This is a genomic window from Halomonas sp. BL6, assembly GCF_006228115.1.
Lineage (GTDB): Bacteria > Pseudomonadota > Gammaproteobacteria > Pseudomonadales > Halomonadaceae > Vreelandella > Vreelandella piezotolerans.
In genome coordinates, this window is the sequence record NZ_VDGL01000005.1 from 228,417 (window position 1) to 284,897 (window position 56,481).

A 56,481-nucleotide genomic window follows, 5' to 3' on the forward strand; every position below is an offset into this window, starting at 1 on the left:
GTGCAGAAAACATCATTTGCACCATGACCCATGCGTCGAAACACGGCGAATCCAAATTGCTAGAAAAGTGTAACTTGCCTCTGACAGGTGCTGGTTGCATTAATCGTGTGTTGACGGACCTAGCCTATTTGGAGATCAAAGATGGCGCCTTCATTCTCAAGGAGCGAGCGCCAGGCATTAGCGTCGAAGAGATCGTCGAGAAAACCGCTGGTAAACTGATCGTTCCCGATCACGTCCCGGAAATGACGTTCGACGAATAAGCATTTTTCTTTCAGTAGCATAAGGCGTGGGCGAGTGCTCACGCCATTTCGCAGCGAGTGTGAAAGGGCAGCAAAATCTCTGCCACACGTTCGTGATCATCACTGACCTGTTTTTGAATCAGGGCTAATCCACCCAAGCACAAGCGGTGCTCGTCGCCGTCGTTGAAGACCATTTTTTGCGGCATCGCCGGGTAAAAACGGTGCTCGAGTAGATTGGAAACGGAAAAGACACCGTTTTGTTGGCCACTTAGTGGCGGCATGCCGGCCTTCTCTAACTGTTCGTTTAGGGTGGCGAGGGGCGCCTGCATTCGATGGCAGTCGAAACCGGCATGATGCAGCCGAGGCCCCATGACGGCAAGCCAAGCGGCTAGTGGGTGCGCGCTGTATAGCTGTCGGTAGAGTGTCCATGAGGGCATCGGCCAGGGCCTGCCTCGGCACAAAAGATTATGGCCTTTGCAATCAGCCGGGTGGCTTTGATGCACCAGCGTCGTCAACGCTTCTCTGGGTGCTTTCGAAAGCGTGCCTATTTGTAGCTCAGCAAGGACCAGCCAACTGGTATCGTCGCTGGGAGCCATCAAGTGAATCAGCAGCCCTTTGTCAGCCATGGCGTAATACCCCGCCGAGCGGTAGCCCATGCGTGCCAAAGGGAGTCCTAGAGCATTCATGGCGAAGGGGCCGTAATTCAGCGTGACCAGCGTCAAGTATTCTGCCTGGGTGTTGAGCGGCCATAACCTTAAGTTGCCGATATCGGGGTGGGTGTGGACGTAGTCCAGCCACAGCTGTTGTAAAAACTCCTCGCGCTGCATGGGGAATCCTCGCCGCCTAAAGACGTCCGTAAGTCAACGGATAGTTGAAAGGTCAGTATAGGCAAGCAAGGAATTGACAGGTTCAACGGGCTTAAACGGCCAATCTAACGCCTATTAGGAAGCCAGCAGCTGTTTTTCACGCACGAACTGATCAAATTCGGTATAGCCGCCGACGTGCTGCTGATCGACGAAGATTTGAGGAACGGTATGGATGGGCTTACCCGCCGTTTTGGCGATATCGTCCTTGGTGACCCCTTCTGAGGGCATGTCCACATAGCGGTAACCGTCGATCTTGCCGCTGTTTTCAAGATGCTCGGCAAGTTGTTTGGCGCGAACGCAAAAAGGGCACGACATGCGCCCAAAAATGACCACAAACATGGCAGTGACTCCTTTACGATATGAGCGTTAAATGAAAATCGATGCTCATTGTGGCGTAGGGAGCGCTTTTTAGCCAATAGCGCCACGCTACGTTTGCTATAAAGCACACCAATCAGCGACATAGATCAGGAGAATCCATGCAGACCTTGGCACCGCATGAGTATGGACATTTAGCCGAGCTGGCTAAGTGTTATCGCGATGATCATTTGGCAACGCTGAAGCAGCAGCCGCACTTCAACCCTCGATTAGGGGTGGATGCTCTCTGTTTTCAACATCTCGACACGCGGATTAGCGGTGCTAGCGTCATGGCGGGTGCACTGATTACCCCCTGTGAGCTGTGGTTGGTGGCGTTACCGGAACAGGCTACGTTACAGGCTCCGCTGGATTCGCAGTGTGTGCTGGCGCTGCCATCTGGCCGTTATGCGTTGGTGTTGGAGCGTTTGTCTACGGGTATCGAGCTCTACAAGCGAAAAATACTGGATGACTTGAGCGATCTAGAGTCTTTGCAAGAAACGGCTCGCCTCGCCCAGCGCATGATGCAGCAGTTGATGACGCAGCCCAGCGCTGCTTATGCGTCGCCCGAGTAGGCAGAAGCAGTAGGTGGCTCCTATACTCACCAACGTTTATCTCTTCATTTTCATGTACGTCATAAAAGGAAACTGGGATGGCATCGCAAAAAGCGACAACACCACGGGTTGCCGTGGTAACGGGTACCAGCAGTGGCATCGGGGAAGCCGTCGTTCGACATTTCTGTGAGCAGGGGCATCAAGTATTGGCCGTCGACTTCAACCCGGCTGGTAAAGAGATTGCGGAGGCAGCAGGTGCCGCGTTCTATCAAGCGGATCTTACCGATCCCGATGCGTGTCGTGGCGCGATCGCCGAGGCGGTCAAGCGTTTTGGTGGCGTGGATATTCTCGTCAATAACGCAGGCATTCAGCATGTTGCTTCGATCGAGACTTTTCCTGAAGCGAAGTGGCGCCAAATCATCGATCTGATGCTGACAGCCCCTTTCCTGCTCACCCAGGCCGCCTGGCCTTACATGCGTGAGAAGGGTTGGGGCCGTGTGGTGAACATCGCTTCTATTCATGCGCAGGTGGCGTCACCAGGCAAAGCGGCGTATATCAGCGCCAAACATGGCATGATCGGGTTGACCAAAACCGCAGCGCTGGAGGGTGGCGAGCAGGGCATTACAGCAAATGCGATTTGCCCAGCATACGTGAAAACGCCGCTGGTCGATAATCAGATCGCGGATCAAGCGAAGCTCAATCATATGGATGAGCAAGAGGTCATCGAGAAGATCATGCTCAAAAATGCCGCCGTCAAACGCCTCATCGAACCATCCGAAGTGGCTCAGCTGGTGGCTTATCTGACCTCGGACGCGGCAGGGGCCGTGACGGGGGCTAGCTGGAACATCGACCTTGGTTGGACGGCGCACTAAACAGTGCCGATTGCCTGCTCTCCTAAAAGACTCATGGGGGAGCAGGCTCAAAAGCTTAGCGGCGAACCGGACGTTTTTGCAGTTTGCGCTGCAGCGTGCGGCGGTGCATGCCCAGTGCCCGAGCTGTCGCTGAGATATTGCCGTCGTGCTCTTGTAGCACTTTTTGAATATGCTCCCAGGTGATCCGGTTGATGGAAGGAGGGTTGTCTGCCAATTCCACATTGGGATCGGCATCAGGATGCTCGAACGCTGTCATCACATCATCTGCATCCGCTGGTTTGCATAGGTAGTTGATGGCGCCCAGTTTGATGGCCTCGACTGCCGTCGCGATACTGGAATAGCCGGTCAGCACCACGATACGACAATCGGGCACGGCAGACAGGAGATCGGGCAGCAGTTTGAGTCCAGAGCTGTGTTCCAGCTTCAGGTCCAGAGTGGCCATGGTCGGCTTGAAGTGTGACGCAGTGCTCAGCGCTTGATCGGCATCATGCGCGACCATGACCTCAAATCCTCGCCGGGTCAAGGCGCGGCTCAGTACGTGGCAAAACATCTCATCGTCATCGACAATCAGCAGGCGCTGCGCTTGGTTCTGCATACTTCCCTCGTTTGTCTTGATCACTGTTGCCTCCGCTTAGTTGGGCGCTGAGCCGCGTGGCAGCGTGACCTCGGTCAGCGTTCCACCTTCGGGATGATTGTACAGGCTTACGCCGCCGCCGAAGCGGTTGATGGTGGCATGGGTGAGAAACAGGCCAATGCCCAACCCTTTGCTTTTGGTCGAGACGAACGTATCACCTAGCTGGTCGGCAATCGACATGGCCACGCCTGGGCCGTGGTCGCGTATATCGATGATCACGCTGTCGTCTTGCCAATCCAAACGAATCGCGATGTGTTCAGGGTTGGCGTCTGCCGCGTTATTCAATAAATTGGTCAGCGCCTGGTCCAGCGTGGCATCTACCGCTAGCCAGGGTCGGCCGCGGCGCTCTGCGACGTCGAAGCGATGACTGACATCGGGACGAATGACCAGCCAGCGCTGCACCACGCCCGCTAGCCATACTTCGGCGTCCAGCACTTCGGGCTCGGCCATGCGCCGACGGTCGGCACTCGTCACCAAATGCTGCAGGCGTGACTTGCAGATATCGACCTGCTGACGTAACAGCGCGATATCCTCCTCCAGTGCGCTATCTCTTGTTGCATCGGCCTGCATCTCCTTGAGCAGGACGGCCATCGTCGACAAAGGTGTGCCCAGCTCGTGGGCAGTGCCCGCCGCTTGGGTGGCAACGGCCAGTACCTGCTCGTTACGAAGGGCGGCTTCACGAGTACGCGATAGCGCTTTGTCACGACTGCGCAGTGCATGCGCCATTTTATAGATAAAAAACGTCACGAGCCCAGCCGACAGTCCAAAGTTGAGCCACATGCCCAAGATATGCAGGCTCAGCGGTCCTTCGCTACTGATATGGCCCAGCTGTGGAATCGGGTGATAGTAAAACATCAAGAAGCTGTAACCGGCCATGGCACAGGCTGCGATGATCCAGGCGTGCCGCCAAGGCAGCGTTGCAGCTGCAATGGTGACAGGGACCAAGTAGTACGTAATGAAAGGGTTCGTAGAACCACCCGAAAAATAGAACAGCAGTGTCAATCCGGCGATATCGGCCAAGAGATGCGATAGGTACTCGCCATGGCTTACGGCCTTGGGTCGGCCTAACCGCCACCAAGTGGCAATGTTGAGCAGCCCCATGGCAATGACCACGCTCACTACGGCCGTGACGGGTAGGTCGAATGCCAGGAGTTCGATGCCAACGATGATGGCCATCAAAAAGCCCGTCCAGGTGATCCCCCGAACGATGGTAAGCCGAACCAGGTTACGATTGGGCGTAGAGAGCGGTAAGGGCAGGGCAGTAGGCATGGTTCGACTTATTTGCTCGATGTTTTGACGCTATGAATGACGAACTTGATGAAAAGTGTCATGACAAACGTCAGCCAACCCGCCGATGCTAGCAGGTTGAACAGCAATATTTTGGGAGGAAGCCACGCCGAACCGAGGAGTGCCTCCAGCATGATATGAAAAAACATGGCTAGCAATAGCGGCAAGGCAAGCGTGTGGATCCACATGTCGGTGCGGCGTTTGCGAATGTGATAGCGACGCAGTAAGTGGCGTAGCGGCCTATGTGCCCAGCTAAAGAGTACCAGCGTTGCCACGACGAACATCACCGCAAGTGTCGGTTCGGTGCTTTGACGGTGCATCGATATGGAAATGGACCATGCAAGCCCCAGCCATGCCAACCCTTCCAGGCTGGCAATGAAATCTGCATAGCGGCGTACGTTCTGCATAAACAACTGAATCCTTGATCTTACAGCGTGGCGTCATGATACGACACTTGCGCGGACCTGTGGGAGCACGCGCAGATTTATCCTAACGGCGTATTGGGTATACTGTGGCCGCTCGCAGATCCCCTTCACCCAGATCAATAGGATTCGCCGTGGACGCTATTACTTTGACCCGCCCTGACGATTGGCACCTACACTTGCGTGATGATGAGGCACTTCGTGCCGTGGTGGGGCACACCGCCGCACAAATGGGTCGCGCGATCATCATGCCGAACCTAAAACCACCGGTGACCACGACAGAGCAGGCCGTCGCGTACCGCGAGCGCATCCTTGCCGCTTTGCCCAAAGGCAGCACCTTCGAGCCGTTGATGGTCCTTTACCTGACGGATACGACACCGCCCGAGGAGATCGAGCGTGCCGTCGAGAGTGGTATCGTCAAAGCCGTGAAGCTATATCCAGCAGGGGCCACGACCAACTCTGCCTCGGGTGTGACAGATATTGCTCACTGCGACGCCACCATTGCCATGATGGCAAAGCTGGGTATGCCGCTGTTGGTGCATGGAGAGGTCACCGATCATGAGATCGATATTTTTGACCGGGAAGCGGTGTTCATCGAGCGCGTTATGAAGCCGTTGTTGGCGCGACACCCTAACTTGAAAGTCGTATTCGAACACATCACCACGCAGCAGGCGGCGGAGTTCGTGGCTAGCGCGCCTGATAACGTGGCGGCTACTATTACTGCTCACCACCTTCTTTTCAATCGCAACCAGATGTTGGCTGGTGGTATCCGCCCTCACTACTATTGCCTGCCCATTTTAAAGCGCGAGCAGCATCGCCAAGCGCTGTTGAGAGCCGCTACGAGCGGAAGCCATAAATTTTTCTTAGGCACCGATAGCGCGCCCCATGCCAAGGGCGACAAAGAGTCCAGCTGTGGCTGCGCGGGTGCTTACACCGCCCCAGCCGCCATCGAGCTCTATGCCACTGCCTTCGAACAGATGCAGGCCCTCGACCAGTTGGAAGCGTTTGCGAGCTTGAATGGGCCACGCTTTTACGGCCTTACCCCGAATGCGGATAGCATCACTCTCGAGCGTCGTGAATGGACGCTGCCAGCGAGTTATCCCTATGCGTCTGGACAAACCATCGTGCCATTACTGGCGGGCGAGACGTTGGCCTGGGCGATGAAGAAGTAGCGGCTAAGTAGCATAAGTGCTCACATAAAGTGCTCTTAACAAAGCACTTTCAATGGAAAACGGAGCCTGGGTGGCTCCGTTTTTTTATGCATGGGCGAGCGACGAATATGAGCCGGGTTTACTGCTGTCCTAATGTCAACAGCATTTGATCGACCATGCGCGAAGAGTGGTCGGCCGCGGTATCGAGAAACTGCTCGAAAGAGAGGTGATTGTCGCCGCTGCCGGGGATGTCGGAGAGGGCGCGAATGACCACGAAAGGGCAGTCATAGAGGTAGCACGTTTGGGCAATGGCCGCGCCTTCCATCTCGACGGCAAGCATGGAGGGGAATTGAGCGCGTGTGGCGGCTACTCGATCTGGATCGGCCATGAACGCGTCGCCTGTAGCAATCATCCCTTCACGCACGTTGACTTCTCCCAGAGCGGCAATGGCGCCACGAGCGATCTCGCGTAGGCGCTTATCCGCAGGGTAAGCGGCGGGCATGCCGGGCACCTGGCCTAATTCGTAGCCAAAGACGACGGCATCGACATCGTGATGGCGAAGCTCATCGGAAATGACCACATCACCAATGGCCAAATCGGTGGCAAAACCGCCTGCTGAGCCCGTATTGATAATGGCATCCGGCTGGTGACGCTCGAGTAAAATGGCCGTGCCTACCGCTGCGTTCACTTTGCCGATACCCGATTGCAAAATGACGATCTCTAGGCCATGGCGCGTGCCGGTATGAAAGACGAAACCGGCGTGTTCGTAGCGTTCAGCGTTTTCGAGCTGTCCCGCTAAGATGCTCACTTCCTGCGCCATAGCGCCAATAATTCCAATGCGTTGCACGGGTATTCTCCGTCCTGATGCGTTGAGTACAATCGAAGGGCATTCGGTCTTTACGATTGCTGGTCGTGGCGTTCAGCCGCTTCTAACGTGTTCTCTAACAGTGTGGCGACCGTCATGGGGCCCACCCCCCCCGGAACAGGCGTGATGTGACTAGCGCGCTCGGCAGCGGCGGTAAAATCTACATCACCTACGAGAGTGCCATCTGCCTGGCGATTGATACCTACATCGATGACCACTGCACCCGGTTTGATCCACTCACCCTTGACGATACCTGGTTTGCCCACGGCGACGACGACTAAGTCAGCGCGGCTGACGTGACTGGCCAAATCTTGTGTAAAGCGGTGACATACCGTCGTGGTACAGCCCGCCAACATGAGTTCCAACGCCATGGGGCGACCAACGATATTGGAAGCGCCTACGATGGTGGCATCGAGTCCGCGCACTTCGACACCGCTTTGGGCCAGCATGGTCATGATCCCTTTGGGCGTGCAGGGGCGTAGCGAAGGGAGTCGCTGAGCCAGTCGACCCAAGTTGTAGGGGTGGAAGCCGTCGACATCTTTATCTGGGCGTATACGTTCGAGAATGGGTCGAGCATCCAAATGGGCTGGCAACGGTAACTGAACCAGGATGCCATCGACAGTGGGATCAGCGTTTAATTGGTCCACCAGCGTCTCGAGCGCTTCTTGCGAGGTGTCGGCAGGTAGCGCATGTTGAAAAGAGAGGATGCCTGCCTGTTCGCAGGCACGGTGCTTGTTGTTGACGTAAACATGAGAGGCGGGGTCCTCGCCGACCACGACAACGGCTAGTCCGGGAGCGCGAGCGCCCGCTTGCTGGCGCGCCGCGATGAGATCGGCCACGCGTTGACGGACATTAGCGGCGATGGCTTTACCATCGATGAGTTGGGCGGTCATGTAATGAGATCCCTATGCGGTTTAAAAGCGAAGCAATGACAAGCGCCGACGACAAGGCGCGTTTTAAAGAGAAGGCGATTTTCGCATGGTAGGACATCAAGGCAAAGCGCCCAGCGAATCAATCACTTTAAGTGTTGACTTTAAAATCAGAAATAGTAATATATGCCTCGCTTGAGACGGGACACGCAGCAGCGTCTAAAGCAAGCAATCGGGATGTAGCGCAGTCTGGTAGCGCGCCTGCTTTGGGAGCAGGATGTCGGGGGTTCGAATCCCTCCATCCCGACCACTTGCCTAAAACGGAAGGTGTTAATCTGCTTCTCCAAATTTTGGTTGTGGTCAAGTGCTCATCCGTATTCTTTGGATACATCATGTGCGCCCATAGCTCAACCGGATAGAGCAACGGCCTTCTAAGCCGTAGGTTGCGGGTTCGAGTCCTGCTGGGCGTGCCAATCAAATACGTATCCGTGTTTGTTTTCCAGTCGGATGTTATCAAGCGCGCTTTCGTCAGTGGTGGATGTAGCTCAGTGGTAGAGCCCCGGATTGTGGCTCCGGTGGTCGTGGGTTCGATCCCCATCATCCACCCCATTGACGAACAAGCGTATTGTTTTACAGGTTGTGGTGGATGTAGCTCAGTGGTAGAGCCCCGGATTGTGGCTCCGGTGGTCGTGGGTTCGATCCCCATCATCCACCCCATTAACCTGATCGCTGTTTTCTTGCCTCTCATATTTTCCCTCTTTTCTTCTCCTTCCTTTTTGTGCTTCTTCTTATTTGTTCGGCCGTTTTGTTTATCTCGGCATGACTTTTATCCGTCCCTCCGCTGTCACGGTGATGGGCTCCGGTTGACCCAGTAAATACCCCTGCGCGTAATCGATTCCCAGTGAACGCAGCGTGTCCAATGTCGATTGATGTTCGACGTATTCGGCTACCGTGTCGATGTGCAGAGCTTTCCCAACCGCATGAATGGCTTCTACCATCGCGCGATCGATAGGATCGGTATGAATATTGCGGATGAAGCTGCCATCGATTTTGAGGTAGTCGACGGAGAGTTGCTTCAAGTAGCTAAAAGAAGAGAGACCGGTGCCGAAGTCATCGAGGGCAAATCGGCAGCCTAGAGATTTGAGCGACTGAATCAGTTCGCTCACCTTGGAGAGCTGTGCAATCGCAGCGCTTTCGGTAATTTCGAAACATAGGGTGCCGTCAGGCAGACTGGCACCACGCACGTGCTGTATCAGCTCCTGACAAAAATCGCTGTCTGATAGGGAGTCCCCCGATAAATTGATCCCCCACTGGCCAATGGTATCTCCCTCAGCGCAGCGATGGCGGTCACTCAGCCAGGCGAGCGTATTGCGCACCACCCAGCGATCGATGCGGGGCATGAAGTGATAGCGTTCAGCGGCAGGTAGAAAGCTGCCAGGAGCGATCAGTGTGCCGTTCTCCTCCAAGCGCAGCAAGATCTCTCGATAGCCTGAGTGATGACCGTTAACCGCGGTAATAGGCTGTGCGAACAAGCGAAATGTATCGTTATCCAAGGCATTTTGCAGCCGCTGAACCCACTGCAACTCTCCATGACGCTCTAGTAGCAGATGATCGTCCGGTTGGTAGCAATGAAGACGATTTCGACCCGCTTCCTTGGCGGTATAGCACGCAGCATCGGCGGCGTGGAGTATGTCCGACAGACGCATGGCGTGCTCGGGCGTCATCGCGACCAAGCCGATGCTAACGCCAATGCCAAAGGTGTGGCCTTGCCATGCAAAGCGAAAATGTTCGATATCGCGACGAATCGCTTCACAGATGATATTGGCCTTCTTCATCGGGCAGTGAGTCAAGACGAGCGCAAATTCGTCCCCGCCTAGACGAGCAACCGTATCGCTATCCCGAACGTGTGCTTTCAGTTTTAACGCTATCTGTCGCAAAAGCTCATCCCCCGCCAGGTGTCCGCAGGTATCGTTGACGATCTTGAATTGATCCAGATCGAGATAGCAGAGCACGTGGTGGTGCTTCTCCTCCTGGGTGAGCAGTTTGGTCATCAGCGTCTCGAAGGCTCGCCGATTGAGGAGCCCTGTCAGATTGTCATGGGTCGCCTGGTAGCTGAGCTGTTCCGAAAGTTGTCGGGTCAAACTAACGTCTTGAAACACCACCACGGCACCAAGAGTCAGGCCACCCCTCGAACGAATCGGGGCAGCGCTGTGCTGAATGGGCACGCGTTTGCCGCTATGGTGCAGTAGCTGGCAATGCTCGCTGAAATGCACCGCACGATGTTGGGTCAATACCTGTCGCGCGGGATTGCTGATGGGCTCGTCGCTCAGCTCGTCGCGAAGCTGATAAACGGTGTGAATCGGTTTGTTCGTCGCTTCGGTGAGCGTCCACCCTGTTAGCCGTTCGGCCTCACCATTGATAAAGGTAATGTTACCGCTGGCATCACAGGTGATCACGCCGTCGCCAATGGACGCTAGCGTGGTACGGGCCAAGTCTCGCTCTCTATTCAACTGCTCCTGAAGCTGCTTGCGCTCGGTGATGTCGCGCACCATGCCAGAACACTCTGAAGCCGAGCCGATAGCACCTTCACTTATTTGGAGTTCCAAGTAACGCACTTGCTGGTCCTCCAGTCGAAGCTTGATTTCATGCTTAGCGCCAGGGGCGAGGGGGGTATGGGGAAGCAGCGTGGTCACCGGACGACCAACCAGCTGTTCGGCGTCCACGTCGAACAGTGCTTCTGCGCCGGGATTCAGTCCCGTCAGTGTTCCATCGGCTTGCCAAGTAATGACACCATCGCGCAGGTTGCGCAGCATGACCTGCGTATGTCCCACTGCGCGTTCCAGCGCCGCTGATACACGGTTGTAACTAGCGGCGATTTCGCCTACTTCGGTGAACGGGTCCGCTTCGATCCGCTGGCGCATATCGCCCTGCCTTTCATGCTGGCGCATATGCTCGAGGAGTTGGTGGAGTTCGTTCTTGGCGCCATGCTCGGCGAGGTTGAGCCCCATTTTTTCCGCGTCCTCAGAGACCCGCAGAGGAAGAAAGCGACGTGTGATGCGAAACAGCATCCAGGCCATGCCAAAACTCCAAAGGCCGCAGGTCAACACGCCGAGTAGTTGAGTCCCAAATTGCTCCATGCGGCTAACATCGTTGCCGAGTCTGCTCATGTCCGCGAACCAAGGAAGGGCGAGGGTGCCCCACACACCGCTAACCAAATGAGCTGGGATGGCGCCTACTGCATCATCGATACGCTTTTTCAGCAGCCATTCGCTGGCCAGTACCATCAGCACGCCGCTTACGCTACCCAGTAAAAAGGCGGCATGGAGTGACAGCGCATGAGCACCTGCCGTGACGGCCACCAGACCAGCGATGGCCCCGTTGATGGCATACATGACATCGGCGTAGCGGCGCACCCGCCAGCCCACCAGCAGGGCCGATAAAATGCCGCCTACGGCACCCAGCATGGTGTTGGCGATAATCCCAGGCACGGAGCTATTCAGCGCGAGTGTGCTACCACCGTTAAATCCAAACCAACCCAGTATCATGAAGAGCGCCCCCAGCATTGCCAGCGGCAAGTTCCCCGCTGGAAACGCGGTGGGGGGATGATCGATCTGAAAGCGCCCTTGGCGCGGACCAATGACGATTACGGCTGCGAGGGCTACCCAGCCGCCAACACTGTGCACCACGGTCGCCCCGGCAAAGTCGATGAAGCCAAGTGTGGCCAACCAGCCAGGCATGCCTCCCAGTAAGCCGCCCCAGGCCCAGTGGCCGAACACCGGGTAAATCAATAGGGCAATCCAAAAGGCGGTCCATAAATAGCCAAGGAAGGGCATGCGCTCGGCAACGGCGCCTGCAACGATGGTAGCGGCCGTGGCGCAAAACATGGCCTGAAAGACGAAGACCGTCATGAGCCATGCGTTGGTAGGTTCCAATTGCCAGCCAAACAGGGAGCTGCCTAGCCATCCCATTTGCGAAATGCCAAACATCATGCCGAAACCGGCTAGCCAGAAAACGCTAACGGCAATAGCAAAATCCGCCAAGTTCTTCATTGCTACGTTGATGGCGTTTTTCGTGCGCGTAGTGCCCGCTTCCAAACAGAGAAAACCTGCTTGCATGACGAAGACGAGCGCTGCCGCCCATAGCACCCAAAGCGTGTCGATCAAGGTGGAGTCGAAGCTATCGGCCATGGTGTTTTCCTTGTACTGTTTTGGTGCATCGCAGACATGAAGGGGGTGCAAAGAATGTCGAGTTGCTTCTCATGAACGCAGCGTCCAGCCTAAAAGTGTCCATAACGATGGAGTGGCTCAGGTAGTGTTAATGGTAATGAAGCAATTGTTGTGCCGCAGATAGTGAAGTCATCCTTTATTGCGCTTTAAGCGTGATAAATGACTAAAAATGATAGATAAAACAGTTTTTATGACTGTGCAAATGCGGTTTGATTGGTGATATTTTTCAATATGTTAACCATGCTGCTCACAGTATGAGTCTGAACAATATCCAGATAGAAAGGAGTGCATCAAAATGGCGCGTCAAACGGTGGTGTTGGGGGCAGGCATGGTAGGGGTCAGTATTGCTTGGCAGCTGCAGAAACGTGGCCATCAAGTCACGCTGGTCGATCGTCGCCAACCTGGCCGAGAAACCTCGTTTGGTAACGCGGGCATCATTCAGCGAGAGGCGGTTCGGCCCTATCCGTTTCCTCGCGATATGAAGACCATCCTTAGCGTGTTGCCTAATCGTCGTGTCGATATCCGTTACCGGCCCGCCGGAATGGTCAATGCCGCTTCACCGCTGCTGAGCTACTGGCACCACTCCTCATCTCGGCTTTATAAAAAAATCGTGCCCGAGTACGCTTCACTGATTCAGCTTTGCCTAAACGCCCATGGCCCGATGATCGAAGCGGCAAAGGCCGATCATTTGGTGCGTAAGGAGGGCTGGTTGGAGATATATCGCACTCAAGCGAAGCTCGATAAACGCATTCAAGAAGCTGAAGAGGCCCGCGAACTCTATGGCGTCGAATTTGCTGTGCTCGACCGCGCTGCGTTAAGCGTTAAAGAACCGCAGCTTGGTGATGACATTATTGGTGCCATTCACTGGCTCGACCCCTGGACCGTTGCTGACCCCGGTGGCCTGGTGGCGGCGTATGCGACGTCATTCGAGGCCATGGGTGGGGAGTTGTTACAGGCCGATATTACCGGCGTCACCCAGCACGGTGAGCGCTGGACCGTAACGACCAACGCAGCGTCGTTAGAGGTAGATCAAGTCGTCATGGCCTTGGGGCCGTGGGCGGGCCAGTGGATGAAGCCGCTGGGCTACCATTTCCCAACGTTCGTAAAGCGCGGCTACCACATGCACTATGCGACTCAGCCAGAAGCGAAGCTGAATTACTGGTTGATGGATGCCGAAGTTGGTTATTTGCTGGCACCTATGAATGCGGGAGTGCGCTTGACCACTGGCGCGGAGCTGGACCGTCTTGAATCCCCTGCCGATGAAGAGCAGTTGGGCGCTGCTGAGAAAGTCGCGCGCTCGATCTTTCCACTTGGGGAACGCAAGGACAGTGCGGCATGGAAAGGGGCTCGTCCATGCCTGCCGGACATGAAACCCGTCATTGGCCCAGCACCGCGCCATCCCGGCCTTTGGCTTGCGTTTGGCCATGGCCACCAAGGATTTACTCTGGGACCTGCGACTGGCCAATTACTAGCGGATATGATGGAAAATAAACCAACGGCCATCGATATGAGCCCCTTCCGTGCGGATCGCTTTTAAACGCCTTGTCGCACGTCTTTACATAATCACGCGGGAGAAACATGGCTCCGTCGGTTTGGGTTTGCTAGGCTATGAATGTCATCTATAGGAGCGAGGTGTAGTATGGATGTAGCTGCAAGTAATGCCGTCAGCACAGCGCTGTACATGAATCAGGCGCAAACCGCTGAGCAAGCGCAAATGCAAATGTTCCGCGAGGCTCTGGACGTTCAAGCTGAGCAAATCACTGAAGTGTTGGCCTCTGCTGACACCGGTGCTCAGCCGAACCTTGCTCAAGAGGGTAGCGTGGGCACCCAAGTGAATACCTACGCCTAACGCTTGCTCTTGTTGAGTGCTTGCCTCAATAGACCCAAACGCCGACACTGTCGGCGTTTTTTTGTGCACTGGACGTTACTCACGTGGTGGTATGCCGTTGTAGGCGACTTGCGTTACCATAGGCCTATTGCGTCGAGGATTTGGCGCCAAGTTTTAAGTCATCACGTTGCACCTTCTTAGAGAACTCCATGTCTGACGCCCAAATAGCGCGCGAAGCCGAGCTGCGCCGTACTTTTGCGATTATTTCGCACCCTGACGCCGGCAAAACCACGATCACAGAAAAGATGCTGCTGTTCGGGAATGCCATTCAGCTGGCGGGGTCGGTGAAAAGTAAACGTAATGATCGCCACGCAACGTCCGACTGGATGAAGATGGAGCAGGAGCGCGGTATTTCGGTCACTACCTCCGTGATGCAGTTTCCTTACGGCGGCCGTATCGTCAATCTGCTGGATACGCCGGGTCACGAGGATTTCTCCGAAGATACCTATCGTACCCTGACAGCGGTGGATTCTGCGCTGATGGTCATCGACGGCGCGAAAGGCGTCGAAGATCGCACGATCAAGTTGATGGAAGTATGTCGTTTGCGCACGACGCCCATTCTGACGTTCATCAATAAAATGGATCGCGATATACGCGATCCCATCGAAGTCATGGATGAGGTCGAAACGGTCCTCAATATTCAGTGTGCGCCGATGACGTGGCCGATCGGGATGGGGCGCCATTTCAAAGGGGTGTATCACCTCTACAATGATGTCATCCATCTTTACACGCAAGGGCAAGGCAACCGTATTCCTGAGGATAAGCGAATTGAGGGATTGGATAACCCTGAGGTAGACGCGATCCTGGGCGAGGAGCAAGCCGAAGAGCTTCGCATGGAGGTCGATTTGGTGCGCGGCGCGTCTCACGAATTCGACTTAGAAGCCTATCGTCGTGGTGAACTAACGCCGGTCTATTTTGGTACCGCCATGGGTAACTTTGGCGTGCGTGAAATGTTGGATGGCTTCGTTGAGCATGCGCCATCACCACAACCTCGCGAGACCGATACCCGCGAAGTGACCGCGAAAGACGAGCGATTCACTGGTTTCGTCTTCAAAATTCAAGCCAATATGGATCCGAATCATCGTGACCGCATTGCGTTTCTGCGCGTCTGTTCGGGTAAGTATGAAAAGAACATGAAAATGCGCCATGTGCGCATTGGTAAAGACGTCAAGATCGCCGATGCCCTGACGTTCATGGCCTCGGACCGCTCTCAGGTAGAGGAGGCGTGGCCTGGCGATATCATCGGCTTACATAACCACGGCACGATTCAGATTGGCGATACGTTCACCGTCGGTGAAGATATGCGCTTTACGGGGATCCCTCATTTCGCTCCTGAGCTTTTCAAGCGGGTTCGCCTAAAGGATCCTCTCAAGATGAAAGCGCTGCAAAAAGGCCTGCAGCAGCTCTCTGAAGAGGGCGCTACGCAGGTATTCATGCCGATGGACAACAACGACCTGATTCTGGGGGCCGTGGGTACGCTTCAGTTCGATGTGGTCGCCCACCGTTTGAAAGAGGAGTACAAGGTCGACTGCCTTTACGAGGGCGTCAATGTGCAAACCGCACGCTGGGTCTATTGTGACGACGCGAAAATGCTCGAAGAGTTCAAGCGTAAGGCAAGCGCCAACTTGGCTATCGACGGTGGTGGCTATCTAACCTACATCGCGCCGACGCGGGTCAACCTGCAAATGACCCAGGAGCGCTGGCCAGACATTCGTTTCCAGCCAACCCGCGAGCATTAATATCCGCAAGGGGGATAGATGCTGATAGACGCCCACTGTCATTTGGACGTTGCGGAGTTCGAGACGGACCGTGATGCCGTCATCGCCGCTGCGAAGGCCGTGGGCGTCTGCCGCTTCATCGTGCCTGCGACGGTGCGGCAGCGTTGGCCGCATGTGCTGGCGCTCGGCGAGCGTGACGATGTCCGCATCTGTCTCGGGCTTCATCCTTACTTCATTGAGCACCATCACCCAGATGATTTGACGGCTCTCGAGGCGCTGGTCACCCAGCAGCTCGAGGGGGCGCCTAAGGACCGGCCGGTGGCGATTGGTGAGTGCGGTATCGATGGTCGTTTTATTGATAGTCTGGACGCTCAGTGGCACTACTTCGATGCCCAGCTTTCTATCGCCAAGCGAAGCCGTCTACCGGTCGTGGTTCACTGCGTCAAGGCCAATGACAAAGTCAGTCAGCGGTTGCGCCAACAAGCGTTGCCAAGGGCAGGGCTCGTTCATGCCTTTTCTGGCTCCTACGAACAGGCCGCCAAGTTTTTGGATATGGGCTACATGCTGGGATTGGGGGGGGCGGTGACCTATGAGCGTGCTCAAAAGTTACGCCGCGTAGTGACAAAATTGCCTGATGATGGGTTCGTGCTGGAAACCGATAGCCCCGATATGCCGTTAAGTGGCTACCAAGGCCAGCGCAACGAACCTTCGCACGTGGCGCAGGTGGCGAAGGTAGTGGCAGAGTTGAGAAAACAGCGCTTCGCAACCGTGGCGGCATTGAGCAGTGCCAACGCCGCCCGGCTGTTTGCATTAGACGATCAGTTCTGAGCAAGCTGAGCGGCTATCTGCTCAGGGTCCAAGCGCTCGATCGGATAGGGAAGCGCCTGCAAGGTAAGAGGTGTTGTCTGCCAATAGACGGTCACGCCGTCTTCCATCACCTTGGTATTCATTACGGCCAGAAGCTCGATGTGCTGATCATCGCTGGTTGCACTGCTGACGACTTCGCCTAACGATTTACCGCTCTCATCCATTAGGGTGGCACCCAGCTCGGGCAGCGAGGCAGTGTGCGCGCGGGCGTGCACGAGGCGCTTCTTGACTTGGCCGCGGAAATGGGCGCGGGCAACGACCTCCTGGCCGGTATAGCACCCTTTCTTGAAACTAATCCCGCCCAACGCTTCCCAATTCAGCATTTGTGGTAGGAACTGGTCCTGCTGAGCGGCCGTGAGCCACGCCAGTCCGCTACGGATATCTGACAGCTTCCAGGCGTTGAGCAATGCCTCGCTGTCTGTCAAGAGATTTTGAGGCTCTTCTTCGAACATGAATAGCCAACGAGGAGACCCTGGGAGGCGTAGCACCGTGCCAGACGTGCTAGTGGCGTGGGTGTAGGGCTGCTTTGGCAACGTCACGCCCAGACAATAGGCCAAGTTTTCGGCTGACTCACTGGCGCCTGCGAAAATGATGTTTTGTGCCACTGATAACTCCGCTTTGTAAAAAGCGGCAAATTTGTTCAGGTGTTTGGCCAGATCATTCGCCAGAGAGGCGTCGAGAATCAGCCGATAATGATTCATCTCGAGCCTACACAGCTGTCCGTTGGCCAACATGCGGCCCTTTGGGGTACAAAAACAGGTAAGCGGCGCAAACGAGCCGTTTGCCAATCCCACTTGCGCGCTGGTTTGACCTTGCAAGAATTTCTCCGCATCGGCCCCTTTGATATCCAGTGCAGCATATTGATCCAAACGTACGGCACTAGAGGGCGGCGTCTTCTCCATGGTCATGGTCGCTCCTGAACATTGTGGGTAAGCATCGTCGATCTTTATCAAAATGTGGGCAGACTTGTTGGATTGCAAGGCCTTGACGGCATGCTAGACTCTTCATTCTGTATCAGGTTTGCATAGGTAATGGTCGTTGCCGGTTACCACGACGCAACCTAGGCAAACACTTTTCCTCAAAAGGACGTTTCATGGCAGTTCAATCATTGAGTTTTCAGGGTGTTACCACCGCAGAACAAGTCAACAAAATTACCACCGCTCTGATGATGTTGGATGGCGTCGATAGCGCTGAAGTGGGGCGCTATGGTGCAGAAGTGGAGGGGCGCGCGAAACGAGACGCTCTCATCAAGGCCATTGAAAAACTCAACCTGCGCATCAAGGTATCGTAAATGCATCTGCCTATCGTGGTGATCAGTGAACGAAATAGCGCCTTTCGTCAGCGCGTCGAGGTCAACGGCATGGATGACCTCTTCGCGGACGTGCCTACGGTGGTAGGAGGAGATGAAAGCGCTCCAGATCCCCATGACTATTTTGATATTGCGCTGGGAACCTGCAAGGCGATCACGGTCCAAATGTACGCCAAACGTAAGCAGTGGCCGTTGGAAGGGGTGACCGTCACAGTGCAGCGCGATGACAGCGGCGAACGCCAAGGTCACTACAAGCTGGACGTGACGTTAGAGCTTCATGGCATCAGCGTTCCAGAGCAACGCGCTAAACTGGAGGAGATAAGCCATCGCTGCCCGATCCAACGCCTGATGACCCAGGCGACGATCGAGATAGCCACCCACACCGTGTAGGCCCATTCACCAATAGGAGCAAAGATGAGCAAGGAATTTCGTCTGCAGTCAAAATTTCAGCCTGCGGGCGATCAGCCTGCGGCCATCCGCGGGTTGATTAGCGGTTTGGAATCCGGGCTTGCCCATCAGACGCTGCTTGGTGTCACCGGTTCGGGTAAAACCTTCACTATGGCCAACGTGGTTCAGCAGTTGCAACGACCCACGATCGTCATGGCGCCCAACAAAACGCTAGCAGCCCAGCTTTACGGGGAGTTCAAGTCGTTCTTTCCTGATAACGCCGTCGAGTACTTCGTTTCGTATTACGACTACTACCAGCCAGAGGCCTACGTGCCTTCTTCAGATACGTTCATCGAGAAAGACGCTTCGATCAATGACCATATCGAGCAGATGCGCTTGTCCGCTACTAAAGCCCTGTTAGAGCGTCGGGATGCGCTGATCGTCGTTTCCGTATCGGCGATCTATGGTTTGGGGGACCCCGATCAGTACTTGAAGATGCGTCTTCATTTTACACGCGGTGAACTGATCGATCAGCGTGCGTTTTTGCGCCGTTTGGCCGAGCTTCAGTACACCCGTAATGATATGGATTTCCGTCGCGGTACCTACCGCGTGCGGGGCGATGTCATCGATATTTTTCCAGCGGACTCGGACGAAGAGGCGGTGCGCGTCGAGCTGTTCGACGACGAAATCGACTCTATTCGTTTGTTTGACCCGCTGACCGGCGATGTTCGTGGTCAAGTACCTCGCATGACGATCTACCCGAAGTCCCACTACGTGACGCCCCGAGAAACCATTCTTGAAGCTATCGACGCCATCAAAGCCGAGCTCAAAGAGCGCTTGGAGTGGCTGCGTCATCACGAGCGTCTGGTAGAGGCTCAGCGGCTAGAGCAGCGAACGCTCTACGACATCGAGATGATGCTCGAATTGGGCTACTGCAACGGGATTGAAAACTACTCGCGCTACCTCTCAGGCCGTGCTCCTGGCGAGCCGCCTCCCACGTTTTTCGACTACTTGCCGGATGATGCGCTGCTGTTTATCGACGAGTCACACGTCAGCGTGCCTCAAGTGGGAGGGATGTACAAAGGCGACCGTTCGCGTAAAGAAACGCTGGTGGAGTATGGATTTCGCTTGCCGTCCGCGTTGGATAACCGGCCGATGAAGTTCGAGGAGTGGGAGTCGATCTCACCCCAAACGATTTTCGTGTCGGCGACACCTGGGCCTTACGAGGCCGAGCACGCAGGTCAAATCGTCGAGCAGGTCGTGCGACCAACGGGCTTGTTGGATCCGCAGATCGAAGTGCGCCCGGCCAGTTCGCAGGTGGACGACCTGCTGTCGGAGATTGGCTTACGTAACGCCGTTGGCGAGCGCGTGCTGGTGACAACGCTGACCAAGCGCATGGCGGAAGACCTGACGGATTACCTCGACGAGCACGATATCCGGGTGCGCTACCTGCACTCCGATATCGATACGGTCGAGCGTGTCGAGATCATCCGAGACCTGCGGCTGGGTAAGTTCGATGTCCTGGTGGGTATCAACCTGCTTCGGGAAGGGTTGGACATTCCTGAGGTATCGCTGGTCGCCATTTTGGATGCCGACAAAGAAGGCTTCCTGCGCGCTGAACGCTCGTTGATCCAAACCATTGGTCGTGCCGCACGCAATGCCAACGGCAAGGCGATTCTGTACGGTGATCGAATCACCGATTCCATGCGTAAAGCGATCGATGAGACCGAGCGACGCCGTGCCAAACAGATGGCGCATAATGAAAAGCATGGTATTACGCCCACAACGGTCACGCGCTCCGTGGCGGACATCCTCGAAGCGGCCCAAACGCCGGGTAAAAAGGGCAATCGCCGTAAGGGTAGCGAGCGTAAAGTGGCTGAGCCATCAGGCGGATACGATGTGGCGTCCATGAACCAGCAGGAGCTTCTGGCCGCCATCAGCAAGATCGAAGATGCCATGTTCGAAGCAGCGCAAAACCTGGAGTTCGAAGAGGCTGCCCGGCTCCGCGACCAGCTGCATCAAATGAAAGAAAAACAGCTGGCGCTAGGATAACCGATGCCCGAAGGTCCCGAGATCCGCCGAGCGGCGGATCGCATTGAAAAGCAGATTGGTGGAAAAATTCTCGAGGATGCCTGGTTCGCCTTTCCCGAGCTTGCCAGTCAAGCCAGCTCGCTGATCGGTGTCAGGGTGTCGGCAGTGGACTCGTGGGGAAAAGCCATGCTGATTCGGTTTGCCGACCGTCGTGTGCTTTACTCGCACAACCAGCTTTATGGCGTATGGAAACTGCATGCTGACGACAAGCCACCCAATACGTCGCGCTCCTTACGAGTTCGTTTGGTGGCGGAAGGGCGTGCTGCCAGTTTATACAGTGCTTCTGACGTTTCGCTTTGGGAAGAGGACAGGCTGGCGCATCATCCGTTTTTATCCCGTTTAGGACCTGACTTGCTGAGCCAGCAAGTCAGTGCTGCCGACGTAGAGCAACGTCTTTTGTTACCGGCGTTTAGGCGCAGAAGTTTGGGAGCACTACTGCTCGACCAGGGGCTGGTCGCCGGCCTGGGTAACTACTTACGTTCTGAGATTCTGTTTTTTTCCCAGTTGCATCCCAAGCAGCGTCCTTGTGACCTCACGAGTGAGCAGCTAGCGGTGTTGTCGTCGCGCATCATCGATATTACCCGCACGGCTTACCGAACAGCAGGTGTCACCAATCAGGACGCGTGGATCGAACAAGCCGTTGCCTCTGGTGAGTCTCGCCGCCAATGGCGGTTCAGCGTGTTCGAGCGTGCCGGATTATCGTGCCACCGCTGTGGTTATGTGATTGAGCGTACGACAATAGGGTCACGGCGACTCTATTGGTGCCCTCGGTGTCAGCCACCTCCTTCGCCGTAAATTTTATACCGTTATCTCAATTTTGATGATTCATAATCCTACCAAAGAGCTAAGTGAACAAAGCGCGTAGCCCACTGGATTGGCTGCCGCCTTGGGCCTCAATACGGTATACTTCCCGCACACTTAGACGGCCGCCAAGGCTGCAGCCTAGACGTTAACCGAGGAGCTGTTAATCCATGACCGTGATTCGCCAGGACGACGTGATCCAAAGCGTTGCCGATGCTCTGCAGTACATCTCTTACTACCATCCCAAAGATTTCATTGACGCCATGGCGGCGGCCTACGAGCGGGAAGAGAACCCGGCAGCCAAAGATGCCATCGCACAGATTTTGATCAATTCCCGCATGTGCGCTACGGGTCACCGCCCGATTTGCCAAGACACCGGCATCGTGACGGTCTTCGTACATGTGGGCATGAACGTCACATGGGACGCCGAGATGAGCCTTGACGACATGGTCAACGAAGGCGTGCGTCGTGCATACCAGTTGCCGGATAACGTATTGCGAGCCTCGGTTCTGGCCGATCCGGACGGCAAGCGTCAAAACACCAAAGACAACACGCCCGCCATCATCCACCATAAAATCGTGCCGGGCGATAAAGTCGACATCCATGTGGCCGCGAAGGGAGGCGGTAGCGAAGCAAAATCGAAATTCGCCATGCTTAACCCTTCCGACAGCGTAGTCGATTGGGTAATGGAGCAGCTTCCCAAAATGGGGGCGGGCTGGTGCCCACCGGGCATGCTGGGTATTGGGATTGGTGGCACCGCTGAAAAAGCGATGGAGATTGCCAAAGAAGCGCTGCTCGACCCTATCGATATCCAAGAACTACAGGCTCGCGGTGCCAGCAACCGTGCCGAAGAGCTGCGTCTCGAGCTATTCGACAAGGTGAACAAGAGTGGTATCGGCGCGCAGGGGCTGGGGGGCTTGACCACCGTGCTGGATATCAAAGTCAAAGATTACCCCACCCACGCGGCGAACAAGCCAGTGGCGATCATTCCCAACTGTGCCGCTACCCGCCACGCCCATTTCACGCTGGACGGATCCGGCCCTGTGGCCTTACCGGCGCCTAAGCTCGAAGACTGGCCGGAAATTACCCGTGAAGCGGGCGACAACGTGAAGCGTGTCAATCTGGATACCGTCACCCCCGAGGAAGTGAAAACCTGGCAGCCTGGCGACACGCTGTTATTGAACGGTAAACTGCTCACGGGCCGTGATGCGGCTCACAAGCGCATGGTCGATATGATCGCCAAAGGCGAGCCGCTGCCTGTCGATATGAAAGGTCGTTTCATCTACTACGTTGGGCCGGTCGATCCGGTGGGTGACGAGGTGGTCGGCCCGGCTGGCCCTACGACGGCGACGCGAATGGACAAATTTACCCGTACGATGTTGGAGGAGACGGGGCTATTGGGCATGGTGGGTAAGGCCGAGCGTGGTCAAGCTGCCATCGAGGCGATTCGTGATAACCAAGCCGTCTATCTCATGGCGGTGGGTGGCTCTGCCTACTTAGTGGCGCAGGCCATCAAGAAATCGCGGGTCGTAGGGTTCGAGGACCTAGGAATGGAAGCCATCTACGAATTCGAAGTGGAAGACATGCCCGTTACCGTTGCGGTGGATAGCCAAGGCACATCGGTGCACCAGACCGGTCCGGCCAAATGGAAAGAGATCATTGCTGAAAAAGCGTGATAGGCTGATGCAATAGACGTTGTATCACGACAGGAGCCCCGTTTTAGCGGGGCTCCTGTGTATGGAGCGACGTCGTGAGACCTAACGGATGTTGAGGAATAGCCCATGACCTCTTGGTTGCTAGGGACAGGGATTATGTTGATTCACGTGCTGGGTATGATCTCGGCCGTGATGGCTCTGATGTCGAGTCGCACGTCACAAGGTGCAGTCGCGTGGATCATTTCATTACTGACGTTTCCCTACGCCGCAGTCCCTGCCTACTGGCTATTTGGTCGTCCACGTTTTTATGGTTATGTGACCGCAAGAGGCGCTCGCGATTCGGTACTGCGCCGGGTGCTCGTACGTTATAGGCATAACGTAAAACCTCACGTTGCACACTCTAACAATACCGACATACAGGCCGTCGAGCAGTTGGCCATGATGCCGTTGACGAAGGGCAATAGCACCAAGCTTTTGATCGATGGCAAAGCAACGTTCGAGAGTTTGTTCCAAGGTATCGAACAAGCGCAGGACTACCTGCTCATCCAGTTCTTCATCGTCCGTGACGACGAGTTGGGTCGACAGCTCCACCGACAATTGAGCGCGGCGGCCAAGCGAGGAGTGCGCGTCTATTTTCTGTATGACGAAATTGGCAGCCGTAAACTCAACGACAGCTACTTTAACGAGTTGAGAGAAAGCGGCGTCGAAGTATCGCCATTCCGTTCGTCACGCGGACTCAAACACCGTTTCCAGCTCAATTTCCGAAACCATCGCAAGATTGCTGTAGTAGATGGTAAGCAAGGGTGGATTGGCGGCTTCAATGTGGGGAACGAGTATCTAGGTAAGAGCGCCAAACATGGCCCTTGGCGAGATACCCATTTAAACGTGCAAGGCCCTTGCGTGTTGGGATTACAAGAAGCCTTTTGGGAAGATTGGCACTGGGCAACGGGAGACGTCATTACCTTGAACTGGCATGCAGAGTGCCACCCACAGCAAGATCAGCAAGTAGTCATCGTGCCTTCTGGCCCAGCCGACAAGCAGGATACCGCAGGGTTACTCGTACAGCAGCTGATTCATAGTGCCAATCACCGCTTTTGGGTTACAAGTCCCTATTTCGTACCCGATCAAGGCGTACAAGACTCGCTACGACTAGCCGCCATGCGTGGTGTTGATGTACGTGTGATGATTCCAGAACGGCCAGATCATTTACTGGTGTTTCTTTCCGCCTTTTCGTTTTTGCCTGACATGTTAAGGGCAGGCGTAAAAATATACCGTTATCAACCTGGGTTCTTGCACCAAAAGATCATGCTCATCGATGACTCTTCAGCAACAGTCGGCACAGTGAACTTAGATAATCGTTCGTTTCGGCTAAATTTTGAGATTACGGCATTCGTGCCAAGTGCTGATTTTGCTGCCGATGTGGCCACCATGTTAGAAGCCGATTTTGCAAGGTGTCGCCGTGTAACGCTCGATGAAGTGAGCCAGCGACCTATGTGGAAAAAGGTCGTTTCTCGCGCTGCTTATTTAATGGCGCCCGTGCAATAGAGTCTCAGCGTCACCAACGGACGAAACTCTCAACGAACAAACAATAGGAGACATGGGTGAACCTAGAAACAAAATGGCTGGAAGACTTTGTCGCCCTTGCAAACACTCGGAGTTTTTCAGCCTCTGCCCGACAGCGCCATGTCACCCAGCCCGCGTTCAGTCGGCGTATCAGGGCCTTGGAGCAGGCCGTTGGCGTCACCCTGGTGGATCGATCCACCACCCCCATTGGGTTGACCTCGGAAGGGCAACTCTTTTTGGTGACTGCACGCAATTTAGTCGAACAGCTTAATGAATCGTTGAGTCATTTACGCGGCTTGTCGATTGCCAACGAAGCGCTGGACATCGTCGCGGCGCATTCGCTCGCGCTGAGTTTCTACCCCCCCTGGATCTCAAGACTGCAAAAAGGACTGGGGGAGTTGCCGACGCGCTTGGTCGCCATGAATGTCGGTGAAGCCATTCATGTGCTTCGCGAGGGTAACTGCGACCTGATGCTGGCCTACTACGACCCTTTCGCGACGATGCAGTTAGATGCAGAGGTCTTTCCATCATTCTCCATCGGTAAGGTCAAGATGTTGCCCGTCTCGCTACCTGATACGCAGGGTAAGCCGCTATTTTCGCTGCAGCGTGATAGCTCGATTCCGTATTTGGCTTATACCCAAGGGGCCTTTCTAGGCCGCAGCGTGCGCATGCTGCTGAAAAATGACCCATTACGAATGAAACTTCGAACCGTTTATGAGACGGCGATGGCCGAAGGTTTGAAGGGCATGGTATTACAAGGCGTTGGTGTTGCTTGGATACCTGATTTTTGTATACGCGACGAGTTAAAAACCGGCAAGCTCGTGAGAGCTGGGGATGAGAGTTGGGATATACCGCTAGAAATACGTCTCTATCGCTGTTCGCTAGTGCACAAGCCGGGGGTAGAGCGGCTGTGGCGGCAGATGATGAAACTGCCGCGTGATTTCTTGCAGGCCTAAACGTGTAGCTCTAAAGAGAGCCAAAATCTGCGGGCAGGCCGAGGAAGTTTTGGATAATGAAAAAATGGTCTTCAAAGAGGCTTTCGGGCTCCAGGTCGGCAAGCGCCACCCAGCGTGCGTGATCGCCGCCCTTGACGGGTTTAAGGCGGGGCAACTGCTGGTCGGGCCGCAAAGCAAAGTAAAACGCCTCGGCCAACGTGCGACCTCGCCAGCTGCGGTGTGGCTCATCGAACAGCCGCTGACCCTTTAGCGAGCCTTTCAAAACGGGCTCTGGTACTTTCAGCCGGAGCCGTTCGCGAAGTTCACGCAAGCAAGCATCTAGCAAACGCTCATGGGGGTTGATGAAACCACCGGGGAGGGCGAACAATCCTTTGCCCGGCGCCGCCGTACGCTTGACTAACAGCACATGACCCGACTGAACGACAACAGCGTTCACCGTGACGAAAATAGGCGGATAGGGTGCCTGGGACCAGGCGTGACGATATTGGTCTAGAAGCTGCTGCTCTTCCAGCAGCCGATGGTAAGCATTTCCTTTGCAAAAATCTCTGACGCTCTCTACGACGCCGGGTGGCAAGTCATGGTAAGCACCGGTACTCAAGTAGTCATCGGTAGAGCCAGGGGAACGAAACAGCCGCTCACGAATGTGACTAGCTGAAATACCTTCGACCAACGGGACACTGACGGACTCCCACTGGGGGAAAAGCGAGAGATAGTAGCTTGATTGGCCGCGACTCGCACCAATGAGCCCAATGCGCGGTAAGCGTGCATTGGCGGGGGTAGCCAGATCGCGCACCTTGCGCTGTACGTCTCTCACCCACACATCATCGTTATAAAGCGCATCCAACAGGGGAGTGATTTCAAGCCGCTGATTGTCCGCATCGTCAAATCCTGAGCGAAGCATCGATTGGCGCTCATTGAAATGCCAGGGATTGCGTAACGACCGTGCTTGCCAGGATGAGCCCACCATGACGATCACTTGGCGCGCTTTTTTGAGCGCTTCTCGAATAATGGCCAGATGCCCCAAGTGGGGTGGCTGAAATCGACCTATGAACACTAAGCAATCAAAGTCGTAAGATGTGGCAGATCGGGCTGCATCTGAGTTCATCGCATTTCCTGATTGCGGAAAATGAAGAATAGAGCGGTGCCATTATGATCGCCACCCTACATCCCTGCAATGCAATCATGACTGCGCTCAACGCTTTGATTAGGTATGCTTATTCATTCGTTGTCAGACCGGCGTTGCAAAAGAACGCTATACACTGCGTTGAAGGGAAACACTATGATTAAAAAGACACTCACGTTTTGGTGGAACGTGGTTCAGGATGCAACGTCGTTATGGCTCGAGCGCAATGCGTTCAGTTATGCCGGATCATTGGCATTTTATACGCTGTTTTCGCTCGCACCGACGGTTATCATTGCCGTTACCGTGATTGGTGTGGTGTTAGGAGAAGAGGCCGCCCAGGGCCAAATTGTCGCCCAATTACAAGGCACTTTAGGAGTGGATGCGGCCTTGGCGGTCGAGCAAGCCGTGGCGCAATCGCGCATTGAAGAGTCGGGTATCCTGCCGACCTTACTTGGCTTTATTGCGTTACTCGTCGGTGCCACGACCGTCTTTGCCCAGATGCAGTTCTCGCTCAATACCATTTGGGGAGTGACCGCTAAACCGACCAGTAACAGTGCATTTATTTTCATCAAAAACCGACTGCTCTCGCTGACCGTCGTACTTTCGATTGGCTTTATTCTGCTCGTCTCGCTTGTGCTCGGTGTCATGCTCAGAGGGATGCTTCACGCTGCTAATGATCTTCTCCCTTTCGCAAGTCTACTGACGACGACCGCAGAATCTTTGATTTCACTGGCCATGGTCGCTTTACTCTTTGCCACTATCTTTAAAGTACTGCCGGATGTCGTGTTACGCTGGCAGGATGTATTGATTGGCGCTGTCGTCACTGCCGTGCTTTTCACCATTGGGCGCAGCGTGATTGCGATCTACTTGGCTTATACCGCGACGGCGTCGACCTATGGAGCGGCGGGGTCCGTCGTCATGATTCTTTTGTGGGTGTACTATAGCTCGCTTATTTTGCTGTTTGGTGCTGCTTTTACGCGCTCGCTGCTGTTACGCCGTGGACGTCCGCTAGTGCCACGCAATAGCGCCGTGCTGGTCAAGCGAGAACTGCTTTGATGTTAAGGAGTGGACGATGGCTCAATGCTGTGTACGTGCATTCGTAACGGGAAAAGTGCAGGGCGTCTGGTATCGCCGTGCTACTCAAGAGCAAGCACTCTTGAGAGGCGTCACCGGCTATGCGAAAAACTTGCCTGATGGTCGTGTGGAAGTGCTCATGTGTGGCCAGGTTGCGGCCGTCTCAGAGCTTGGTCAATGGCTATGGCAAGGTCCACAAGGGGCGCAGGTCACTCATGTCACGCTGGAGACACTCGAGAACCAATACGCCCCTGACCACTTCTCGACCTACTAGATACGTGCTACTGGCACTGGGTGAAAAAGTTAGTGAGCCTCGGTTTGCCAAGCGCGGATATTGTCGGCAGTGAGGCCAACGATGTTTTGCCGTGCTTCAGGCGTTATCCAAGCGTTGTGAGGCGTTACGATCAAATTGAGCGGTTCTGCTTTTGCCAGAGCATCGAGGAGCGGATGCCCGTCTTTGGGCGGCTCGGTAGGCAGCACATCGACCGCTAACCCACCAATGTCCCCGTCACGAAGGGCCTCGAGCGCCGCCACTTCGTCGATGATGCCGCCACGGGCACAGTTGACGATCAAGAGTGACGGCTTGGCCTTGGCAAGACGCTCCTTGTTGAGAAGGTGTTTCGTAGCCTCGTTCAGCGGACAGTGTAGGCTGATGACGTCGGCGGTGGGCAGCAGTTCGTCCAAGGACGGCCGCTGATCGTTGTGCTCATTGCCGGGTCGGGCGGCAAACGTGACTTGCATACCAAAGGCTTCGGCTAAACGTGCCACTTCAGACCCCAGTTCCCCTTGGCCGACCATGACCAGTTGCTTGCCAGACAACTGCAGTGTGGGATGTTCCTGCAAGCAGAAAAAGTCACTGTCCTGCCATTTTCCATCGGCAATGTCCGCTTGATAGCGGGGGAGGCGATTGGCCAATGACAGCATGAGCATGAGGGTATGTTGCGAGACACTGGCTGTGCCATAGGCCGAGACGTTCTTGACGGCGATGTTATGCGCTTTAGCGGCCTCCAGATCGATGTTGTTCAGCCCAGTGGCCAGCACACAAATGAGTCGCAAAGAAGGTAGCTGAGCGAGCGTGTCGGCGTCGAGTTTGACCTTGTTGACGATCGCGATCTCTGCTTCGACCAAGCGTTCACGAGCTTGCGTCGTGGTGCTCTGCTGATGGATCTCTAAGTGCGTGACAGCGTTACGAATCGCCGTCAAATCGATGTCTGGGCCAAGGCTTTGGGCATCCAGTATGACCGCGTTGGGCATTGCATGTTCTCCATTCATTGCCGAAAGCCGCTTGGCCTTGCTCGGCAGGGGGCACAAAAGGGTATAATGACCGCTCTATCGACCGCAGTCTTGGAATTTATCCTGGCAGGCCACATATTGTCAGCCTGATAACGTCGGGTGAACCGCGATACCGACAAGACGAAACCTGTTGGAGTTGAGCTTTTTCAGGAGCCATCAACATGCCCATCTATGAGTACGAGTGCAAGGCCTGCGGCCATCGCATGGAAAAACTTCAGAAAATTAGCGCAGATCCGTTAAAAAGCTGCCCTGCATGTCAGCAAGATGATCTGGAGCGCTTGGTCTCTGCAGCCGGGTTCCGCTTAGCGGGTGGCGGTTGGTACGAAACTGATTTCAAGACAGGCAGCAAAAAGAATCTTGCTGCTGAAGGACAAGCTTCCGGTAGCGCGAAAAGCGATGCCAGCAGCACGTCAACAAACAAAGGCGCCGCGGCATAGCCGCGGCTGTCAGGGCCATGGCCCAAGACAACTTAATTGCCACGAAACAGAACAGGATGTGACATGCGCAGCCATTATTGCGGCCAGCTTAACGAAACATTGGTGGATCAAACGGTCACCGTTTGCGGTTGGGTTCACCGCCGTCGTGACCACGGTGGGGTTATTTTTCTCGACATGCGCGACCGTGACGGTATCGCCCAGTTCGTCGTCGACCCCGATACCGCCGAGGCGTTTGCTAATGCCGATCGTGCTCGCAGTGAATACGTTCTGCGCATCACTGGCCGTGTTCGGCTGCGCCCCGAAGGCACTCAGAACCCCAACATGCCCACCGGCATGATCGAAGTGCTGGCAAAAGACGTCGAGGTGCTCAATACCGCCGCAACGCCGCCTTTCCAGCTCGACGAGCATGGCAAAGTCGGTGAAGAAGTGCGTTTGAAGCATCGCTATATCGATTTACGTCGGCCCGATATGATCGAGAAACTGCGTCTTCGTTCGCGTATTTCACATAGCGTTCGTGCCTACCTGGAAAACCAAGGATTCTTGGACATCGAAACGCCGGTACTGACCCGTGCCACACCTGAAGGCGCGCGAGACTATCTGGTACCTAGCCGCACCCATGCAGGCAGCTTCTTTGCGCTGCCGCAGTCCCCCCAGCTGTTCAAGCAGCTGTTGATGGTGGCGGGTTTCGATCGCTACTACCAAATTGCCAAGTGTTTCCGTGACGAGGACCTGCGTGCTGACCGTCAGCCGGAGTTTACGCAGATCGATATCGAAGCCTCTTTCGTGGAAGAGAACGACATCATGGGCATTACCGAAGCCATGATTCGTCAGTTGTTCCAGGAAGTGTTGAGTGTCGAACTTCCCGAGTTCCCGCGCATGACCTGGCAAGAAGCCATGGACCGCTTTGGTTCCGACAAGCCCGACCTGCGTATTCCGTTGGAGCTGACGGATGTCGATGACCTCATGAAGCAGGTGGATTTCAAGGTCTTTTCCGGCCCGGCCAGCGCAGACGACGGTCGTGTGGCGGCGCTCAAAGTGCCGGGTGGCGCCAAGCTTTCTCGTAAAGAGATCGATGAATACACCAAGTTCGTGGGTATTTATGGTGCGAAAGGCCTGGCGTGGATCAAGATCAACGAACGTGCCAAAGGGCTGGATGGCTTGCAGTCGCCGATCGTCAAGTTCATGGAGAACGTCGTCGAAGAGCTGCTGGACCGTGTGGGGGCCGAGGATGGTGACATCATCTTCTTCGGTGCCGACAAAGCGCGTATCGTCAATGAAGCCATTGGTGCGCTGCGCGTCAAGCTCGGGGCCGATCTTGACCTCTACACCCAGGCGTGGGCGCCCCTGTGGGTCGTTGACTTCCCCATGTTCGAAGCCGACGACAATGGCCGCTTAAGCCCGCTTCATCACCCGTTTACGGCACCGTCTTGTTCGCCGGAAGCGTTGAAGGCCGACCCGGCCAAAGCGCTCTCCCGCGCTTACGACATGGTGCTTAATGGTACGGAACTTGGCGGTGGCTCTATCCGTATCCATGACCAAACCATGCAGAGCACCGTGTTCGAGATTTTGGGTATTGGGCAAGAAGAAGCGCAAGAGAAGTTCGGCTTCTTGCTGGATGCGCTGCAGTACGGCGCACCGCCCCACGGCGGCCTTGCCTTTGGTTTGGATCGTCTGGTCATGCTCATGGCGGGCGCAAAAACCATTCGTGAAGTCATTGCCTTCCCGAAAACGCAAAGTGCGGCTTGTTTGATGACCGACGCCCCGGGTGAGGTCAGCGCTGACCAGCTCAAAGAGCTCAACATTCGCTTGCGCCAAAAAGTAAAGGCGGATGCTGCGGGCGAATAAGATCGCCTTATCGCATTGACGAGTCAAACACCGACGCGCCAGCGTCGGTGTTTTTGTTTCAGGTAGTACTAAAGGAAGAGGGCGAAGAGAAGTGTCCATGGACGAAAGACAGCCCCCTGCGACGATTAGAATTCTGGGGATCGATCCAGGTTCCAGGATCACCGGGTATGGAGTGATTGACCTAGTAGGGATGAAGCCACGCTATGTAGCCAGCGGCTGCATTCGAACGGCTGAGGGAGCGCTAGAGCAGCGCCTGGCTCAGATTTATGCAGGGATTGGCGAGGTGATAGGGCTTCATCGCCCCGATGCCGTCGCCGTCGAGCGGGTGTTTATGGCCAAAAATGCAGACTCCGCGCTGAAACTCGGTCAAGCCCGTGGAGCGGCGCTGGTCTGCCTAGCGAACCATGGATTAAGCATTGCCGAGTACGCAGCGCGGCAGATCAAACAGGCGGTAACCGGGCAAGGGGGAGCCGATAAAAGCCAAGTTCAGCACATGGTCACTACGCTGCTTGGCCTATCGGCCACCCCCCAAGCGGATGCTGCCGACGCGCTGGCGATTGCCTTGACGCACGCCTATGCAGGGAGTGCGCTCGTCATGGCGACGCCATCTCGCAGTAAACGCCGCGCTACCGGTCGTTGGCGGCTTTAGGGTTACTGGTCATCTGTACAGAGTAGCTTTATAGTGACCGCTACTTCGAATGGCTGTGAGGCAAAGGATGATTGGACGTTTGACGGGCTTATTGCTGGAAAAACAGCCGCCGTGGATGGTGGTTGACGTTCACGGGGTAGGTTACGAGCTCGAAGCCTCAATGAACACCTTCGTGGCGCTGCCAGCCCCTGGCGAGCAGGTGATGCTATATACCCATCTGACAATACGTGACGATGCCCATTTGCTTTATGGCTTTGGACGCGAGCATGAACGGGCATTATTTCGTGCGCTAATCAAAGTCAACGGCGTCGGCCCCAAGCTTGCCTTGGCGATTCTATCCGGTATGGATGAAGACGCTTTTATGCGCTGCGTGCGAGACGACGACAGCAAAGCACTGACGAAGCTGCCAGGAGTGGGTAAAAAAACGGCGGAGCGTTTGATCATCGAAATGCGCGACCGCTTTCCGGATTGGGAGCAGGGCAGTCATGCTCCCCTCGCTTTAGAAGCTACCAGTGGACGAGCCGCGCCTAGAGACCATTTGGCAGACGCAGAAGCCGCTCTCGTCAGCCTGGGTTATAAGTTGACCGAGGCGGCCAAAATGCTCGCCGATGTTGATCCGAACCAGAGCACCGAAGCCCTCATCAAAGCCGCATTGACCAAGCGAATGTCTGGTTGAGCTGTACGGGTATCATGAGTACGCCTTGGTAAGCACTTCAGAAGAGTCACTATGTTAGAACACGACCGATTAATTGCCGCCGAGCCCGAGCAAGGCGAAGTGCGCATCGACCATGCGATTCGTCCCAAGCACCTCAAGGATTATATTGGCCAGCCACGGGTGCGCGAGCAGTTGGAGATTTTCATTGGGGCGGCACGGCTGCGCGAGGAGAGTCTGGACCACACCCTGGTCTTCGGCCCGCCAGGGTTGGGCAAAACGACGCTCGCAAACATCATTGCCACCGAAATGGGCGTCGGGTTGAAATCGACGTCTGGTCCGGTGCTCGAGCGCGCCGGCGACCTTGCCGCCATGCTCACGAATCTCGAGCCTGGCGATGTGCTGTTCATCGATGAAATCCACCGCCTCTCTCCCGTGGTAGAGGAAGTTCTGTATCCGGCGATGGAGGATTTTCAACTCGATATCATGATCGGTGAAGGCCCCGCAGCGCGATCCATCAAGCTGGATCTCCCAAAGTTCACACTGGTAGGTGCCACGACACGAGCAGGACTGCTCACGTCTCCGCTACGCGACCGCTTTGGCATCGTGCAACGCCTCGAATTTTATAACCTCGAAGAGCTAACCGAAATCGTCGCGCGCTCCGCCCGTTTGCTTGGCGTGGAAACCAGCCGTGAAGGGGCCATCGAAGTCGCCCGGCGCTCTCGTGGGACGCCTCGTATTGCCAATCGGTTGCTGCGCAGGGTACGCGACTACGCCGACATCAAGGGCGACGGCGTGGTGGACGTGACGCTCGCCGATGCGGCACTCAATATGCTAAACGTCGATCATCACGGGTTGGATCATATGGACCGACGCCTGCTGCTGGCCATGATCGACAAGTTCGATGGCGGTCCGGTCGGGGTCGACTCACTGTCTGCCGCCATTGGCGAAGAGCGCGATACCATCGAAGACGTTATCGAGCCGTATTTGATTCAGCAAGGCCTAATGATGCGTACCCCCAGGGGACGCGTGGTTACCCGCCAAGCTTGGTTGCACTTCGACCGCGTGCCCCACGAGCATTCGATCAATGCCGAGGGAGAGCGTCGACCATGAGCGAAACATTTAGCATCCCCGTGCGGGTTTATATGGAAGATACTGACGCGGGGGGAATTGTCTACTACGTTAACTACTTGAAGTTTATGGAGCGTGCACGCAGTGAGTGGTTGAGAGATTTAGGCCTCGACCAGCAAACGCTGCTAGACGAAGGTACGCAGCTAGTGGTATACCGCATGGCCTGTCACTATGCCAAACCGGCCCGGTTAGATGAGGCGCTCACGGTGACGGCCAGCATCGCGGAGCAGGGACGCTGCCGAATGACGTTCGCGCAGCAGGTTTTTCGTGAAAAGGAACTCTTGTGCTCTGCCACAGTCGAGATAGCCTGCTTGCACGCAGCAACACTGCGCCCCAAAGCGTGGCCATCATCACTTAACACCGTATCCCGTCGATAACGACACTAATTGATTGAAGAGGGCAACTGTGAACGATAACGCCATGTCCATTCCCCACTTGATAATGAGCGCCAGCACGGTCGTACAGCTGGTCATGTTGCTGCTCGTGGTGGGGTCAATTCTCTCGTGGGTGGTGATTTTTCAGCGCAGTATCGCGCTACGACGAGCCAAGCAGGAGTACAACCAGTTCGAAGAGTCGTTTTGGTCTGGCGTTGACTTGAACGAACTCTACCGTGAGATTCCTGCGGACGATCCTCGGCACGGCGCAGAGCATATTTTTCAAGCTGGTTTTCGTGAGTTCAATCGCTTGATGCCCAAGACTCGCAGTGCTGACACCGTACTCGAAGGCGTTCAACGCAGCATGCGCGTTGCCTGGTCGCGGGAAGAGGATCGTCTGACTCAGCATCTCGTGTTCTTGGCAACGGTCGCCTCTGCCAGTCCCTATATCGGCCTATTTGGCACGGTGTGGGGCATCATGGGGTCGTTCCAGTCGCTCTCCATGACGCAACAAGCCACGCTCGCCACGGTGGCCCCCTGGATTGCAGAGGCGCTGATTGCCACCGCCATGGGGCTCTTCGCTGCGATTCCCGCCGTTATTTTTTATAACCGTCTCTCCAACAATGCGTCCCGCCTACTGGGCAAATACGAAGACTTTGCTGAGGAGTTTCACGCCATTTTGCATCGTAATCTGCAAGGGCGTGACGGCAAACCTAGCGCTGGTTAAGGGAGTCTGCCATGCAAGGTCCGTTCAATCGTAGTGGCAAAAGCAAGCCGATGGGGGAAATCAATGTCGTCCCCTTCATCGACGTCATGCTCGTGCTGTTGGTCATCTTTATGATTACCGCTCCTATGCTGACGCAGGGTGTGCAGGTCGACCTTCCACAGGTCACCTCCGAGCCTATTGAGACTCAGGAAGATAATGACCCGATCATCATCTCAGTCGATCGAGAGGGCGGCTACTTCATTACGTTGGGTGAGGACTCGACGGCCGTGACGCTCGACGAGATGTCGGAAAGGGTCGTGGCCATTCTGCAACGCCGCCCGGGAACACCGGTCATGGTGAGGGGTGACCGCAATGTACCCTATGGCCAGATCGTTCTTCTGATGAGCACGCTGCAGCGCTCGGGTGTCGCCAACGTGGGGCTGCTTTCCGAGCCGCCGCAAGATGGTTAAGGGCGAGTCGCACATGGCTGTGAAACCACCGCGTGACCCTCAAGACGTTGGCTATACGTGGCCGACGATTTTGGCCATTGCCGTGCACCTGCTCGTCATCGTGTTTAGCTTGATAAAGCTACCCAGTATGACGGCCGAGCCTGACTCCTCTTCGATCGTACAAGCGACGTTCGTGAGCACGGAAACGTTTACCGATCAGGCTCAGCAAGTCACCGAGCAGCAGGCGGCTATGAACAGTGCCACTGAGCCTGAAACGCCCGATCCAGAACCGCCCAGCGAAGAGCCCTCTGCAGAGGAGCAGGCCGCCGCCGAAGCCCAGCGACAAGCGGAGGCCGAAGCGGCTGAACAAGCCCGCGCCCTCGAACAAGCGCAAGCAGAGGCCGAAGCCGAGGCGCAGCGTCGTGCTGAAGAGGCTGAACGGTTGGCCGAACAGCAGGCAGCCGAAGCTCAGGCTCGCGAAGCCGAAGCGCAGCGTGCTCGCGAAGAAGCAGAAGCCCAGCGTCAGCGAGAGGTGGAAGCAGAGCGTGCACGAGCGGAAGCGGAGGCTCAGCGTCAGCGTGAGGCCGAGGAACAGCGCCAACGCGAGGAAGAAGCTCAACGTCAGCGCGAGGCGGAAGAGCAGCGTGCTCGCGAAGAGGAGGCTAGACGTCAGCGCGAAGCCGAAGAGCAGCGCGCACGTGAAGAAGCCGAAGCGCAACGTGCTCGGGAGGCAGAGGCGGAGCGTCAGCGCGAAGAGGAGGCTCGTCGCCAACGAGAAGCAGAGGAGCAGCGCGCGCGTGAGGCAGAAGCCCAGCGCCAACGGGAAGCCGAAGAGCGTCGCGCCGCAGAGGCGGCAGAAGCCGCTATGCAGCGCCAGCTCGCTGGAGAAGCAGAGGCGGCTGCCAATGCTCAGCAAGCACAGCAAGCAGCGAACAGCTTCATCAACATCGTGCGCCGTGCCGTTGAGCAGGCGTGGCTGATTCCGCCCGCTGCGAGTGATTCGATGAGTGCTACGATACAAGTACGGCTTGGCCCATCGGGTGAGCTGTTAGCGACTTCTGTGGCCGCCTCCAGCGGCGACAGTGCATTTGATCGTTCGGCCATGCAAGCGGTCGAGCATGCTGCCCCGTTCAGCGAGTTACGTGACTTGCCAGCGGAGCAGCAGCGTACTTTACGTCAATTTAATCTGCGATTTACCCCGGGGGATGTTCGCTGATGCAAACGTTAAGCAAAGTGTGGCTCTTTTGCGTACTGCTACTGATCAGCAGCGTAGCAAGTGCCAATCTAACCATTGAAATTACCCGCGGCAGTGATCAAGCGCTGCCCATTGGCGTCGTTCCCTTTGCAGGCAACGAAGGCTTACCCGAGGACGTTGCTCAAATCGTGCAAGACGACCTCGAGCGTAGCGGTTTTTTCGCACCGCTCGAGCGTAGCGCCATGTTTGACCGTCCCAGCCAAGCGTCGGACGTCGAGTTTGGCACCTGGAGGTCGCTGGACGTTCGCTACCTCGTCGTGGGGCGTGCCCAGCAAACAGGTGGGGGGTATGAGTTACAGTTCGATTTGGTCGACATTAGTGGCCAGCGCCCCATGATCAGTGAAACCGTCACGGCGAGCAGTAACGATCTTCGCGGCGCAGCGCACTACATCAGCGATCAAATCTTCGAAGCCATTACGGATATTCGCGGTGCATTTTCGACGCGCATTGCCTATGTGACGGCTCAGGGGCTGGGCGACAACATGCAGTTTGGCCTGTACGTTGCCGATGCCGATGGCCGCCGCAGTCAGCAAGTATTGACATCCGATCAGCCGATCATGTCACCGGCATGGTCTCCGGATGGCCGCAAACTCGCTTACGTCTCGTTCGAGACTGGCAAGCCATCTATTTACATCCAGGACGTCAATACAGGCCAGCGCGTTCAAGCCACCTCGTTCGACGGCATCAATGGCGCACCGACGTGGTCTCCCGATGGCCGCCGTATCGCCATGTCACTTTCTAAAGACGGTCAGCCGGAAATTTACGTGCTGGACGTGGCCAGTCGTTCTTTGGAGCGTATCACTCAAAGCAATAGTATCGACACCGAACCCGCTTGGTCTCCGGATGGTCGCAGCTTGATTTTTACCTCCGATCGCAGCGGCGGCCCACAAATCTATCAAACCTCGCTGGGTAGTGGAGAGACCAACCGATTGACCTTCACGGGTAACTATAACGCCCGTGCACGCTTTTCACCTGACGGTGAAGAGATCTTTATGATTCACCGTTCGAGCCGCGGTTTCCAAGTGGCCAAGCAAAATCTTGATGGCGGTCGCTTGGTGGTGTTGAGCGAATCCACAAGAGATGAATCTCCTAGTGTTGCACCGAACGGGACCATGGTAATCTTCGCTACCCAACAGGGTAATAGCGGAGTACTAAGTGCCGTTTCAGCCGATGGCCGCTCGTCATTTAGGTTGCCCGCAGCACAAGGTGATGTACGTGACCCTGCGTGGTCGCCTTTCTTAAATTAATAGATGAACAGCACTAATCTCTGTTTTCAGGCAAGGAGTCTGATTATGCAACTTAAGCCGTTGGCTCGCTCATTGGCAGTCGCGTTATCTATCGTAGTGATCGCTGGCTGTTCCAGCACCGGCGGAACCCAGGACGGTGACTCGTACGGAAGCCAGGATGGCAGCAGTATGGGTGCTAACACGTCGGGTGTGGGCACAGGTGGTCAGTATGGTTCAACATCGGGTTCAGGCGCTGGCCAGCAGGCCGATTCGCGCATTCCTGAAGTGCGTACGATCTACTTCGATTACGATCGTGACACGATCAAGAGCGAGTATGAATCCGTCGTGATGGCGCATGCGCGCTACCTGCGTGCCAACCCGAATGCCCGTGTGGTTTTGCACGGCCACACCGACGAACGTGGTACTCGTGAATACAACATGGCACTAGGCGAGCGTCGTGCCGGCGCCGTGCAGCGCTTCCTGAACATTCAGGGCGTTTCTCCGTCACAAATGAGCGTAGTTAGCTACGGTGAAGAGCGTCCGGCAGCGAGCGGCCAAAACGAAAGTGCTTACTCGCAGAACCGTCGCGTCGTCTTTAACTACTGATCGTATTGGCGTGTGCAGGCACGCCAATCGCATCGCTCGGAGCTAATATGAATCACAGTCTCAAGCGCTATGTTGAGAGGCTGTGCGGTGCGGGAGCCCTGGCGCTCCCGCTTTCCGTATTGCCCTTATCATTTTTGTCCGGTACAGCGTTGGCACAACAGCCCCTCGTGCAAGATCTCTCTTCTGGTTCTTCCAGCGGCTTTTATCAGCAAACGCAGCGGCAAGAAGCATCGGGTGGCAATCTGGTGCTGTTCAATCAAGTGCAGGAACATCAGCAGGAAATCCAGCAGCTACGGGGCCAAATCGAAGAGCTGCGGCATCAATTGGAGCAATTGCGAAACCAGTCGCAGCAGCAATACCTGGATATCGAAGATCGCTTGATGAGCAGCGCGCCAAGTCAAATCGAGCAGGCCACTCCTGAGGTCGAGCCCGAGGCTGCAGAGCAGGTCGTACAGGCACCTTCCTCGCGAAACGTTTCCGAAGATGCCCAGGCCGACTATCAAGCTGCCTTTGCCCATGTACAAGCCCGCCAATTTGGGGACGCTATTGCGGCGTTCGAGGCCTTTGTGTCCAACCACCCCGATAGCAGCTTGACCGCGAACGGTCATTACTGGCTTGGCGAGCTCTACGCTGCGGAGGGTGAGCTGGACGCTGCAGACCAAGCGTTTACCCGTGTCATCGAGCAGTACAGCGGCAGTACCAAAGTGCCCGATGCGCTCTACAAGCTTGGCTTGGTCAAAGCACGTCAAGGGGAAGCTCAACGCAGTCGTGAACTGTTAGAGCAGGTCCGCGACGACTATCCGCAAAGCAGTGCCGCAGGGTTGGCCAACGATTTCTTACGCCAATCCGCAGGTTAACAAGTGTGAAGAGAAACGCCTCAAGGAAACCTCATGAGCTGTAAAATCGACTATCAACCAGCGCCCAATCTGCTCGAAAATCGCGTCGTGTTGGTAACCGGTGCGGGAGATGGGATTGGTCGCGCGGCGGCATTAGCCTATGCCCGCCATGGGGCTACCGTGGTGCTGTTAGGGCGCACGATTGCCAAGCTTGAACGCGTTTATGATGAAATCGAAGCAGCGGGAGGCCCACAGCCCGCCATTTTTCCGCTCAACTTCGAAGGCGCGACCCTCAAGGACTTCCATGACATGGCAGAAACGCTGGACAAAGAGTTCGGGCGTTTGGATGGCCTATTGCATAATGCGGGATTGCTGGGCCGTATCACTCCTTTCGAGCAGTATAATCCTGAGCTGTGGGAACAGGTGATGCAGGTCAATATCAATGGTCCCATTTGGATGACACAGGCGCTGCTGCCGTTGCTGCAAGCATCCGATGATGCTTCGGTAGTTTTTACGTCGTCTAGCGTAGGGCGGAAGGGCCGCGCTTACTGGGGAGCCTATTCGGTCTCCAAATTTGCAACGGAAGGCTTTGTGGAAGTGCTCGCTGACGAGCTGGATAAGCAGCCCAACGTGCGGGTCAATACGTTGAACCCTGGGGCAACGCGGACACAAATGCGCCGTACCGCTTACCCTGGAGAAGATCCCTTCACGCTGCGCACGCCTGAAGAGATCATGCCAACATATCTATGGCTCATGGGGCCCGATAGTAAAGGCGTCAGCGGCCAGAAATTCGATGCCCAGCCGCCACGCGCCTGACCGTTTCTCTTTTTAAGTCGTTCGGTGGCCGTGCAAAGCGGCCACCAGCTCAGCGCAGGTCGCAAACCATAGGTCGGCGGGCCACTGCTGATAGTCCTCCTCTTCACTGATATAGCCATAGCCCACGGCCACGGCGGTCATGCCAGCCGCTTTGGCGGCTTCCATGTCTCTCACATGATCGCCGACGTACCAACACGCCTCGGGTGGAATGCCCAATCGCTTTGCTGCTTCCCAAAGTGGTTCAGGCGCTGGTTTTTTGACCCTCAAGTCATCAGCACACAACAAAGCCCCCGGGGTAAGCGCCAGCGCCTCGATCAATGGTTCGGTATAGCGGCGTGGTTTGTTGGTGACGATTCCCCACTTACGTGCTTCCCCCTCCCAGGTAATCAACCACTCATCTAGGGGAGCGAACAGTCTGCTATCGACGGCCAAGGCCTGCTCGTACGCATCCAACAAGAACTGCCTGGCCGCATCGTGCTCAGCACTACCCGCCTCCAGTCCGAGTGCCAACGTCACCAATGCGCTGCCGCCATTCGAGACTTGGGCGCGTATGACGTGAAACGGCAAAGGATCTAAACCGTGATGCGCACGCAGTGCATTCGTCGCCGCCGCGAGATCCGGTGCGGTGTCGACCAGCGTGCCGTCCAAGTCGAATAGAATCGCAATGGGGGGAGTAGCTGACGTCATCATTCGCTCACTTTACGGCAATACATCATATAGTTAACCGACACATCGTGGGGCACCAAGCGATAATGACGCGTAATGGGGTTATACGTCAGCCCTGTTTGTTCGCGTACTTCTAGCGCTGACGAGCGTGCCCATTGGGCCATCTCAGAAGGGCGGATGAATTTCGAGTAATCGTGAGTGCCGCGGGGCAATAATTTGAGCACGTACTCTGCGCCTACAATGGCAAACGCGTAGGATTTTGGTGTTCTGTTCAACGTAGAGAAAAACACATAACCACCGGGACGCACCAGTACGCTACAGGCACGAATGACCGAAGCAGGATCAGGGACGTGCTCCAGCATCTCCATGCAGGTCACCACATCGTAATGACCAGGCTGTTCGGCTGCTAAGCCTTCGACGCTAACATGGCGATAATCGACCTCGACCCCACTTTCTTCAGCATGCAAGCGGGCAACGCCAAGCGGTGCTTCGCCCAGGTCGATACCCGTCACATGGGCACCTCGATGGGCCATCGCTTCACTCAGAATGCCGCCACCGCAGCCAACGTCTAAGACCTTTTTTCCGGCAAGCCCCGCTCTGGCATCGATAAAATCAAGTCGCAGTGGATTGATATCGTGGAGCGGTTTGAATTCACTGTTTGGATCCCACCAGCGACTGGCAAGTGCTTCAAATTTCGCAACTTCTGCGGCGTCGACGTTGTCTTGGTGGCGCCCAGTAGTGCTATCCTGAAGTGTCTCTGGCATGGTGTAACCCCTATCAGCGATGAATGGTGAGTAGTCGATGCGCCCTTGGCCATTGTTAGGCGAGGTGCCATCCACTCTTACGTTGAGTATGATGGTTATTCTAACCACTCCTGGCGTGGAACGCATGGAAAGGAACGCAGCATGAGGCCTAACACTTTATTTTACCGGCGCTTATCGGATAAGGAGAGCCGCTGATGAAGGTACTGCTGCATGGAAGTGAGCTCAGCGCGGCCACGGCGGCGGCCGCCCTGGCCTGGGTCGGACACCGTGTAGATTGGCTGCTCCACGACAGCGTTCCGTGGTCCACTCTGGTCAATGCAGATTGGCTGCGGCGCGAGCCTTCTCTCATGGGGCATATCGAACAGGCCATGGCTGCTGGTAACTTACGTGTCATCGACGCCCCGGAGATGTGTAAGACGCCCGATGTTGTTTGGCTAGGGCTCTCTCCTAGCCAGCGACAAGCGGCCAGCACGCTTCTCGGGCACGGCATGTTCGACGCCTACAGTGGGGCAGTATTGGTCAATAACTCGACGTTCCCGGTAGGCGAGACGGAACGGCTGCACTCTCTCATGGGGCAGCAGCATAGTCGTGTTGCCCTGCCTGATACATTAGAGGAAGGACGTGCATGGCAATCGTTTACGCGGCCCATGCGCTGGCTGCTGGGTTGTGATGACGCCAAGGGCGAACAGGTGACTCGAGAGCTACTGCGCGCTTTCAACCGTCGTAGCGAAGTGTTTCAGTGTATGCCTTGTCGGGCAGCGGAACTGACCAAGCTGGCCATCAATGGCATGCTCGCGACACGTATTAGCTACATGAATGAGATTGCTGGGTTGGCGGACACGCTGGGAGTCGATGTCGAACACGTTCGCCAGGGAATGGGGGCCGATACACGTATCGGTTTTGAGTACCTCTATCCGGGCTGCGGCTTCGGCGGGCCCAATTTTTCGAGGGATTTGATGCGCCTAGCCGACGTACAGTCCGCTAGCGGACGTTACTCGGCGTTGCTCGAGCAAGTCATGGACATCAATGAGCAGAAGAAAGAGACTCTGTTCAGAAAACTATGGGGGTTCTTCGAAGGCGATCTAGCGGGTAAAACCGTGGCGATATGGGGAGCGGCCTTCAAGCCCGGCACCGCACGCATCGACCACGCGCCGGTGCTCACGTTGCTCGAAGCCTTGTGGGCACAGGGCGTCACGGTCAAGCTCCACGACCCGGCCGCCACTCATGCGCTGCACGCTACCGTTGGCCAGCGGGACGGTCTAATGACTTTCGACGCAGATCCCTATTTGGCTTGCCAAGATGCGGATGCGTTGATGTTAGTGACCGAATGGAAGGCCTACTGGAACCCCGATTGGCATCGCTTAGCGAGTCTCCTCAACGCAAGGCTTATTTTGGACGGTCGTAACATTTACGATCCGGCTTTTGTGGCGAGCTGTGGCCTGCATTACCGAGGGATTGGGCGCCGCGCCGATCCAACGACGCTTTAAGGAAACATCATGTCTGACGCGACTTCATCTCAGCGTATCGTTCCCGATGTGGATCAAAGCCTGACGGCGCATCATTTACGTCATCGCAGAGGCCCGAAGCTTTGGCCCCTGTGGCTCATGTTAGTGTTGATTCTACTTCTCTTGGGAGCTGCGGCGGCGGGATTGTGGTACGAGAGAGAACGGCTGCTGGGCGAAGTACATCGCGTTAGTGGTGAAGTCTCTAATCTACACGCCAGGCTGGACTCAGGTGACACGGATGCTCAGGATGCGTTAACCTTTGTACAAGCTCAAATGACGACGCTGTTTCAAGAGCAGGAGCAGCTCTCCATTGCGCTCACCAATACCCGGGAAGAGCTCTATGGGCTGCTGACGGATAATGAGGAGCTAGTCTCCGATGAAGCACTGGAGCCACTCGCTTTACAGTTGGAACAAGTCCAAGAGCAAGCCGAGTTACGCGACCGCCAGCTCGCCTCGATACGCTCTTCGTTGGATGCATTGGAGCAAGCAGGAACTTCAGGGCGGCAAAATTTGGTCGAAGAAGTAGCGCATTTGGAGAACGTTCTGGGGCAGCGTCTGACCTCCATGGAGCGCCAAGTTTCCAGCGACCGAGAAGCACTAGAGGCACAGTTTCAAAACTGGCAGGCAGAGGTCGAGCAGCAGTTGACTCAGCTATCAAACGACGTGACGGCCGTTGCATCAGTCGATGAATCTGCCACTCAGGCGGAGCTATCGGCCCTTCAGGAGCAGTGGTCTCAACGCTTGAGTACACTCGAGAGCGACGTCAGGCAGGTCCGCCAAGCGCAGCTTGCCTTTAGCGCGCAGATGGAGATGCTGAGAAATTAAGTACCTGTTTATGCGGTCAAGTGTAGTCGCCACACAGCCGGTCATGGGGTTAGGGATATCACGGTATGGGAAGACAACGGCATTGGCCCTCGGCCAAACAAATGGCCTGTGTAGTGACACTGCCACTTTTATCGGTTGCCACCTCCACATGGGCGTTAGAGGCGGCTATTAGCGGTGTCAGCGGTCAAGTCTCCGATAACATCGGTGCTTACTTGGAAACTATCGACGCCGAACAATACACCGACACGCGTTTAGAGGGGGAAATTCGCCAGCGTACCCAAGAGGCCATGCGCGTATATGGCTACTATGAGCCCGACGTCACGGTGGATCTAAACGCGACGCCTATTTCCATAAGCATAGAACCAGGCCCACAAGTCACGATCGAAGTGCTCGACATCACCCTCAATGGAGATGCCAACGACGATCCACCGTTCCAAGAAGCGCTAGATGACTTTCCTCTCAAAGAAGGCGACCCTTTACGTCATGCTCCATGGGATAACTTGCGCTCGCAGTTCGCTGGGTTAGCGATCGAACGCGGCTATTTCGACTGGGGCTTCTCCGACCGCAGAATGGAAGTCCGTCCTTATTTGGAAAGCGCGCGTCTCTACATGACCTTCGATAGCGGCCCTCGTTATCAGTTTGGCGAGACGTTGATCACGGGCAGCCATATCCAGCCCGAGCGGTTACGTGAAATGCAAACCTTCGAAACAGGGGACCCTTACCTCGCCGAGTCGCTAGCCCGCTATAATCAGCGGCTGGCGGAAACAGGTTGGTTCAGTTCTGTTTCTGTGAGGCCACGCTTGGAAACCGCGCAAGAATTGACGATCGCTCCTCCCAGCGGTGGATCTCCCTGGTGGAACGAAGCGACGGCATCGCAACCCCAGCGTCCGCGACTGAGCAGCGCAGCACTGGCCAGCGCACTGAGCATTCACAGCCACAATGACACTCGGCTTCCCATCGACATCAATGTAGAGCCCGCTGATCGACACCAATTCGAAGTGGGTGTGGGCTTTGCTACCGACGTGGGCCCCCGTCTCCGCTTTGGGTGGCAACAGCCCTGGATCAACCGGTTTGGCCATAGCCTCAACCATGATCTCTATGTATCTGCTCCAGAGCAGCGGTTTACCGGTGTGTACAACATTCCGCTCGAAGATCCCCTACGTGACAGCTACCGTCTCCAATACGGCGTGCGAAACGTCGATGATAGCGACACCCAGTCGTTAGAAGGCACGGTGGAAGTGGCGCGGCGCTGGGAGTTCGATAACCGCTGGGTGCAAACGCTTTACTTCAGAACGACCTATGAAGATTTTACTCAAGGTGGTCAGGCAGACGAAGTTTGGCTGTTCTATCCCGGTATTCAGTGGTCGAGAACCCGCACGCGCCCTCAACGTTTTCCGTTATGGGGCGACCGCCAGCAGCTGTCGATCGAATACTCCGACCGCGCCTGGGGATCCGATGCGCGATTCACCCGGCTCACGGGGGATACTGAGTGGATTCGTATGATCGGTAACGATAATCGCTTTTCTGCACGGTTGAGCATAGGGGCCATTGAGACGGATGACTTTGACAAACTACCGCCTTCGCTACGTTTCTTTGCCGGCGGTGACCGCAGCGTACGTGGCTACTCCTACGAGAGTTTGTCCCCCCGCAACCCAGAAGGGCGTTTACGCGGTGGCCAGCAAATGCTGACGTCGACGCTTGAGTACCAGCGCCGTGTGACCGGAGACTGGTGGGGCGCCACCTTCATCGATGCCGGTGATGCATTCGATAATTGGGGGCCCAATGATCTCAAAACAGGCGCAGGGGTAGGGGTTCGCTGGATCTCTCCTGTAGGGCCTATTCGCTTCGATATAGCCCACCCCTTCGATGTGGACGACGCTTTCCGCGTGCACTTCTCTATCGGTCCGGAATTCTAGGAGAGCGCCTTGACTCAGGTCGATAAACCAACAGCCCCACAGCGTCAGCCGCTCTCGGCCAAACGCCGCCTCTGGTTAGCCCTATGGAGCTTGCTGCGTCTGCTCATCGTCTTCCCGCTATGGGTGCTGGGCATAATCATCGTTATGCTCGGCGTTGCCTTGTCGCCTTGGGGGACGGAGCAGCTGTTCTCGCAGGGCGAACAGCGCGGTTTCTTTACCTATGAACAACAAGAGGGCGCGCTTCTCGATCGTTTTCGTCTTCAAGGCTTTCAGATGGCCGTTGCAGGCACTCGGATCGAGATTGATGATGTCGAGCTTGCGTGGGCAGAAGACTGTTTACTCTCCGGTAAGCTTTGCCTGGAGTCACTGCGGATAGAACAGGCTGACATTCGTCTCTCCAGCGGGTCAGGGGCGGAAGAGCCGCCTCAAGAAGAACCGGGGCCTTTAAATATAACGCTGCCGTTTCCCATTGAGCTGCGCGACATCGCACTGAATGACGTGCGGCTTACCTTGGGCGATGGTACTCGTATCGAATGGACAGCATTTACCACCTCGATCTCTGCTGAAGGGCAGCAGGTCACCATTGCACCCACGACGCTCGAATCGCCGTCGATCTACTTGCCGCCATCTCCAGGTGTACTGCTGACGCAAGACACCAACACAGCATTGAGCGCAACTGCCATTGACGCTGCCGTGCAGGCCACTCGCCCCGTCGAAGCTGACGATGGAGCGCCGTCACTTGCGCTGAGCGATCGGGAGCGCCTGTCGCTACCCGAATTCACCATGCCAATCGACGTCGAGTTGGCCTCCTTGCTCGTCACGGATGTCGATATTTCAGGTGCCTTCGAGTACCAGGTCGAGCGACTGTTGTTAGAAGCGCAGGCACGGGAAAGCCGTATCACGCTCAGTACATTGGAGCTTGCCACCCCAGATGCCGATGCCAGTTTAACGGCTGACATCAGCTTGAGCGGTGATTATCCCCTGGATGCGGCGCTTCGCGCAGAGCTATGGTTGCCCGACATTTTTCCCGCGCTAAGGGGAGAGCAGGTAGCCCTCGATCTCTCCGGTAGCCTTGCCGACTTGACGGCTGATCTAAGGTTATCCGGTCAGGTGGGAGCTACGTTGACGGCTCAAGTCGATGCGCTTGCGCCCACGCTGCCTTTCGAGGCACGTCTCGAAAGTGATCGCTTGCAGTGGCCGTTGAGCGACCCTTCCAGCGAAGGTGCAGGCAGCGAAGAGACCGATAGTGGCAATGAAAGCCAAAGCGCCCCCTATATACTGGAGAACCTCGATCTCGCTGTCAGTGGAAGCCTAGCGTCGTATCGAGTGAACTTGGCCACGGTGGCGCAAGGCCCTCAAGTTCCAACGACCGCCATCGAATTGGAGGGTGAAGGGGATTTGTCCTCTTTCCGCTGGCTCCCGCTCGCGATCACCGTCGATGAGAGCGTTGTGAGCAGTGAAGGCGAAGTGAACTGGTCCGAGGCCATCGCCGTGGACGCACAGGTACGTTTGGATGCGTTGGATCCTTCACTCTTCGTCCCCCAGTTGGAAGGCAATCTCAGCGGCAGCATCGTGGCGAGTGTCCGCCAGCGGGGAGCGCGCTGGGACGTCAGCGTGCCTGAACTCGATATTCAGGGGCGATTGCAGGAGTATCCTCTCACTCTTCAAGCAGAACTCGCCGCCAACAGTGATCTAGAAGTCGATATCCAAACGCTGCTATTCACCCAAGGCAATAATCGCCTGACCGCGTCTGGTCAAATGAGCCAAGAGGCAATGTCCCTAGAGGCCAATATCGCGCTCAACCAATTGCAAAGCCTCCATCCTGATCTAGCCGGGGAGCTGACCGGCGACATTCAGGCACAAGGCAGCTTTACGCAGCCTAACATCGTAGCGAATGTGAACGGCCGCAATCTGCGTTTTGCCGAGAACCGCTTAGCGGTGCTTTCGCTATCTGGAAGAGTGGAAGGTCTGGATGATCCTGACCTACGCATCGACCTGGATGCCCAAGGCGTCAACGCAGCAGGTCAATCATTGGCCTCTGTCGCGTTGGTTCTGACCGGCCGACTCTCAGAGCATGCCCTACGCCTTGATGCCACCGGCGACACCAACAATGTTCTAAGCCGCGCGAACGTGGCGCTTAATGGCCGTTTCAACCAACAAGCTCAGCGTTATCAAGCCCGGCTGACACCTCTGGAAGTCGATTCGGAGGCTGGGGACATCCGACTGGAAGAGCCTCTGGACATTACTTACAACCTGGCCAATGGGCAGGCCAACCTCAGCCCGTTTTGTCTGCGTCGCTTGCAGGGAGGGCTAGTGTGCTCTGAAGAGCCAATAACGGCCTCTGCTGACCAAGGGCGCGCCGTGCTGAGCGTGCGCGAGGTGCCTATGGAAATGTTGGAGCCGTTCCTGCCAGAGGAGTGGAGCTTCCAGGGGGACACCACGGCCGATCTAGTCGCTAGTTGGCGTCAGGGCGGCGCACAGTGGCAAGCCAATCTTCAATTATTGAGTGAGTTGGCCATCACTGCGGTTAACGATTATGGCCAGCCCGTCGAGCTACCGGTGATCGATCTCGATACACGAATCGAAGCCAATCAAGCGCAAGCGCAGGCAGACGTGCTGTTATCCCTCTCCGAAGCGGGAGAATTGACGCTCAACTTGGCGGTTAACGACCCTCTAGGTCAGGGTGCCCTAGACGGTCAGCTGCGCGCCAATAACGTCACTCTAGCGCCGTATCGCCCCATGGTAGTGGGTATGGACGAGTTAGAAGGCGGCCTGAATGGCACCGTTACCATTGGCGGCTCGACTAGCCAGCCGGACTTACAGGGTGAGCTTGCTCTGCGTCGTTTAAAAGTGAGCGGGCCAGACATTCCCATTGCGATCGTGGATGGTGAACTAGCCGTTGCCTTCGATGGTGAAGAGGGGGAAATCGATGGATTCATTGCCGCAGAACGCGGACGCCTTAACATCAGCGGTAACGCCTATTGGCCCACCGGTGACGCCTGGCGAATCGGGGTCGATCTCAATGCAACACAAGAACCCTTGCTCGTCGTTCTCCCGCAGTTTGGCCGCTTGGAGGCAGCGCCGGACATTCGCATACGCGTCACTCCTGAGCGTCTTCAAGTTCGTGGTAACGTGGACCTCCCCTGGGCGCGTCTGGAGGTCGGTGATTTACCAGCGTCAGCAACATCACCTAGCCCCGATGAGATCATCATCACCGAGCGAGATGACCGCGAGGCCGAGCGCCAAGCACGTCTGGCCGCAGAAGCAGGCAACGACCCCAGCGCGGCCGACGAGTTAGCATCCACCGGCATGGTGCTTGACGTTCTGATCACGCTCAATCTTGGCCGGGATATGCAGATTTCAGCTTACGGGCTGGAATCAGGGCTGAGCGGCAGTCTCGAAGTTCGCCAAGACAGCGGCGCGCTGCAGCTATTTGGCGATGTCAATCTCGTCGATGGCCGTTTCCAAGCCTTTGGCCAGGATCTGTTGATTCGTCGTGGTCAGCTTATTTTCAGTGGGCCACCTGGACTTCCGGTATTGGACTTCGAAGCCATTCGAAACCCTGAAGTCACCGAAGATGACGTGATTGCTGGCTTGCGGGTCACCGGCAACGCAGAGCAGCCGAACGTCATGATCTTCTCCGAACCTGCGATGGACGAAACGCGCTCCCTTTCGTACCTGCTGCGCGGCCGGGCACCGGATGCGTCGGGTGGCGGGATCGACAGCGCGTTGACCACGGCGCTGATCGGAATGTCATTAGGACGGACGGGCGGCGCCGTGGGCTCGATTGGGGAAGCATTCGGTATCGACGATCTTACGCTGGATACCACCGGTGCCGGTGATGATAGCCAGGTCGCCGTGAGCGGTCAGCTCACTGATGACTTACGCATTAGCTACGGTGTAGGTATTTTCTCTCCCATCGCGGAACTTACGTTACGCTACACGCTTTGGCGGAACCTGTATGTTCAAGCAGTGTCTGGAGCTAACCAGGCAGTGGACCTGATCTATAGATTCACCCGTTCGGGCGATCCTTATATTTATCCCCAGCAATAGAGAGGGTGTTATGACGCTATTGACGAAAAAAAGCGCACCAGAAGGGCGCCACACACCTATCGAGACAAGCGACCTTCATACCATTACCGGACACTCGATCCATCCTCCTTATCCGGAAGGACATGAAGAGATCGTGTTCGGTATGGGTTGCTTTTGGGGAGTTGAGCGCCTTTTTTGGCAGCAGCCGGGGGTATATGTCACGGCGGCTGGCTATGCCGGTGGCACGACGCCCAACCCGACCTACAAAGAAACCTGCACTGGCCTGACCGGCCACACCGAAGTCGTCCGGGTCATTTTTGATCCCAAACAGGTCCCTCTAGAGACTCTGCTGCAAATTTTCTGGGAGCAGCACGACCCAACGCAAGGTAATCGCCAGGGTAACGATATCGGCAGCCAGTACCGTTCAGCCATCTTTACCACCACGGACGCGCAGCTGGCGGTCGCTCGGCAGAGTGCCGAAGCCTTTCAGCAGGCCCTTACACAAGCCGGTAAAGGCACTATCACCACAGAAATCAGACCGCTGGACGTTTTCTATTATGCCGAGGCGTATCATCAGCAGTACCTCGATAAAAATCCGGGGGGATACTGCGGCTTGAAAGGCACAGGCGTCACCTGCGCCATAGGGTAAAGGACATCATTATGCAGCATCGATCTTCAAGGGGGCGAAGAGCCCCCCAGTGGGCATGCGTCATGACGCTACTAGGGCTTTTTGCCATGAGTGCAAAGGCTGAGCAGTCTCTCCCTGCAATGCCGCAGACGGCAGAAGATACGCCGTTTGCGAGCGAACGTGAGGCGGTCATTTGGCGCCAAGACGAACTCAAAGACCTGGAGCGTCTGCTCCGGCAGCTTCGCTTCGACTTGGTCAACAATCAGGATGCTCGTGGAGCAGCCCCGCGACTGGCAGAGTTGCAAGAGAAAGCGACCCAAGCCCATTTTTTGCCAGCCTTTATTGCAGGAACCGATGGACGTGGCTCTGACGCCAAGCCAGACATCTGGGAAGAGTGGGAAGATTTTGCTGCCGGGTTCACCGACCTGGAAGAGAAAGTGAGCGTTTTGGTAGAAGCGGCAGAACGGGAAGATTACCGAGCAGCGACGCGCGCGTTTTCCGATGTTGGACTGAGCTGTCGTAGCTGCCACCGAGCTTACCGCTACGACTGACGGCAACGGATCGTGGCGATGGTGGAGCTGTTGCATTAGGGACCGAGAGGAAAATCGCCATCAGTCGCTAGGCTGAACACGGTCGATGCGATACAGCGTTTCGACTTGATCGAGGCCACTGACCGTACAGTTCAAGTCTTTGACGCGGCCGTCGCTCAAGCCGTATACCCAGCCGTGTACCGAGATCGACTGGCCGCGTTGCCAAGCTCGCTGCAAGATTTTCGTCCGGCATAGGCTACTGACCTGGGCGTTGACGTTTAGCTCACACATGCGGTCGATCTGCTCCTCTAACGGCAGATGCTCCAGGGTGTCACGATGGCGTGTGTACTGTTCGCGGACCGAGTGTAGCCAGTAGTCCACCACCCCGCATTCTCCGCCGGTCACGGCTGCTTTGATGCCGCCACACCCGTAGTGGCCCACGATCATGATATGGCGCACGTTGAGCACATCGACTGCGTACTGGACCACCGAGAGCGCGTTCATATCGGTATGGTGAAGCAGGTTGGCGACGTTACGGTGAACGAACACTTCGCCAGGCGGCAGAGCAATGATCTGGTTGGCCGGTACGCGACTATCCGAGCAGCCGATCCATAAATAGTCTGGGGATTGTTGGTTCTCCAACCGTTTGAAAAAGTCCGGATCCTCTTTGCGCATGCGCTCAGCCCATGTGCGGTTGTTCTCTAGCAGCGTTGCAATTCGATGAGGCATCCAATCTCCAGGCGGCATTGTTAGTTGAGTTTATTCGGGGGCCAACGGCGTTGTTAACAAACTGTTGTTAACAAACTAAGGAAGGCGTTTTTAACCTCCCTTGCCCGCAAGGTCAATCTTATTAGCTCTTACCCAACCGTGGTAAGTTCGGCAGAGGACAGGAGATAACCATGTCAGCAGAGGCTGCATATGACTTCGATTTATTCGTGATTGGCGCAGGCTCCGGCGGCGTTCGCGCGGCACGTATGGCGGCGGCGGCTGGAGCTCGCGTGGCGATTGCAGAAGATCGTTACTTAGGAGGCACCTGTGTGAACGTGGGCTGCGTGCCCAAGAAGCTCTATTCATATGCGGCACACTTTCATGACAGTTTCGATGACGCAGCGGGGTTTGGCTGGCAGCTGCCATCCCCTGCAACCTTTGATTGGCCGACTCTGAGAGACAACAAAACCAGCGAGATCAAACGACTCAACGGTATCTATCAGCGCATGTTGGAGGGAGCAGGGGTGACGCTCTTCAACGCGCGCGCCCGGGTGACCGATCCGCATACGGTTACTTTGTCCAATGCCGAGGGCGACGTCAGCATCAGTGCCGACAAGATTTTGCTGGCCACCGGCGGCTGGCCTTGGGTGCCTGAGTTCCCTGGCAGCGACCTTGCCTTGACCTCCAACCAGATATTCGACCTGGAAACCTTCCCCGAGCGTTTTTTGGTGCTGGGGGGCGGCTATATCGCCGTTGAGTTTGCGAGCATTTTTAACGGTTTAGGTAGTGAGACGCACCTGATTTATCGAGGCGATCTTTTTTTGAAAGGCTTCGATCAGGAAGTACGAGAATTCACCCGAGACGAGATGGCTAAGAAAGGTGTGAAATTACATTTTGCTGCCAACATTGCTCGTATCGAACAGTCGAACGGCGCGCTGCAAGTGGCACTCACCACGGGTGAAACGCTGGAAGTAGATGCCGTTTTGGCGGCCACTGGCCGCCAAGCCAACGTGACCGGTCTGGGCGTCGAGTCGTTGGGTATCGCATTAAATGGTGATGGCAAACTGCCGGTCAATGAGCGTTATGAAACCACGGTGCCTTCGATTCTCGCCTTGGGAGATCTGATCGAGGGGCCTGAATTGACGCCGGTAGCGCTGGCAGAAGCCATGCAATTAGTAGACATTCACTTCCACCAAAAAGCGCCAAGGCCGTTGAATTACGACACCATCCCCACCGCCGTTTTTTGCCATCCTAACATTGGCACGGTGGGACTTTCGGAAGAGGCTGCAAGGGAAAAATTCGATAAAATCCGCGTCTACCGTACCGATTTTAGAGCCATGAAGCATACGCTTTCCGGAAGTCAGGAACGCATGCTGATGAAACTTATCGTCGATGACGCCAGCGACGTAGTCGTAGGTGCCCATATGGTGGGCGAGGAGGCCGGTGAATTGATTCAAGGTATCGCCATCGCGGTACGCGCTGGGCTGACCAAAGAAGATTTTGACCTTACCGTTGGCATCCATCCCACCGGAGCAGAGGAGTTCGTGACCATGCGCACTCCCTCCCGTTATTGAACGGCCTTTTGCTTATGCAAGGCGAGCATCGGCTCGCCTTTTTTGTCTCGCGTAGCGGTCAGCCTGATCTAAACTCATTGAGTGATCTCGCCAAGAGCAGGCGTGGGAGTCGGCCTGTTTGATAACCACAATTTATGGAAAGTAGGGAGATGAATAATATGGCTTTTGAATTGCTCATAATCAGCTGTTATAATGAAACTCAAATTCGCTACAGCGAAGCATAACCATGAGTACGCCCATCAAGCCGTTTACACCCTCTGCCGAGCTGGCTCGACCTACCGTTGCAGACGCCGTGGTAGGCCATGCAGAAATGCCACTGTTTATTCGTAAGCCTAATGCCGACGACGGTTGGGGCATTTACGAATTGATCAAAGCGTGTCCACCGCTCGACGTGAACTCAGCCTATGCGTACCTGTTGCTGGCGACCCAGTTCCGAGATACCTGCGCCGTTGCCACCAATGAAGAGGGCGAAGTCGTGGGATTCGTTTCGGGTTATGTCAAAGACAACGCGCCAGATACCTATTTCTTATGGCAAGTAGCGGTGGGTGAGAAAGCGCGTGGAACGGGGTTAGCACGCCGTTTGGTAGAAGCCATCATGTCGCGCCCCGAACTGGATGATGTCCACCACCTCGAAACCACCATCACACCTGATAACCAGGCTTCTTGGGGGCTGTTTCGACGCTTGGCAGCGCGCTGGCAGGCTCCCCTCAATAGCCGGGAATACTTCTCCACTGAGCAGTTAGGTGGAGAGCACGACCCGGAAAACCTCGTCCGCATCGGGCCGTTTCAGACGAACCATATTTGATCTGTCGTCTTGAGCGAGCGTTTTCCCGCTCGTGTTGACCTAGCTGCTTTTCTCGCTTGGCTCACAACACTGATAAGGAGGTCGCAAATGCAGACCCAGACACTCGAACGCATGGAATCCAACGTTCGTACCTACTCACGTTCGTTTCCCGTTGTCTTCACGAAGGCACAGAATGCACGTTTGACCGACGAAAATGGCCGAGAGTACATCGACTTTCTGGCCGGTGCCGGCACGCTGAACTACGGCCACAACAATCCGCACCTAAAAGAAGCCATGATTGACTACCTGTCCAGTGACGGTGTGGTTCACGGCTTGGATATGTGGACCAGTGCCAAACGCGATTATCTGGAAACATTGGAGAACGTGATCCTCAAGCCCCGCGGGCTCGATTACAAAGTGCATCTGCCAGGTCCGACGGGCACGAACGCCGTTGAGGCAGCCATCCGCTTGGCGCGTGTTGCTAAAGGTCGCCATAACATTGTGACCTTCACCAACGGCTTCCACGGCGTGACCATGGGCGCACTGGCTACCACCGGCAACCGCAAGTTCCGTGAAGCTACCGGGGGGATTCCCACCCAAGGTGCCAGCTTCCTGCCGTTCGATGGCTACATGGGCGAGCACGCGGACACATTGGACTATTTTGAGAAACTGCTGAATGACAAGTCAGGCGGTTTAGACATTCCTGCAGGTGTCATCGTCGAAACCGTGCAAGGCGAGGGCGGCATCAACGTTGCGGGTCTGGATTGGCTCAAGCGCTTGGAGGGCATTTGCCACGCCCACGATATTCTATTGATCGTCGATGACATCCAGGCAGGGTGTGGCCGTACGGGTAAATTCTTCAGCTTCGAGCATGCAGGTATCACGCCGGATATCGTAACCAATTCGAAATCGCTGTCGGGCTTTGGACTGCCATTTGCTCATGTGTTGATGCGTCCTGAACTGGATAAGTGGAAGCCCGGTCAGTACAACGGAACTTTCCGCGGCTTTAACCTAGCCATGGTGACGGCGACTGCAGCGCTGAAAAAATATTGGTCGAACGATACCTTCGAGCGTGACGTGCAGCGTAAGGCGCGTATCGTTGAAGAGCGTTTTCAGAAGCTAGCGGCACTGCTGACTGAAAACGGCATGCCGGCAACTGAGCGCGGTCGCGGTTTGATGCGCGGTATCGATGTCGTGTCGGGTGATATCGCCGATAAGATTACCAGCAAGGCCTTCGAACATGGCCTGATCATTGAAACCAGCGGTCAAGACGGGGAAGTCGTGAAGTGCCTATGTCCGCTCACCATTACCGACGCAGACTTGTTGGAAGCACTGGATATTCTGGAAACGTCAGTTAAGACTGTCATTAGCGCGTAGTTGAGCGTTAGTCTAACCGTCCTAACGCCATTACGTCCTTGAATAGGAACGGGCAGCCTGTACGGGCTGCCATGCAACGGAGCACGTTATATGATCGTTCGTAATATTGAAGAAGCTCGTCAAACGGACCGCCTAGTCACCGCGGAAAACGGCAACTGGGATAGCACCCGTCTCGTGCTGGCCAACGATGGCGGAAACTTCTCGTTCCACATCACGCGTATTTTCGAAGGCACCGAGACGCATATTCACTACAAGCATCATTACGAGTCCGTTTACTGCATCGAAGGGGAAGGCGAGGTAGAAACCCTGGCGGATGGCAAAATTTGGCCCATCAAACCAGGCGATATCTATATACTGGATCAGCACGATGAACACCTGCTGCGTGCCCATAAGACGATGCATCTGGCCTGTGTTTTCACGCCGCCGATCACTGGCAACGAAGTTCATCGTGAAGATGGCTCTTACGCGCCTGCTGATGAATAAACTCTTGCTTTGATGTCGCTAGTGAAAGCAGCTTGGCGTGCCGCCAAGCTGCTTTTTTAATGGCTGCCTAGCGGTCGACTTGTTCGAATACGAGCGTTATTTCTCCCAGTGTCAGGCCAAATTTGCGCATGGCGGTGCGGTTAATGAGTCGCCCGTCGGGCTGAAGGTACATCCAGTCATCCATGGTGAAACTGAGCGTACGTCCTCCCACGTCGATGTCGAGTGGGTAGCGCATGTGAAACGCGTGGCCATATTGCCGGGCATCGACTTGGCCCTCGACGTCATTGGCGGTACCAATCCAGCGGTGCTCGTCGACACGCTCGAATTCCCAAACGCGCTGGTCGGTTTCACCATCGGAAAATACGAAGGCTTCATCTAGCGTTAGCGTGTCGCCCTCGAAAGTACCCGTGATATCGACTGTAAAACGCCGCTGTACTTCACCTGAGTAGTCTTGCACCATTCCCCAAGCGCGAGTTTGGCCCGTAAAGTACTCCGCAATGTCTAAGCGGGGGGCGGTATCAGCATACTCCTCGATGTTGACGCTGGTACAGCCAGTAAGCAGCACAACACTAGATACGAGCAAGAAGGCACGCAGGCGCTTTCGTGAGAGTTTCATTGAGGAAATCCTTGATATCAATGTCGAAGT

General features: G+C 55.8%; 55 protein-coding genes and 4 tRNA genes (1 of these 59 cut by a window edge). 44 read left to right on the forward strand and 15 right to left on the reverse strand.

The window, feature by feature from the left end; genetic code table 11:
• Positions 1-260: the 3' portion of a CoA transferase subunit B gene (locus FHJ80_RS12275; protein ID WP_139527491.1), read on the forward strand. Its footprint begins 403 nt before the window's first position; 260 of the gene's 663 nt are visible here — the last part of the coding sequence; the start codon falls outside the window, past its left edge; the stop codon is at positions 258-260.
• Between the two features lie 38 nt (positions 261-298).
• Here the strand turns inward: FHJ80_RS12275 and FHJ80_RS12280 are convergent, their stop codons facing one another.
• Both FHJ80_RS12280 and FHJ80_RS12285 read right to left on the reverse strand, forming a co-directional pair.
• Positions 299-1,066, reverse strand: a complete 768-nt coding sequence (locus FHJ80_RS12280; RefSeq protein ID WP_139527493.1) for a DUF1338 family protein — start codon at positions 1,064-1,066, stop codon at positions 299-301.
• A 114-nt stretch (positions 1,067-1,180) separates the two neighbouring features.
• On the reverse strand, positions 1,181-1,444 hold the full coding sequence (locus tag FHJ80_RS12285; protein ID WP_139527494.1) for a GrxA family glutaredoxin: 264 nt from the start codon (positions 1,442-1,444) through the stop codon (positions 1,181-1,183).
• Between the two features lie 137 nt (positions 1,445-1,581).
• Here FHJ80_RS12285 and hybE point away from each other — a divergent pair, with 137 nt between their 5' ends.
• Together hybE and FHJ80_RS12295 are read left to right on the forward strand one after the other, a co-directional pair.
• Complete coding sequence (hybE, locus tag FHJ80_RS12290) at positions 1,582-2,031, forward strand: [NiFe]-hydrogenase assembly chaperone HybE (protein WP_139527496.1); 450 nt, start codon at positions 1,582-1,584, stop codon at positions 2,029-2,031.
• Between the two features lie 77 nt (positions 2,032-2,108).
• On the forward strand, positions 2,109-2,882 hold the full coding sequence (locus FHJ80_RS12295) for a 3-hydroxybutyrate dehydrogenase (RefSeq protein ID WP_139527497.1): 774 nt from the start codon (positions 2,109-2,111) through the stop codon (positions 2,880-2,882).
• Positions 2,883-2,937: 55 nt separating this feature from the next.
• On the opposite strand, the gene FHJ80_RS12300 is transcribed toward FHJ80_RS12295, so the two are convergent.
• Genes FHJ80_RS12300 through FHJ80_RS12310 form a run of 3 tightly spaced genes read right to left on the reverse strand, consistent with a single transcriptional unit; the run spans position 2,938 to position 5,210 of the window.
• Positions 2,938-3,477 carry a response regulator transcription factor gene (locus tag FHJ80_RS12300; RefSeq protein ID WP_139527499.1) on the reverse strand — a complete coding sequence of 180 codons (540 nt, stop codon included), beginning with the start codon at positions 3,475-3,477 and terminating at the stop codon, positions 2,938-2,940.
• Between the two features lie 36 nt (positions 3,478-3,513).
• The gene (locus FHJ80_RS12305) at positions 3,514-4,785 is read right to left on the reverse strand and encodes an ATP-binding protein (protein ID WP_139527501.1); all 1,272 of its coding nucleotides are present in this window, start codon (positions 4,783-4,785) and stop codon (positions 3,514-3,516) included.
• An 8-nt stretch (positions 4,786-4,793) separates the two neighbouring features.
• Entirely contained in the window at positions 4,794-5,210 is a 417-nt protein-coding gene (locus tag FHJ80_RS12310; protein WP_139527503.1) for a hypothetical protein, read from the reverse strand.
• 149 nt (positions 5,211-5,359) lie between these two features.
• On the opposite strand from FHJ80_RS12310, the gene pyrC reads away from it, so the two are divergent.
• Positions 5,360-6,397, forward strand: a complete 1,038-nt coding sequence (gene pyrC / locus FHJ80_RS12315; protein ID WP_139527505.1) for a dihydroorotase — start codon at positions 5,360-5,362, stop codon at positions 6,395-6,397.
• A 118-nt stretch (positions 6,398-6,515) separates the two neighbouring features.
• Here pyrC and mtnN read toward each other — a convergent pair whose 3' ends face one another.
• Positions 6,516-7,223 carry a 5'-methylthioadenosine/S-adenosylhomocysteine nucleosidase gene (gene mtnN / locus FHJ80_RS12320; protein WP_139527507.1) on the reverse strand — a complete coding sequence of 236 codons (708 nt, stop codon included), beginning with the start codon at positions 7,221-7,223 and terminating at the stop codon, positions 6,516-6,518.
• Between the two features lie 50 nt (positions 7,224-7,273).
• Complete coding sequence (gene folD / locus FHJ80_RS12325) at positions 7,274-8,134, reverse strand: bifunctional methylenetetrahydrofolate dehydrogenase/methenyltetrahydrofolate cyclohydrolase FolD (protein ID WP_139527509.1); 861 nt, start codon at positions 8,132-8,134, stop codon at positions 7,274-7,276.
• Between the two features lie 209 nt (positions 8,135-8,343).
• Between folD and FHJ80_RS12330 the strand changes: the two genes are divergently transcribed.
• The 4 genes from FHJ80_RS12330 to FHJ80_RS12345 all read left to right on the forward strand — a co-directional run bounded on the left by FHJ80_RS12330 (position 8,344) and on the right by FHJ80_RS12345 (position 8,827).
• Positions 8,344-8,420: transfer RNA gene (locus FHJ80_RS12330), tRNA-Pro, on the forward strand.
• An 86-nt stretch (positions 8,421-8,506) separates the two neighbouring features.
• Positions 8,507-8,583, forward strand: a tRNA-Arg gene (locus FHJ80_RS12335).
• 61 nt (positions 8,584-8,644) lie between these two features.
• Positions 8,645-8,719: transfer RNA gene (locus tag FHJ80_RS12340), tRNA-His, on the forward strand.
• Between the two features lie 33 nt (positions 8,720-8,752).
• Positions 8,753-8,827: transfer RNA gene (locus FHJ80_RS12345), tRNA-His, on the forward strand.
• 92 nt (positions 8,828-8,919) lie between these two features.
• Here FHJ80_RS12345 and amt read toward each other — a convergent pair.
• Positions 8,920-12,297, reverse strand: coding sequence for an ammonium transporter (amt, locus tag FHJ80_RS12350; protein WP_139527511.1), 3,378 nt, complete (start codon positions 12,295-12,297; stop codon positions 8,920-8,922).
• Between the two features lie 334 nt (positions 12,298-12,631).
• Here amt and FHJ80_RS12355 point away from each other — a divergent pair, with 334 nt between their 5' ends.
• The 4 genes from FHJ80_RS12355 (at position 12,632) to FHJ80_RS12370 (ending at position 16,770) form a co-directional block, all read left to right on the forward strand.
• Positions 12,632-13,873 carry an FAD-binding oxidoreductase gene (locus FHJ80_RS12355; protein WP_139527513.1) on the forward strand — a complete coding sequence of 414 codons (1,242 nt, stop codon included), beginning with the start codon at positions 12,632-12,634 and terminating at the stop codon, positions 13,871-13,873.
• A gap of 102 nt (positions 13,874-13,975) precedes the next feature.
• A complete protein-coding gene (locus FHJ80_RS12360; protein WP_139527516.1) occupies positions 13,976-14,185 on the forward strand; it encodes a putative motility protein in 210 nt (69 codons plus the stop codon).
• Positions 14,186-14,373: 188 nt separating this feature from the next.
• Positions 14,374-15,963 carry a peptide chain release factor 3 gene (locus FHJ80_RS12365; protein WP_139527518.1) on the forward strand — a complete coding sequence of 530 codons (1,590 nt, stop codon included), beginning with the start codon at positions 14,374-14,376 and terminating at the stop codon, positions 15,961-15,963.
• Positions 15,964-15,981: 18 nt separating this feature from the next.
• The gene (locus FHJ80_RS12370; RefSeq protein WP_139527520.1) at positions 15,982-16,770 is read left to right on the forward strand and encodes a TatD family hydrolase; all 789 of its coding nucleotides are present in this window, start codon (positions 15,982-15,984) and stop codon (positions 16,768-16,770) included.
• Here the strand turns inward: FHJ80_RS12370 and FHJ80_RS12375 are convergent.
• On the reverse strand, positions 16,761-17,717 hold the full coding sequence (locus FHJ80_RS12375; RefSeq protein ID WP_139527522.1) for a folate-binding protein YgfZ: 957 nt from the start codon (positions 17,715-17,717) through the stop codon (positions 16,761-16,763). The two genes, FHJ80_RS12370 and FHJ80_RS12375, sit on opposite strands and share 10 nt — an antisense overlap.
• A gap of 185 nt (positions 17,718-17,902) precedes the next feature.
• Here FHJ80_RS12375 and FHJ80_RS12380 point away from each other — a divergent pair, with 185 nt between their 5' ends.
• The 7 genes from FHJ80_RS12380 (at position 17,903) to FHJ80_RS12410 (ending at position 25,571) form a co-directional block, all read left to right on the forward strand.
• Positions 17,903-18,100 carry a hypothetical protein gene (locus FHJ80_RS12380; RefSeq protein WP_139527524.1) on the forward strand — a complete coding sequence of 66 codons (198 nt, stop codon included), beginning with the start codon at positions 17,903-17,905 and terminating at the stop codon, positions 18,098-18,100.
• A complete protein-coding gene (locus tag FHJ80_RS12385; RefSeq protein WP_139527525.1) occupies positions 18,101-18,508 on the forward strand; it encodes an OsmC family protein in 408 nt (135 codons plus the stop codon).
• 24 nt (positions 18,509-18,532) lie between these two features.
• The gene (gene uvrB / locus FHJ80_RS12390; protein WP_139527527.1) at positions 18,533-20,557 is read left to right on the forward strand and encodes an excinuclease ABC subunit UvrB; all 2,025 of its coding nucleotides are present in this window, start codon (positions 18,533-18,535) and stop codon (positions 20,555-20,557) included.
• A 3-nt stretch (positions 20,558-20,560) separates the two neighbouring features.
• Entirely contained in the window at positions 20,561-21,391 is an 831-nt protein-coding gene (gene nei, locus FHJ80_RS12395) for an endonuclease VIII (RefSeq protein ID WP_139527529.1), read from the forward strand.
• 176 nt (positions 21,392-21,567) lie between these two features.
• Complete coding sequence (locus FHJ80_RS12400) at positions 21,568-23,073, forward strand: fumarate hydratase (RefSeq protein WP_139527531.1); 1,506 nt, start codon at positions 21,568-21,570, stop codon at positions 23,071-23,073.
• A gap of 105 nt (positions 23,074-23,178) precedes the next feature.
• Positions 23,179-24,597 (forward strand): cardiolipin synthase, encoded by a 1,419-nt coding sequence (gene cls / locus FHJ80_RS12405; RefSeq protein ID WP_139527533.1) that lies wholly within the window; start codon positions 23,179-23,181, stop codon positions 24,595-24,597.
• Positions 24,598-24,653: 56 nt separating this feature from the next.
• Positions 24,654-25,571, forward strand: a complete 918-nt coding sequence (locus tag FHJ80_RS12410) for a LysR substrate-binding domain-containing protein (protein WP_139527535.1) — start codon at positions 24,654-24,656, stop codon at positions 25,569-25,571.
• 10 nt (positions 25,572-25,581) lie between these two features.
• On the opposite strand, the gene FHJ80_RS12415 is transcribed toward FHJ80_RS12410, so the two are convergent.
• Positions 25,582-26,676 (reverse strand): bifunctional nicotinamide-nucleotide adenylyltransferase/Nudix hydroxylase, encoded by a 1,095-nt coding sequence (locus FHJ80_RS12415; protein WP_139527536.1) that lies wholly within the window; start codon positions 26,674-26,676, stop codon positions 25,582-25,584.
• Positions 26,677-26,850: 174 nt separating this feature from the next.
• On the opposite strand from FHJ80_RS12415, the gene FHJ80_RS12420 reads away from it, so the two are divergent.
• Positions 26,851-27,750 (forward strand): YihY/virulence factor BrkB family protein, encoded by a 900-nt coding sequence (locus tag FHJ80_RS12420; RefSeq protein WP_139527538.1) that lies wholly within the window; start codon positions 26,851-26,853, stop codon positions 27,748-27,750.
• A gap of 16 nt (positions 27,751-27,766) precedes the next feature.
• Positions 27,767-28,042, forward strand: a complete 276-nt coding sequence (locus FHJ80_RS12425; RefSeq protein WP_139527540.1) for an acylphosphatase — start codon at positions 27,767-27,769, stop codon at positions 28,040-28,042.
• A 29-nt stretch (positions 28,043-28,071) separates the two neighbouring features.
• Here the strand turns inward: FHJ80_RS12425 and FHJ80_RS12430 are convergent, their stop codons facing one another.
• Positions 28,072-29,022, reverse strand: coding sequence for a D-2-hydroxyacid dehydrogenase (locus FHJ80_RS12430; protein WP_139527542.1), 951 nt, complete (start codon positions 29,020-29,022; stop codon positions 28,072-28,074).
• 200 nt (positions 29,023-29,222) lie between these two features.
• Between FHJ80_RS12430 and FHJ80_RS12435 the strand changes: the two genes are divergently transcribed.
• From FHJ80_RS12435 to FHJ80_RS12495, 13 genes are all read left to right on the forward strand, one after another.
• Complete coding sequence (locus tag FHJ80_RS12435; protein WP_139527544.1) at positions 29,223-29,498, forward strand: FmdB family zinc ribbon protein; 276 nt, start codon at positions 29,223-29,225, stop codon at positions 29,496-29,498.
• 63 nt (positions 29,499-29,561) lie between these two features.
• Positions 29,562-31,343: an aspartate--tRNA ligase gene (aspS, locus tag FHJ80_RS12440; RefSeq protein ID WP_139527546.1), complete on the forward strand. Its 1,782-nt coding sequence runs from the start codon at positions 29,562-29,564 to the stop codon at positions 31,341-31,343.
• A gap of 97 nt (positions 31,344-31,440) precedes the next feature.
• On the forward strand, positions 31,441-31,992 hold the full coding sequence (ruvC, locus tag FHJ80_RS12445; protein ID WP_139527548.1) for a crossover junction endodeoxyribonuclease RuvC: 552 nt from the start codon (positions 31,441-31,443) through the stop codon (positions 31,990-31,992).
• Between the two features lie 67 nt (positions 31,993-32,059).
• Positions 32,060-32,668: a Holliday junction branch migration protein RuvA gene (gene ruvA, locus FHJ80_RS12450; protein ID WP_139527553.1), complete on the forward strand. Its 609-nt coding sequence runs from the start codon at positions 32,060-32,062 to the stop codon at positions 32,666-32,668.
• 51 nt (positions 32,669-32,719) lie between these two features.
• Positions 32,720-33,757, forward strand: coding sequence for a Holliday junction branch migration DNA helicase RuvB (ruvB, locus tag FHJ80_RS12455; protein WP_139527555.1), 1,038 nt, complete (start codon positions 32,720-32,722; stop codon positions 33,755-33,757).
• The gene (ybgC, locus tag FHJ80_RS12460; RefSeq protein WP_139527557.1) at positions 33,754-34,152 is read left to right on the forward strand and encodes a tol-pal system-associated acyl-CoA thioesterase; all 399 of its coding nucleotides are present in this window, start codon (positions 33,754-33,756) and stop codon (positions 34,150-34,152) included. Before ruvB ends, ybgC begins: the two co-directional genes overlap by 4 nt.
• Positions 34,153-34,180: 28 nt before the next feature.
• Positions 34,181-34,876, forward strand: a complete 696-nt coding sequence (gene tolQ / locus FHJ80_RS12465) for a protein TolQ (protein WP_139527559.1) — start codon at positions 34,181-34,183, stop codon at positions 34,874-34,876.
• Positions 34,877-34,887: 11 nt separating this feature from the next.
• Positions 34,888-35,325, forward strand: coding sequence for a protein TolR (tolR, locus tag FHJ80_RS12470; protein ID WP_139527561.1), 438 nt, complete (start codon positions 34,888-34,890; stop codon positions 35,323-35,325).
• A gap of 13 nt (positions 35,326-35,338) precedes the next feature.
• Positions 35,339-36,520, forward strand: a complete 1,182-nt coding sequence (gene tolA, locus FHJ80_RS12475) for a cell envelope integrity protein TolA (protein ID WP_139527562.1) — start codon at positions 35,339-35,341, stop codon at positions 36,518-36,520.
• Entirely contained in the window at positions 36,520-37,806 is a 1,287-nt protein-coding gene (gene tolB / locus FHJ80_RS12480) for a Tol-Pal system beta propeller repeat protein TolB (protein WP_139527564.1), read from the forward strand. Before tolA ends, tolB begins: the two co-directional genes overlap by 1 nt.
• 45 nt (positions 37,807-37,851) lie before the next feature.
• On the forward strand, positions 37,852-38,391 hold the full coding sequence (gene pal, locus FHJ80_RS12485) for a peptidoglycan-associated lipoprotein Pal (protein ID WP_139527566.1): 540 nt from the start codon (positions 37,852-37,854) through the stop codon (positions 38,389-38,391).
• A gap of 47 nt (positions 38,392-38,438) precedes the next feature.
• On the forward strand, positions 38,439-39,248 hold the full coding sequence (gene ybgF, locus FHJ80_RS12490; RefSeq protein WP_139527568.1) for a tol-pal system protein YbgF: 810 nt from the start codon (positions 38,439-38,441) through the stop codon (positions 39,246-39,248).
• A gap of 33 nt (positions 39,249-39,281) precedes the next feature.
• Positions 39,282-40,043, forward strand: a complete 762-nt coding sequence (locus tag FHJ80_RS12495) for a YciK family oxidoreductase (RefSeq protein WP_139527570.1) — start codon at positions 39,282-39,284, stop codon at positions 40,041-40,043.
• A 12-nt stretch (positions 40,044-40,055) separates the two neighbouring features.
• Here FHJ80_RS12495 and FHJ80_RS12500 read toward each other — a convergent pair whose 3' ends face one another.
• On the reverse strand, positions 40,056-40,730 hold the full coding sequence (locus FHJ80_RS12500; RefSeq protein ID WP_139527755.1) for an HAD family hydrolase: 675 nt from the start codon (positions 40,728-40,730) through the stop codon (positions 40,056-40,058).
• Positions 40,730-41,473, reverse strand: a complete 744-nt coding sequence (gene ubiG, locus FHJ80_RS12505; RefSeq protein ID WP_139527572.1) for a bifunctional 2-polyprenyl-6-hydroxyphenol methylase/3-demethylubiquinol 3-O-methyltransferase UbiG — start codon at positions 41,471-41,473, stop codon at positions 40,730-40,732. The genes FHJ80_RS12500 and ubiG overlap by 1 nt, the downstream gene beginning before the upstream one ends.
• A 194-nt stretch (positions 41,474-41,667) precedes the next feature.
• On the opposite strand from ubiG, the gene FHJ80_RS12510 reads away from it, so the two are divergent.
• The 6 genes from FHJ80_RS12510 (at position 41,668) to FHJ80_RS12535 (ending at position 50,930) form a co-directional block, all read left to right on the forward strand.
• Positions 41,668-42,960, forward strand: coding sequence for a nucleotide sugar dehydrogenase (locus FHJ80_RS12510; RefSeq protein ID WP_139527574.1), 1,293 nt, complete (start codon positions 41,668-41,670; stop codon positions 42,958-42,960).
• A 9-nt stretch (positions 42,961-42,969) separates the two neighbouring features.
• On the forward strand, positions 42,970-43,803 hold the full coding sequence (locus tag FHJ80_RS12515) for a hypothetical protein (protein ID WP_139527576.1): 834 nt from the start codon (positions 42,970-42,972) through the stop codon (positions 43,801-43,803).
• 65 nt (positions 43,804-43,868) lie between these two features.
• Positions 43,869-45,719 carry an autotransporter assembly complex family protein gene (locus FHJ80_RS12520; RefSeq protein WP_139527578.1) on the forward strand — a complete coding sequence of 617 codons (1,851 nt, stop codon included), beginning with the start codon at positions 43,869-43,871 and terminating at the stop codon, positions 45,717-45,719.
• A 9-nt stretch (positions 45,720-45,728) separates the two neighbouring features.
• The gene (locus FHJ80_RS12525) at positions 45,729-49,772 is read left to right on the forward strand and encodes a translocation/assembly module TamB domain-containing protein (RefSeq protein WP_231125612.1); all 4,044 of its coding nucleotides are present in this window, start codon (positions 45,729-45,731) and stop codon (positions 49,770-49,772) included.
• Positions 49,773-49,782: 10 nt separating this feature from the next.
• Complete coding sequence (msrA, locus tag FHJ80_RS12530) at positions 49,783-50,400, forward strand: peptide-methionine (S)-S-oxide reductase MsrA (RefSeq protein WP_139527580.1); 618 nt, start codon at positions 49,783-49,785, stop codon at positions 50,398-50,400.
• 86 nt (positions 50,401-50,486) lie between these two features.
• The gene (locus tag FHJ80_RS12535) at positions 50,487-50,930 is read left to right on the forward strand and encodes a cytochrome c (protein WP_231125611.1); all 444 of its coding nucleotides are present in this window, start codon (positions 50,487-50,489) and stop codon (positions 50,928-50,930) included.
• Between the two features lie 60 nt (positions 50,931-50,990).
• Here the strand turns inward: FHJ80_RS12535 and can are convergent, their stop codons facing one another.
• Positions 50,991-51,638: a carbonate dehydratase gene (gene can / locus FHJ80_RS12540; RefSeq protein ID WP_139527584.1), complete on the reverse strand. Its 648-nt coding sequence runs from the start codon at positions 51,636-51,638 to the stop codon at positions 50,991-50,993.
• Between the two features lie 170 nt (positions 51,639-51,808).
• Between can and gorA the strand changes: the two genes are divergently transcribed.
• The 4 genes from gorA (at position 51,809) to FHJ80_RS12560 (ending at position 55,835) form a co-directional block, all read left to right on the forward strand.
• Complete coding sequence (gene gorA / locus FHJ80_RS12545) at positions 51,809-53,191, forward strand: glutathione-disulfide reductase (RefSeq protein WP_139527586.1); 1,383 nt, start codon at positions 51,809-51,811, stop codon at positions 53,189-53,191.
• Positions 53,192-53,417: 226 nt separating this feature from the next.
• Entirely contained in the window at positions 53,418-53,996 is a 579-nt protein-coding gene (gene ectA, locus FHJ80_RS12550; protein WP_139527588.1) for a diaminobutyrate acetyltransferase, read from the forward strand.
• 87 nt (positions 53,997-54,083) lie between these two features.
• Positions 54,084-55,352 carry a diaminobutyrate--2-oxoglutarate transaminase gene (ectB, locus tag FHJ80_RS12555; protein ID WP_139527590.1) on the forward strand — a complete coding sequence of 423 codons (1,269 nt, stop codon included), beginning with the start codon at positions 54,084-54,086 and terminating at the stop codon, positions 55,350-55,352.
• 90 nt (positions 55,353-55,442) lie between these two features.
• Positions 55,443-55,835: an ectoine synthase gene (locus FHJ80_RS12560; protein ID WP_139527592.1), complete on the forward strand. Its 393-nt coding sequence runs from the start codon at positions 55,443-55,445 to the stop codon at positions 55,833-55,835.
• 67 nt (positions 55,836-55,902) lie between these two features.
• Here the strand turns inward: FHJ80_RS12560 and FHJ80_RS12565 are convergent, their stop codons facing one another.
• A complete protein-coding gene (locus FHJ80_RS12565; RefSeq protein ID WP_139527594.1) occupies positions 55,903-56,451 on the reverse strand; it encodes a DUF3833 domain-containing protein in 549 nt (182 codons plus the stop codon).
• Between the last annotated feature and the right edge of the window lie 30 nt (positions 56,452-56,481).

Coding starts and splice junctions, on each gene's coding strand:
- amt (WP_139527511.1), bottom strand. CDS start 12,297: ATGGCCGATAGCTTCGACTCCACCTTGATCGACACGCTTTGGGTGCTA.
- FHJ80_RS12365 (WP_139527518.1), top strand. CDS start 14,374: ATGTCTGACGCCCAAATAGCGCGCGAAGCCGAGCTGCGCCGTACTTTT.
- ubiG (WP_139527572.1), bottom strand. CDS start 41,473: ATGCCAGAGACACTTCAGGATAGCACTACTGGGCGCCACCAAGACAAC.
- tolA (WP_139527562.1), top strand. CDS start 35,339: ATGGCTGTGAAACCACCGCGTGACCCTCAAGACGTTGGCTATACGTGG.
- ruvC (WP_139527548.1), top strand. CDS start 31,441: ATGGACGAAAGACAGCCCCCTGCGACGATTAGAATTCTGGGGATCGAT.
- FHJ80_RS12500 (WP_139527755.1), bottom strand. CDS start 40,730: ATGACGTCAGCTACTCCCCCCATTGCGATTCTATTCGACTTGGACGGC.
- FHJ80_RS12355 (WP_139527513.1), top strand. CDS start 12,632: ATGGCGCGTCAAACGGTGGTGTTGGGGGCAGGCATGGTAGGGGTCAGT.
- ybgF (WP_139527568.1), top strand. CDS start 38,439: ATGAATCACAGTCTCAAGCGCTATGTTGAGAGGCTGTGCGGTGCGGGA.
- hybE (WP_139527496.1), top strand. CDS start 1,582: ATGCAGACCTTGGCACCGCATGAGTATGGACATTTAGCCGAGCTGGCT.
- FHJ80_RS12285 (WP_139527494.1), bottom strand. CDS start 1,444: ATGTTTGTGGTCATTTTTGGGCGCATGTCGTGCCCTTTTTGCGTTCGC.
- FHJ80_RS12415 (WP_139527536.1), bottom strand. CDS start 26,676: ATGAACTCAGATGCAGCCCGATCTGCCACATCTTACGACTTTGATTGC.
- FHJ80_RS12560 (WP_139527592.1), top strand. CDS start 55,443: ATGATCGTTCGTAATATTGAAGAAGCTCGTCAAACGGACCGCCTAGTC.
- aspS (WP_139527546.1), top strand. CDS start 29,562: ATGCGCAGCCATTATTGCGGCCAGCTTAACGAAACATTGGTGGATCAA.
- FHJ80_RS12430 (WP_139527542.1), bottom strand. CDS start 29,022: ATGCCCAACGCGGTCATACTGGATGCCCAAAGCCTTGGCCCAGACATC.
- FHJ80_RS12300 (WP_139527499.1), bottom strand. CDS start 3,477: ATGCAGAACCAAGCGCAGCGCCTGCTGATTGTCGATGACGATGAGATG.
- ruvA (WP_139527553.1), top strand. CDS start 32,060: ATGATTGGACGTTTGACGGGCTTATTGCTGGAAAAACAGCCGCCGTGG.
- cls (WP_139527533.1), top strand. CDS start 23,179: ATGACCTCTTGGTTGCTAGGGACAGGGATTATGTTGATTCACGTGCTG.
- can (WP_139527584.1), bottom strand. CDS start 51,638: ATGCCTCATCGAATTGCAACGCTGCTAGAGAACAACCGCACATGGGCT.
- FHJ80_RS12375 (WP_139527522.1), bottom strand. CDS start 17,717: ATGACCATGGAGAAGACGCCGCCCTCTAGTGCCGTACGTTTGGATCAA.
- FHJ80_RS12535 (WP_231125611.1), top strand. CDS start 50,487: ATGAGTGCAAAGGCTGAGCAGTCTCTCCCTGCAATGCCGCAGACGGCA.
- FHJ80_RS12400 (WP_139527531.1), top strand. CDS start 21,568: ATGACCGTGATTCGCCAGGACGACGTGATCCAAAGCGTTGCCGATGCT.
- ectA (WP_139527588.1), top strand. CDS start 53,418: ATGAGTACGCCCATCAAGCCGTTTACACCCTCTGCCGAGCTGGCTCGA.
- FHJ80_RS12520 (WP_139527578.1), top strand. CDS start 43,869: ATGGGAAGACAACGGCATTGGCCCTCGGCCAAACAAATGGCCTGTGTA.
- ybgC (WP_139527557.1), top strand. CDS start 33,754: ATGAGCGAAACATTTAGCATCCCCGTGCGGGTTTATATGGAAGATACT.
- tolB (WP_139527564.1), top strand. CDS start 36,520: ATGCAAACGTTAAGCAAAGTGTGGCTCTTTTGCGTACTGCTACTGATC.
- FHJ80_RS12360 (WP_139527516.1), top strand. CDS start 13,976: ATGGATGTAGCTGCAAGTAATGCCGTCAGCACAGCGCTGTACATGAAT.
- FHJ80_RS12515 (WP_139527576.1), top strand. CDS start 42,970: ATGTCTGACGCGACTTCATCTCAGCGTATCGTTCCCGATGTGGATCAA.
- FHJ80_RS12370 (WP_139527520.1), top strand. CDS start 15,982: ATGCTGATAGACGCCCACTGTCATTTGGACGTTGCGGAGTTCGAGACG.
- nei (WP_139527529.1), top strand. CDS start 20,561: ATGCCCGAAGGTCCCGAGATCCGCCGAGCGGCGGATCGCATTGAAAAG.
- FHJ80_RS12305 (WP_139527501.1), bottom strand. CDS start 4,785: ATGCCTACTGCCCTGCCCTTACCGCTCTCTACGCCCAATCGTAACCTG.
- FHJ80_RS12495 (WP_139527570.1), top strand. CDS start 39,282: ATGAGCTGTAAAATCGACTATCAACCAGCGCCCAATCTGCTCGAAAAT.
- FHJ80_RS12385 (WP_139527525.1), top strand. CDS start 18,101: ATGCATCTGCCTATCGTGGTGATCAGTGAACGAAATAGCGCCTTTCGT.
- FHJ80_RS12310 (WP_139527503.1), bottom strand. CDS start 5,210: ATGCAGAACGTACGCCGCTATGCAGATTTCATTGCCAGCCTGGAAGGG.
- folD (WP_139527509.1), bottom strand. CDS start 8,134: ATGACCGCCCAACTCATCGATGGTAAAGCCATCGCCGCTAATGTCCGT.
- FHJ80_RS12380 (WP_139527524.1), top strand. CDS start 17,903: ATGGCAGTTCAATCATTGAGTTTTCAGGGTGTTACCACCGCAGAACAA.
- pal (WP_139527566.1), top strand. CDS start 37,852: ATGCAACTTAAGCCGTTGGCTCGCTCATTGGCAGTCGCGTTATCTATC.
- FHJ80_RS12510 (WP_139527574.1), top strand. CDS start 41,668: ATGAAGGTACTGCTGCATGGAAGTGAGCTCAGCGCGGCCACGGCGGCG.
- tolR (WP_139527561.1), top strand. CDS start 34,888: ATGCAAGGTCCGTTCAATCGTAGTGGCAAAAGCAAGCCGATGGGGGAA.
- FHJ80_RS12435 (WP_139527544.1), top strand. CDS start 29,223: ATGCCCATCTATGAGTACGAGTGCAAGGCCTGCGGCCATCGCATGGAA.
- FHJ80_RS12280 (WP_139527493.1), bottom strand. CDS start 1,066: ATGCAGCGCGAGGAGTTTTTACAACAGCTGTGGCTGGACTACGTCCAC.
- uvrB (WP_139527527.1), top strand. CDS start 18,533: ATGAGCAAGGAATTTCGTCTGCAGTCAAAATTTCAGCCTGCGGGCGAT.
- FHJ80_RS12420 (WP_139527538.1), top strand. CDS start 26,851: ATGATTAAAAAGACACTCACGTTTTGGTGGAACGTGGTTCAGGATGCA.
- FHJ80_RS12565 (WP_139527594.1), bottom strand. CDS start 56,451: ATGAAACTCTCACGAAAGCGCCTGCGTGCCTTCTTGCTCGTATCTAGT.
- ectB (WP_139527590.1), top strand. CDS start 54,084: ATGCAGACCCAGACACTCGAACGCATGGAATCCAACGTTCGTACCTAC.
- msrA (WP_139527580.1), top strand. CDS start 49,783: ATGACGCTATTGACGAAAAAAAGCGCACCAGAAGGGCGCCACACACCT.
- FHJ80_RS12425 (WP_139527540.1), top strand. CDS start 27,767: ATGGCTCAATGCTGTGTACGTGCATTCGTAACGGGAAAAGTGCAGGGC.
- gorA (WP_139527586.1), top strand. CDS start 51,809: ATGTCAGCAGAGGCTGCATATGACTTCGATTTATTCGTGATTGGCGCA.
- ruvB (WP_139527555.1), top strand. CDS start 32,720: ATGTTAGAACACGACCGATTAATTGCCGCCGAGCCCGAGCAAGGCGAA.
- FHJ80_RS12295 (WP_139527497.1), top strand. CDS start 2,109: ATGGCATCGCAAAAAGCGACAACACCACGGGTTGCCGTGGTAACGGGT.